General features: G+C 67.2%; 59 protein-coding genes (1 of these 59 running past the window's edge). 7 read left to right on the forward strand and 52 right to left on the reverse strand.

Features of this window, described 5'->3' with window-relative positions; all coding sequences use genetic code 11:
- Positions 1-137: 137 nt before the first annotated feature.
- The 6 genes from ACWCO2_RS16690 to ACWCO2_RS16715 form a co-directional block, all read right to left on the reverse strand.
- Positions 138-962 (reverse strand): ESX secretion-associated protein EspG, encoded by an 825-nt coding sequence (locus ACWCO2_RS16690; RefSeq protein ID WP_450128623.1) that lies wholly within the window; start codon positions 960-962, stop codon positions 138-140.
- Positions 963-973: 11 nt separating this feature from the next.
- The gene (locus tag ACWCO2_RS16695) at positions 974-2242 is read right to left on the reverse strand and encodes a hypothetical protein (RefSeq protein WP_450128624.1); all 1269 of its coding nucleotides are present in this window, start codon (positions 2240-2242) and stop codon (positions 974-976) included.
- A 154-nt stretch (positions 2243-2396) separates the two neighbouring features.
- Positions 2397-2939 carry a DUF3558 family protein gene (locus ACWCO2_RS16700; protein ID WP_450128625.1) on the reverse strand — a complete coding sequence of 181 codons (543 nt, stop codon included), beginning with the start codon at positions 2937-2939 and terminating at the stop codon, positions 2397-2399.
- A gap of 4 nt (positions 2940-2943) precedes the next feature.
- Complete coding sequence (locus tag ACWCO2_RS16705; RefSeq protein WP_450128626.1) at positions 2944-3342, reverse strand: hypothetical protein; 399 nt, start codon at positions 3340-3342, stop codon at positions 2944-2946.
- 134 nt (positions 3343-3476) lie between these two features.
- Positions 3477-3767, reverse strand: coding sequence for a DUF397 domain-containing protein (locus ACWCO2_RS16710; protein ID WP_450128627.1), 291 nt, complete (start codon positions 3765-3767; stop codon positions 3477-3479).
- A complete protein-coding gene (locus tag ACWCO2_RS16715) occupies positions 3767-4456 on the reverse strand; it encodes a Scr1 family TA system antitoxin-like transcriptional regulator (protein WP_450128628.1) in 690 nt (229 codons plus the stop codon). The genes ACWCO2_RS16710 and ACWCO2_RS16715 overlap by 1 nt, the downstream gene beginning before the upstream one ends.
- Positions 4457-4663: 207 nt before the next feature.
- Here ACWCO2_RS16715 and ACWCO2_RS16720 point away from each other — a divergent pair, with 207 nt between their 5' ends.
- Positions 4664-4936 carry a hypothetical protein gene (locus ACWCO2_RS16720; protein ID WP_450128629.1) on the forward strand — a complete coding sequence of 91 codons (273 nt, stop codon included), beginning with the start codon at positions 4664-4666 and terminating at the stop codon, positions 4934-4936.
- Between the two features lie 229 nt (positions 4937-5165).
- Here the strand turns inward: ACWCO2_RS16720 and eccCa are convergent, their stop codons facing one another.
- Entirely contained in the window at positions 5166-9278 is a 4113-nt protein-coding gene (eccCa, locus tag ACWCO2_RS16725; protein WP_450128630.1) for a type VII secretion protein EccCa, read from the reverse strand.
- 291 nt (positions 9279-9569) lie between these two features.
- Here eccCa and eccD point away from each other — a divergent pair, with 291 nt between their 5' ends.
- Positions 9570-11009, forward strand: a complete 1440-nt coding sequence (gene eccD / locus ACWCO2_RS16730) for a type VII secretion integral membrane protein EccD (RefSeq protein ID WP_450128631.1) — start codon at positions 9570-9572, stop codon at positions 11007-11009.
- Between the two features lie 11 nt (positions 11010-11020).
- A complete protein-coding gene (gene mycP, locus ACWCO2_RS16735; protein WP_450128632.1) occupies positions 11021-12418 on the forward strand; it encodes a type VII secretion-associated serine protease mycosin in 1398 nt (465 codons plus the stop codon).
- A gap of 108 nt (positions 12419-12526) precedes the next feature.
- On the opposite strand, the gene ACWCO2_RS16740 is transcribed toward mycP, so the two are convergent.
- The 3 genes from ACWCO2_RS16740 to eccB form a co-directional block, all read right to left on the reverse strand.
- Positions 12527-13825 (reverse strand): WXG100 family type VII secretion target, encoded by a 1299-nt coding sequence (locus ACWCO2_RS16740; protein WP_450128633.1) that lies wholly within the window; start codon positions 13823-13825, stop codon positions 12527-12529.
- Between the two features lie 2 nt (positions 13826-13827).
- Positions 13828-14139, reverse strand: coding sequence for a hypothetical protein (locus ACWCO2_RS16745; RefSeq protein ID WP_450128634.1), 312 nt, complete (start codon positions 14137-14139; stop codon positions 13828-13830).
- A gap of 147 nt (positions 14140-14286) precedes the next feature.
- Positions 14287-15882, reverse strand: a complete 1596-nt coding sequence (gene eccB, locus ACWCO2_RS16750) for a type VII secretion protein EccB (RefSeq protein WP_450128635.1) — start codon at positions 15880-15882, stop codon at positions 14287-14289.
- 175 nt (positions 15883-16057) lie between these two features.
- On the opposite strand from eccB, the gene eccE reads away from it, so the two are divergent.
- Complete coding sequence (eccE, locus tag ACWCO2_RS16755) at positions 16058-17380, forward strand: type VII secretion protein EccE (protein WP_450128636.1); 1323 nt, start codon at positions 16058-16060, stop codon at positions 17378-17380.
- Positions 17377-18108, forward strand: coding sequence for a hypothetical protein (locus ACWCO2_RS16760; protein WP_450128637.1), 732 nt, complete (start codon positions 17377-17379; stop codon positions 18106-18108). The genes eccE and ACWCO2_RS16760 overlap by 4 nt, the downstream gene beginning before the upstream one ends.
- Before the next feature lie 104 nt (positions 18109-18212).
- On the opposite strand, the gene ACWCO2_RS16765 is transcribed toward ACWCO2_RS16760, so the two are convergent.
- The 9 genes from ACWCO2_RS16765 to infA form a co-directional block, all read right to left on the reverse strand.
- Entirely contained in the window at positions 18213-19091 is an 879-nt protein-coding gene (locus ACWCO2_RS16765) for a DUF559 domain-containing protein (RefSeq protein ID WP_450128638.1), read from the reverse strand.
- 259 nt (positions 19092-19350) lie between these two features.
- Positions 19351-20229: a tRNA pseudouridine(38-40) synthase TruA gene (gene truA / locus ACWCO2_RS16770; RefSeq protein WP_450128639.1), complete on the reverse strand. Its 879-nt coding sequence runs from the start codon at positions 20227-20229 to the stop codon at positions 19351-19353.
- 17 nt (positions 20230-20246) lie between these two features.
- Positions 20247-20777, reverse strand: coding sequence for a 50S ribosomal protein L17 (rplQ, locus tag ACWCO2_RS16775; protein WP_450128640.1), 531 nt, complete (start codon positions 20775-20777; stop codon positions 20247-20249).
- A gap of 47 nt (positions 20778-20824) precedes the next feature.
- Positions 20825-21907, reverse strand: coding sequence for a DNA-directed RNA polymerase subunit alpha (locus ACWCO2_RS16780; RefSeq protein WP_450128641.1), 1083 nt, complete (start codon positions 21905-21907; stop codon positions 20825-20827).
- 145 nt (positions 21908-22052) lie between these two features.
- Positions 22053-22658, reverse strand: coding sequence for a 30S ribosomal protein S4 (gene rpsD / locus ACWCO2_RS16785; protein WP_450128642.1), 606 nt, complete (start codon positions 22656-22658; stop codon positions 22053-22055).
- A gap of 26 nt (positions 22659-22684) precedes the next feature.
- On the reverse strand, positions 22685-23089 hold the full coding sequence (gene rpsK, locus ACWCO2_RS16790; RefSeq protein WP_450128643.1) for a 30S ribosomal protein S11: 405 nt from the start codon (positions 23087-23089) through the stop codon (positions 22685-22687).
- A 25-nt stretch (positions 23090-23114) separates the two neighbouring features.
- Positions 23115-23492, reverse strand: coding sequence for a 30S ribosomal protein S13 (rpsM, locus tag ACWCO2_RS16795; protein ID WP_270947620.1), 378 nt, complete (start codon positions 23490-23492; stop codon positions 23115-23117).
- Positions 23493-23639: 147 nt separating this feature from the next.
- The gene (gene rpmJ / locus ACWCO2_RS16800; RefSeq protein ID WP_010315372.1) at positions 23640-23753 is read right to left on the reverse strand and encodes a 50S ribosomal protein L36; all 114 of its coding nucleotides are present in this window, start codon (positions 23751-23753) and stop codon (positions 23640-23642) included.
- Positions 23754-23807: 54 nt separating this feature from the next.
- Entirely contained in the window at positions 23808-24029 is a 222-nt protein-coding gene (gene infA / locus ACWCO2_RS16805) for a translation initiation factor IF-1 (RefSeq protein WP_009948665.1), read from the reverse strand.
- A gap of 383 nt (positions 24030-24412) precedes the next feature.
- Between infA and ACWCO2_RS16810 the strand changes: the two genes are divergently transcribed.
- Together ACWCO2_RS16810 and ACWCO2_RS16815 are read left to right on the forward strand one after the other, a co-directional pair.
- Complete coding sequence (locus tag ACWCO2_RS16810; protein ID WP_450128644.1) at positions 24413-25078, forward strand: class I SAM-dependent methyltransferase; 666 nt, start codon at positions 24413-24415, stop codon at positions 25076-25078.
- Between the two features lie 231 nt (positions 25079-25309).
- Positions 25310-25912 carry a class I SAM-dependent methyltransferase gene (locus tag ACWCO2_RS16815; protein ID WP_450128645.1) on the forward strand — a complete coding sequence of 201 codons (603 nt, stop codon included), beginning with the start codon at positions 25310-25312 and terminating at the stop codon, positions 25910-25912.
- A 131-nt stretch (positions 25913-26043) separates the two neighbouring features.
- Here the strand turns inward: ACWCO2_RS16815 and map are convergent, their stop codons facing one another.
- The 33 genes from map to ACWCO2_RS16980 all read right to left on the reverse strand — a co-directional run.
- Positions 26044-26835, reverse strand: coding sequence for a type I methionyl aminopeptidase (gene map / locus ACWCO2_RS16820; protein WP_450128646.1), 792 nt, complete (start codon positions 26833-26835; stop codon positions 26044-26046).
- 121 nt (positions 26836-26956) lie between these two features.
- Complete coding sequence (locus ACWCO2_RS16825) at positions 26957-27511, reverse strand: adenylate kinase (protein WP_450128647.1); 555 nt, start codon at positions 27509-27511, stop codon at positions 26957-26959.
- 174 nt (positions 27512-27685) lie between these two features.
- The gene (secY, locus tag ACWCO2_RS16830) at positions 27686-28999 is read right to left on the reverse strand and encodes a preprotein translocase subunit SecY (protein WP_450128648.1); all 1314 of its coding nucleotides are present in this window, start codon (positions 28997-28999) and stop codon (positions 27686-27688) included.
- Positions 29000-29391: 392 nt separating this feature from the next.
- Positions 29392-29841: a 50S ribosomal protein L15 gene (gene rplO / locus ACWCO2_RS16835; protein ID WP_270947614.1), complete on the reverse strand. Its 450-nt coding sequence runs from the start codon at positions 29839-29841 to the stop codon at positions 29392-29394.
- A 1-nt stretch (position 29842) separates the two neighbouring features.
- The gene (rpmD, locus tag ACWCO2_RS16840) at positions 29843-30025 is read right to left on the reverse strand and encodes a 50S ribosomal protein L30 (RefSeq protein WP_351182750.1); all 183 of its coding nucleotides are present in this window, start codon (positions 30023-30025) and stop codon (positions 29843-29845) included.
- Between the two features lie 3 nt (positions 30026-30028).
- Positions 30029-30640 (reverse strand): 30S ribosomal protein S5, encoded by a 612-nt coding sequence (rpsE, locus tag ACWCO2_RS16845; protein ID WP_270947612.1) that lies wholly within the window; start codon positions 30638-30640, stop codon positions 30029-30031.
- Positions 30641-30675: 35 nt separating this feature from the next.
- Positions 30676-31077 carry a 50S ribosomal protein L18 gene (gene rplR / locus ACWCO2_RS16850; protein ID WP_270947611.1) on the reverse strand — a complete coding sequence of 134 codons (402 nt, stop codon included), beginning with the start codon at positions 31075-31077 and terminating at the stop codon, positions 30676-30678.
- A 2-nt stretch (positions 31078-31079) separates the two neighbouring features.
- Positions 31080-31619 (reverse strand): 50S ribosomal protein L6, encoded by a 540-nt coding sequence (gene rplF, locus ACWCO2_RS16855; RefSeq protein WP_450128649.1) that lies wholly within the window; start codon positions 31617-31619, stop codon positions 31080-31082.
- Positions 31620-31635: 16 nt separating this feature from the next.
- Positions 31636-32034 carry a 30S ribosomal protein S8 gene (gene rpsH / locus ACWCO2_RS16860; protein ID WP_450128650.1) on the reverse strand — a complete coding sequence of 133 codons (399 nt, stop codon included), beginning with the start codon at positions 32032-32034 and terminating at the stop codon, positions 31636-31638.
- Between the two features lie 228 nt (positions 32035-32262).
- Positions 32263-32448: a type Z 30S ribosomal protein S14 gene (locus ACWCO2_RS16865; protein WP_270947608.1), complete on the reverse strand. Its 186-nt coding sequence runs from the start codon at positions 32446-32448 to the stop codon at positions 32263-32265.
- A 3-nt stretch (positions 32449-32451) separates the two neighbouring features.
- Complete coding sequence (gene rplE / locus ACWCO2_RS16870; RefSeq protein ID WP_450128651.1) at positions 32452-33015, reverse strand: 50S ribosomal protein L5; 564 nt, start codon at positions 33013-33015, stop codon at positions 32452-32454.
- Positions 33016-33017: 2 nt separating this feature from the next.
- Positions 33018-33332 carry a 50S ribosomal protein L24 gene (rplX, locus tag ACWCO2_RS16875; RefSeq protein WP_270947606.1) on the reverse strand — a complete coding sequence of 105 codons (315 nt, stop codon included), beginning with the start codon at positions 33330-33332 and terminating at the stop codon, positions 33018-33020.
- A complete protein-coding gene (rplN, locus tag ACWCO2_RS16880) occupies positions 33332-33700 on the reverse strand; it encodes a 50S ribosomal protein L14 (RefSeq protein WP_093155213.1) in 369 nt (122 codons plus the stop codon). Before rplN ends, rplX begins: the two co-directional genes overlap by 1 nt.
- A 153-nt stretch (positions 33701-33853) precedes the next feature.
- On the reverse strand, positions 33854-34132 hold the full coding sequence (gene rpsQ / locus ACWCO2_RS16885) for a 30S ribosomal protein S17 (protein ID WP_093155214.1): 279 nt from the start codon (positions 34130-34132) through the stop codon (positions 33854-33856).
- Positions 34129-34371 (reverse strand): 50S ribosomal protein L29, encoded by a 243-nt coding sequence (gene rpmC / locus ACWCO2_RS16890; protein WP_270929395.1) that lies wholly within the window; start codon positions 34369-34371, stop codon positions 34129-34131. The genes rpsQ and rpmC overlap by 4 nt, the downstream gene beginning before the upstream one ends.
- On the reverse strand, positions 34371-34790 hold the full coding sequence (gene rplP / locus ACWCO2_RS16895) for a 50S ribosomal protein L16 (protein ID WP_270947605.1): 420 nt from the start codon (positions 34788-34790) through the stop codon (positions 34371-34373). Before rplP ends, rpmC begins: the two co-directional genes overlap by 1 nt.
- Positions 34791-34793: 3 nt before the next feature.
- On the reverse strand, positions 34794-35627 hold the full coding sequence (gene rpsC / locus ACWCO2_RS16900) for a 30S ribosomal protein S3 (RefSeq protein ID WP_450128652.1): 834 nt from the start codon (positions 35625-35627) through the stop codon (positions 34794-34796).
- On the reverse strand, positions 35627-36046 hold the full coding sequence (gene rplV / locus ACWCO2_RS16905; protein ID WP_029536138.1) for a 50S ribosomal protein L22: 420 nt from the start codon (positions 36044-36046) through the stop codon (positions 35627-35629). Before rplV ends, rpsC begins: the two co-directional genes overlap by 1 nt.
- A 43-nt stretch (positions 36047-36089) precedes the next feature.
- Complete coding sequence (rpsS, locus tag ACWCO2_RS16910) at positions 36090-36371, reverse strand: 30S ribosomal protein S19 (protein WP_450128653.1); 282 nt, start codon at positions 36369-36371, stop codon at positions 36090-36092.
- A gap of 18 nt (positions 36372-36389) precedes the next feature.
- Positions 36390-37223 (reverse strand): 50S ribosomal protein L2, encoded by an 834-nt coding sequence (gene rplB, locus ACWCO2_RS16915; RefSeq protein ID WP_450128654.1) that lies wholly within the window; start codon positions 37221-37223, stop codon positions 36390-36392.
- 29 nt (positions 37224-37252) lie between these two features.
- Positions 37253-37552 (reverse strand): 50S ribosomal protein L23, encoded by a 300-nt coding sequence (rplW, locus tag ACWCO2_RS16920; protein WP_450128655.1) that lies wholly within the window; start codon positions 37550-37552, stop codon positions 37253-37255.
- Complete coding sequence (rplD, locus tag ACWCO2_RS16925) at positions 37549-38232, reverse strand: 50S ribosomal protein L4 (RefSeq protein ID WP_450128656.1); 684 nt, start codon at positions 38230-38232, stop codon at positions 37549-37551. Before rplD ends, rplW begins: the two co-directional genes overlap by 4 nt.
- Positions 38232-38882, reverse strand: coding sequence for a 50S ribosomal protein L3 (gene rplC / locus ACWCO2_RS16930; protein ID WP_270947599.1), 651 nt, complete (start codon positions 38880-38882; stop codon positions 38232-38234). The genes rplD and rplC overlap by 1 nt, the downstream gene beginning before the upstream one ends.
- A 33-nt stretch (positions 38883-38915) precedes the next feature.
- Positions 38916-39221: a 30S ribosomal protein S10 gene (gene rpsJ / locus ACWCO2_RS16935; RefSeq protein ID WP_009948626.1), complete on the reverse strand. Its 306-nt coding sequence runs from the start codon at positions 39219-39221 to the stop codon at positions 38916-38918.
- Positions 39222-39935: 714 nt separating this feature from the next.
- Positions 39936-41129 (reverse strand): elongation factor Tu, encoded by a 1194-nt coding sequence (gene tuf, locus ACWCO2_RS16940; protein ID WP_450128657.1) that lies wholly within the window; start codon positions 41127-41129, stop codon positions 39936-39938.
- Positions 41130-41330: 201 nt separating this feature from the next.
- Positions 41331-43433 carry an elongation factor G gene (gene fusA, locus ACWCO2_RS16945; protein WP_450128658.1) on the reverse strand — a complete coding sequence of 701 codons (2103 nt, stop codon included), beginning with the start codon at positions 43431-43433 and terminating at the stop codon, positions 41331-41333.
- 77 nt (positions 43434-43510) lie between these two features.
- Complete coding sequence (rpsG, locus tag ACWCO2_RS16950) at positions 43511-43981, reverse strand: 30S ribosomal protein S7 (protein ID WP_093155232.1); 471 nt, start codon at positions 43979-43981, stop codon at positions 43511-43513.
- Positions 43981-44355, reverse strand: a complete 375-nt coding sequence (gene rpsL / locus ACWCO2_RS16955; protein WP_093155402.1) for a 30S ribosomal protein S12 — start codon at positions 44353-44355, stop codon at positions 43981-43983. The genes rpsG and rpsL overlap by 1 nt, the downstream gene beginning before the upstream one ends.
- Before the next feature lie 509 nt (positions 44356-44864).
- On the reverse strand, positions 44865-46460 hold the full coding sequence (locus ACWCO2_RS16960; RefSeq protein ID WP_450128659.1) for a TNT domain-containing protein: 1596 nt from the start codon (positions 46458-46460) through the stop codon (positions 44865-44867).
- Positions 46457-50455, reverse strand: coding sequence for an ADP-ribosylglycohydrolase family protein (locus ACWCO2_RS16965; protein ID WP_450128660.1), 3999 nt, complete (start codon positions 50453-50455; stop codon positions 46457-46459). The genes ACWCO2_RS16960 and ACWCO2_RS16965 overlap by 4 nt, the downstream gene beginning before the upstream one ends.
- Before the next feature lie 19 nt (positions 50456-50474).
- Positions 50475-53933 carry an ADP-ribosylglycohydrolase family protein gene (locus ACWCO2_RS16970; protein WP_450128661.1) on the reverse strand — a complete coding sequence of 1153 codons (3459 nt, stop codon included), beginning with the start codon at positions 53931-53933 and terminating at the stop codon, positions 50475-50477.
- Between the two features lie 436 nt (positions 53934-54369).
- Positions 54370-56232, reverse strand: a complete 1863-nt coding sequence (locus ACWCO2_RS16975; RefSeq protein ID WP_450128662.1) for an ADP-ribosylglycohydrolase family protein — start codon at positions 56230-56232, stop codon at positions 54370-54372.
- 407 nt (positions 56233-56639) lie between these two features.
- On the reverse strand, positions 56640-56654 hold the 3' portion of the coding sequence (locus ACWCO2_RS16980; protein WP_450128663.1) for a Vmc-like lipoprotein signal peptide domain-containing protein. It continues 102 nt past the right edge of the window; 15 of the gene's 117 nt are visible here — the last part of the coding sequence; the start codon falls outside the window, past its right edge; its stop codon occupies positions 56640-56642.

A 56654-nucleotide genomic window follows, 5' to 3' on the forward strand; every position in this document is an offset into this window, starting at 1 on the left:
GGTCACACTGGCGCCGACAACGCCAACTCCAAGCCCGAACCAGCCACTACCGAAAACGCGGCTACCCCTGAACTGCCGTTGCAGTACTAAAACTGACAGTCACCGGAACCGGGCAGTTTTAGGCAAAACTGCCCGGGTCAGGCCGCGCTTCGGACTTCGGCGACGCGGTTCTCCAAGGCTTTGCCCAGGTCCGGCGGGGCGAGCGGGGCCAGCACCAGCTCGGGCCCGACGCCGGGGCGCTGCTGCTGGGTCAGGCCGTAGCGGCCGTCGGGCTCGCGGGCGTCGAACCACTTGAGCACCTGGGAACGGCGCGTGCGGCCGTACCGGTCCCGCAGGTTCACCGCGAACTGCCCGTCGCGCAGGTGCGGTTCTTCCAGGACGGCGCGCAGCGCGTCGGCGCCGGACTGCTTGGGCCGGGACACCGTCGCCGACTGCATCATGTCCAGCTCTTCGAAGTTCTCGTCGGCACGGCGGTCCTGCTTCTGCGCGAACTCGGCGGACGGAACCGCCAGGCGCGGGCGCTTCCCAGGCGGAGCCGGGGGCATGCCCTGGATCGCCGCCGCGACCGGAGAAGTCCGCGGGTGCACGGAGATCCGCAGGTCACCGCCGCGACTCTCGGATTCCCCGGGGTCCTGGACGAGCAGCACCGCGCCTTCTTCGCTGGCCACCGACATCATCCGGACCGGCGAGTCGGTGGTCTCGTCGGGCGCCCAGAGCCCTTCGATCCACAGGCCGGGCTTGGCCAGCAGACCGAGAACCTGCGCGAAGCGCGGCACGAGACCGGTTCCGGCGATCAGCCCCGCGGCCTGCATCTCGGGCAGCGCACGCTGGCGCAGCGCGGCCCGCTCTTCCATCGTCGCGCCGTGCGACCGAACCGCGATCGGGAACGGGTATTCGTCGAAACGCCCGAGTTCCCAGCAGAAGTCGAACCACAGCGGTGGCAACAGCCAACGCTCGGACACACTTACCCCCGTCATTTGCCCCAGTCGCCGAAGACCGGCGGAGCGGTCTTGGGCATGTCATCCAACCAGATGTCGTCCTGCTCTTCGAGCCAGCTCGGACGCTCGTGCTCCTGGTCCTCGCTGTCGCCCTTACCGCCGCGACCAGCACCGGCACCAGCACCAGCACCGGCCCCGCCGCCACGACCAGCAGCCCCGGCTCCACCGGCAGCGCCCGCGCCACCAGCTCCAGCGGCGCCGGGTCCGCCCATGCCGGCCCGACCACCAGCGCCCATCCCGGACCCACCGGCACCGGCACGACCACCGGCACCCATGCCCCCAGCACCAGCACCGCGACCACCTCCAGCGCCCATCCCACCGGCACCACCAGCGCCGGGCGGCATTCCGCCCATGAAACCGCCACCAGCACCGGGCGGAGTGCTACCGGCACCGGGAGGAGGAGTCATCCCCGGCCCGGGCATGTTCGGCTGCCCGGCCCACTGCGAATTGCTCTGCGCCGGAGGCACGTAACCACCGGGACGCGGGTCCACATAGGACGAGCCCGTCCCGTTTCCACCCGGGATACCGCCACCGGGCACGCTGCCACCACCTGGCACGCTCCCGCCACCGGGCACATTCCCACTGGGCTGCCCGGAATACCCGGACGGAGTCTGGGAAATCCCCTGCGGATTGCTCCGCCCCTGATCCGGAGGCGGAGGCGGATTCAACGGATCAACAGGCGGAGGGAACGTAGGAGTGCTGGAATCGACCGACTGGTACCCAGACGCATAAACGTTCTGCACGAGCTGCCGAGCCTGAGCAGTGGCCTCCCGCTGCTCCTGCATCTGCAGAGCACCGTCAACGAGCCCGCCACCCGGAGCAAGGCTGCGAACCCCGTTCCGCCAACCATCAAACTCCTTCGGCGGTTCCAGCGTGGCCTTCGTCTGCGCGGCAGCATTCCCGGCTTCCTGAATCTTCAATCCAGTACCGCTCAAAGAGTCGCCGAACTGCTTTCCCCACTCCTGCAACGGCTTCGCCGCACTGAGTCCAGCTTCAGCCGCCTCACCCTGCAGACGATCGCCTGCAATCTTGCGGGATCCGCTTTCAAGATCCGCGAAGATCTCGGCGATTTCCTGACCAAGCTTCTCCCAAGCCTTGCCGGAGTCGTTGATCTCCTGCGGATTCAGCGACTGCCCAAGCTGGTTGTAAAGCCGAGCATGATCCCAGTCATTCCAGTTGTCGTGCTGGGCGATCGACGCCGGGTCAGTGCCCTGAATGTTCAGGCCCTGCTGCTGCTGAGCCAACTGCTGACCACGCGCCTGGCTAGTAGCAGTAGCAACAGTCTGCCGAATGCGAGCCTGCTCCTCGGCCCTGGTCTCGCCTATTCCAGTGGCTCTCGAGAAGAGGTCCCCAGCCTCCCCAAGAATGTCAACCATGCCGTTCCCCCTCGACTAATCCTTACTTCGGCAGCTTCGACTCAACGACCTTGGCGATCTCCATCGCCTTGGCGCAGGTTTCGTCGTCGCTCGGGATCTTGTCTGCACTGTAGGAAACCTGGACAAGCGCGCTGCCGGATCCGACCTCGATCACCTGATTACAGACGCCCTGGCCAGTGGACCCCTTGGTAATCTGCTTGATGCCGTCTCGCGACCCAACCTTGTTCGGTTCGTAGACAGCGATGTTGTCCTTCCGGCTCTCGTAATAGCCCCGGTCGTGATCTTCTGCCTTGTAGACCGTGAAAGCGAGATCATCTGCGCTGTAATCGCAGCCCTGCTCCCCGATCCCCTGGTCGACGGGCTCACCCGGGTCACTCACACCAAAAGCCTGCACGTCCTCAGCAGAGAGGATCTTGCACGGGTCCACGCCCGCGAGAACGTTCGGCGACTCCTGCTGCTTCGTCGGGGTGACATCGCCAACGGGAGTGGAGCACCCAGCGAGGACCAGCCCCGCCGCAACCCCAGTTGCCGCCACCACGAGTCGTTTTGTGCGCATGCCCACCATCAGATCAGATACTCCGGTTTAGGTTTCGAGAGTGCTCGTCATCGGTGTTGGCCATATCACGAGCAGAGTCGCGGTACGCCTGAGCCATATTCCTCAAGATCTCTTCGACCTTGCCCAGGATCGCAACCAGACCAACCTCGTCAGCTACCACCTTCTGCCGGAACTTCTCCTCCAGCTGGTGGCCAGTGAAACAGTCGCCAAATGCTCCGCTCGCCACAAGACGGTCAGTACGCCGCCTCTTGTCCCGGACGTCATCTGCCTTGTCCTCGTAGAACTTGGCAAGCTCTTCGGCAGCCTCTGGCTCCATCACGAGCTTGCCGCTGTCGACTGCAGCGCGCAGGCCTTGAGCCTGTCCGGCGAGCGCGCTGGCGCCTGCGGCGAAGCTCTCCATCCCCGCGTTCACGGAGCCCCCTCCCCACGATCGTGATCAATACAAGTCACACACTGGTGTGATCACGACCGCAGAGAGTACAAGAGCCCACCCCAACGCGGACAACGTTCGTGAAACAACCTCCAAGAACCGCCCAAACAGCCCAACTACCTGCGCCGATCCCGCAATCCTGAGACGAACGCCACCCACTGGCCCCGCGGGAACGTCAGCACAGCCCCACCCCGATCCTTCGAGTCCCGAACCCCAACCACCTCGGGCTCCAACGCCACCTCAACGCAGTCCGCTTGCGCACCGCTGCAGGAAGACTTCGCCCAACCCACTTCGACACAGTTTCCCTGCGGGCCGCTGTGGGAGGACTTCGACCAGCCCACCTCGACGCAATCTCCCTGCACACCGCTGTAGCTGGACTTACGCCAGCCGACTAAGTCGGCAGTCATCACGCCTCGCTCTCGTACCGCTTCACGTACTCCTTCAGTGTCTCGCGCGAAACGGCCGAATCCGAGGCTTGATTTTCTAGATGTTTGAGGGCATCCCAGAACAGGTCCACGTCCTCGGCCTCATCGAGGAACGCACCTGAACTGCGTCCCTCCAGGTAGACGACAGGACGGGACTTGACGAACTCGTAGACCACGAAGGCCCCGCTGAGACCTGCATGCGCTCCTTGGTCGAGCGGAATCACACGGACCTCGACGTTCGACTCCTCGCTGGCCGCTACGACGTGGCGGAGCTGTTCAGCCATCACACGCGGTCCACCAACTGGGCGCAGCAAAGCGGTTTCATCGATGAACGCGTTCAGGACGACTGGGTCTCGCTTGGTCAGAATGCCTTGCCGAACTTGCCGAACCCCGACCTGGTCCTCCACCTGATCAGCCGGCAGCCCACCGGACTCCATGATCTGCCGCGTGTACGCCCTCGTCTGCAGAAGACCGGGGATCATGTTCAACGCCACTTGGGTAGTCCGAGTCGCCCGCTGCTCAGCGTCGATAAGCGCTTTCAGCTGTTGAGGAAAGTCCCGGCCGAGCTCCCACCAGGCCGGTTCGCGAACTTCACGGGCCATCTTCAGCAGCCGTTCGCGGTCTTCGTCCTTCATGCGGAGGACGTCGACGATCGCCTCGACGTTTTCCACCAGGATTCCGCGGCGTGCGGTCTCGATCCGGCTGACCTTCGCCTCACCTGCATGAGCTGCTGGCGCGTCCTCGCCGAGCAGTCCTGACGTACTCGTGAGTGGCGATGGCGGCTCCCAACTTTAGGGAAATTTGGGACACCAGCCCTCGAAACCCCAGGCCAGAGGGGTTCCCAATTTTAGGGAAATTTGGAAAGGACACCCACCACCATGTTCTGGATCCAGCTGAGCACCTTCATCCTGTTCAACCTGCTCATCCTCGCCCTGCTCACCACCCACATCCCGGTGCCAGGACTGCGGTTCGCGACAGGCCAGCACGCAGGCACAGGCGACGGCGAATACACCGTGTGGCACCTCATAGCCGACATCGAAGCCGAAAACCGCGCGATATCCCCAGAACCACCAACGGAACCACCCCAACCCCAGTTCCCAGACGTCGATCCCGACGACCACCCCACCGGTCGCCACCACCTGCGCCTGTAAGCGGTCGTGAGTGCAAAAACCGGCTCCAACCGGTCTACGCACTCACGACCCCCACCAAGCCGGGTCGGTGCGACATGAGATCCCCCGGCCACATGCCGCACCGACCCACCCCGGTGGCCGGGCGCGAACCCCCTCCCACGCGCCCGGCCGCCCTCCCCAAACCGAGAAACCCTCCCCGGCCGAGGGCTGGGGAGGGTTTCTCGTTGTCGTGGCAGCTAGGCCGTGACGATCACTCCGGCGGGATGAAGGCCGTCTGGATCATCTGCGGGCCACCGCGCAGGCTGCGGCTCACCAAGGTGCCGCGACCCGGCGGGAGCGCGCGGGACTTGATGTTCGCCACCAGCTGGCCGTCGTCCTTGTTCGCGCTCATCGCCAGGCCCGGGGCCGACGTTTCGCGCATCTTGCCGATCAGCGGCTCGTACAGGGCACGTCCCGCACCACCGGAGTTGCGGGCCAGGATGATGTGCAGACCCACGTCGCTGGCCGTCGGGATGAACTCCGCCAGCGGTGCCAGCGGATTGCTGCCCTGCGGGGCCACCAGCTCGTAGTCGTCGACGATCACGAACAGCTCCGGACCCTTCCACCAGGAACGGTTCTTCAGCTGCTCCTGCGTCACGTCCGGACCCGGCAGGCGCTTCTTCAGCGACCCCGCCACGTCCTTGACGTTGCTCTTGAGCTGGTCCGCACCGACCGCGTACTCCAGCAGGTGGCCGGTGTTGAGGAAGCCGAGCATCGTGCGCCGGTAGTCGACCAGCAGGATGAGCGCTTCCTTCGGCGTGTACCGCTCGGTGATGCCCCGGACGATCGTGCGCAGCAGGGCCGTCTTGCCCGACTCGCGCTCGCCGAACGCGTAGAAGTTCGGTTCGGCGGCGAAGTCCAGGTACACCGGGTGCAGGCCGTCCTCGTTGATGCCGATCGGCACCAGCTTCGGGTTCGGCTGCTGCTCCGGCCGCGGCAGCTGCTGGTGCGGCAGGAGGTCCGGCAGCAGGCGGACCTGCGGCGCCGGGCGCCCCTGCCAGGAGCTCTTGACGCGGTTGACCATGTCCGCGACGCCTTCGGAGACGTCGTCGTTGTAGAGCTCCCAGCCCATCCGCGGGTTGCGGAGCGGCTTGCCCTCCTCGGCCTCGCGCTTGACCGCCTCGACCTCCTCAGCGACTCGGTCACCGATCTTCTCGCTGTCCACACGGGGCAGAGCAGTCAAGAAGTGCAGCTTGGAGCCGTGCATACCGCGACCGGGGCGGCCCTGCGGGACCTTCACCGCGAACTTGCGGTCGACCTCGGATTCGCTCGGGTCACCGAGGCGGAGCTCGATGCGGGTCTGCATCAAGTCCTTCATCGCCGGGCGGATCTCCGCCCACCGCGCCGCGGTGACGAACACGTGCACGCCGTAGGCGAGACCGTTGGCCGCCAGGTTCAGCACGTCCTGCTCGAGGGCCTCGAACTCCTCGCGGAAGGTCCGCCAGCCGTCGATGATCAGGAAGGCGTCGCCGAACGGGTCGTCCTCGAACTCACCGCGACGGCGCTTGTTCCGGTAGTCGTTCATGCCCTCGACGCCGTGCTGCGCGAAGCGGGCTTCCCGCTCCGCCAGCATCGTCTTGAGCTCGGCGATCGTCCGGCGCACCGTGTCCGCGTCGCGGCGGGTGCCGTAACCACCCATGTGCGGCAGGCCGCGCAGCGCACCGATCGAACCACCACCGAGGTCGACGCAGTAGAACTGCACTTCCTGCGGGGTGTGGGTCAGCGCCATCGAAGCGATCATCGCGCGGACCGTGCTCGACTTGCCTGCACCGACACCGCCGACGATCGCGCCGTGACCGCCCTGACCGCTCAGGTCGAGGATCATCGGGTCCTGGCGCTGGTTGTACGGAACGTCGATCAGGCCGACCGGGACCTGCAGCCGACCGCTGCCCGCGTAACCGGCGGCGGTGTAACCGCGGTCGTCGGTCTGCTGCAGCGGCGGGAGCAGACTGTCCAAAGTGGGCGGACTGTCCAGCGGGGGCAGCCACACCGCGTGGGCCGGCGGGCCCTGGCCGTGGACCTTGTCGATGACGATCTGGAAGTCGGTCGGGTCGAGGTCGCTCTTCTTCTCCTCCTTGACCTCTTCGACGACCGGCTTCTCCGGCTCCTTCGGCTTCTCCACGTAGTCCGGGATGAAGCGCCGCGGCATCTTCTCACCGGTGACCGGCGAGGAAGCACCCTTGAGCGCCGGACGACGACCACTGGTCTGGTGCAGGTGACCGGACACGAACGCGGCGCGGAACCGGTCCATGCCGTTCGGGTGCTTCAGGTAACCGTGACCACCGGTGGCCGGCAGGTCCGCAGCGTCCGGAACACCAATGGCCGCACGGGATTCCGCCGCGTTGAAGGTCTTCAGACCGATCCGGTAAGACAAGTGCGAGTCCAGACCACGCAGCTTGCCCTCTTCCAGACGCTGGGAGGCGAGCAGCAGGTGGACCTGCAGCGAACGACCCAGTCGACCGATCATCACGAACAGCTCGGCGAAGTCCGGCTGCTGCGAGAGCAGCTCGGAGAACTCGTCGATGACCACGAACAGCGCGGGCAGCGGCTCGGCGCAGCGATCGTCGCCGGCCTCGGCCATCTTCCGGTAGTCCCAGACGTTCTTCGCGCCCGCCTTGTTCAGGACCTCCTGGCGGCGGTTCATCTCACCGGCCAGCGCGTCCGACATGCGGTCGATCAGCGAACCGTCGCCCTCGAGGTTCGAGATGTTCGCCGACACGTGCGGCGCCGGGTCGAACCCGTTGAACGTCGCACCACCCTTGAAGTCGACGAGCACGAAGTTGAGCATCGACGACGAGTGGGTGGCGATGAGACCCAGCACGATGGTCCGCAGGAACTCGGACTTACCGGAACCGGTCGCACCGATGCACAGACCGTGCGGACCCATACCGCCCGAAGCGGTTTCCTTGATGTCCAGGTGGACGATCTCGCCCTGCTCGCCGGGGCCGATCGCGACGCGGTAGAGGTCGTCGCGGGACCGCGGCCGCCAAGCCTCGTTGAGGTCGAAGGTGACGACGTCACCGGCCAGACCCAGCTGCTCCACGTAGTTCAGCGGCGTGGTCAGCGGCTCGTAGCCACCGCTGTCGGCGTCGGACGCGGCGCCCGCCCCACCGGCGACCCGGTACGGGGAGAGCTGGCGGGACAGCGCGGCAGCTTCTTCCATGCTCAGCGAGTCCGGCTTGCCGAACCACTCGACACCGCTGCCGCCGCGAGCACCGACCCGGTCCTCCTCGACGACCATCCGCATGCCGCGGCGCGCGGTGAGCTGTCCGAGCAGGTCGGACAGGTCGATCATGGTGACGCCGGCCAGGCCGCCCTCGACGTAGAGCGCTTCTTCGCGGCTGATCTCGGCGTCATCGATGATGATCACGATGTGCGGCTGGCCGTCCGGCGGAGCCGCGTTGCGCTGGAAGCGCGGCCGCTCGGCCAACTGCTCGGAGAGCATCTGCTCGAGCGAGGCCAGCGAACCGGCCATCAGTCGCATCTGACCGATGCCGTCGGTCTCGGTCGGGTGCTGGGCGTGCGGCAGCCACTTCACCCACTCCCACTCGGTGCGCGCGCGGCCGCTGCTGGCGACCGCGATCATCACGTCGTCGGGGGTGTGGAAAGTGGCCAGCTGGCACACCATCGCGCGAGCCAGGCCGCGAACCAGTTCCTTGTCGCCCTGCAGGCCGACCGCGGCGAAACCGCGCAGCGAGGTGGCGATCGGCAGCTCCGGCACCAGCGAATGCGCGCGCACGAAACGGCGCAGCGCCAACGTGGTGATCGGCTCCAGCTCGTCGACCGGACCGGTCTGCGGCGGCACCAGGCGGGTTTCCAGCCGCTGCGAACCGCGGCCGACCCGAACCTGGCAGAAGTCGTTGTCGTTCGGGCGACGCTCCCACATGCGTCGGCTCGGACCGGCCGCCAGCGACCACAGGGTCTGCGGGTCCGGGTGCACCCACTCCCGCGCCAGGCGCTGCTCGTCGGCAGCCTCCCGCGCGCGGTCGCGCATCTGACCGAGGTACCGCAGGTAATCCTTGCGGTCCTCGTTCATCTCGGCCTTCTTCTGGCCGCCTTCCTTACCGCCACCGGCCATCATCCCGAAGGTTGAGATGAGCATCATCATCGGCATCATCATCATCATCGGGTTGTCCTTCGCCCGCTGGAGCATGAAAACCATCATTCCCAGCGAGGCGACGATCATGACGCCCGGCAGAACCTTCTGGACGATGCTGCCCGGAATCGTCCGCGGGATCTCCGGCGGTGGTTCGAGGTGCACCTCCCCGCCCGGTGGCCTGGGAGCGGCCAGGCGTGGCGTTCGCTTGAACTGCAGCGTGCTCACCGGACGCAACAACCTTTCCGTGTCAAACGTGCTCTCGATGTCGCGCCCAGCATTCTGTACCGCTGCGGCGCCACCGGCGGCGGGGTGGGAGTCGGACGTGATCAACCAGATATCAAGTCGTTGGCACGAGTTCCGCCAAACCCGTCACCCCTCGACGGTTGGTGTGGCCATACTAGGGGCGCTCTTCGACCGGGCGGGTCGGTTTCGAAAGAAAAACCCAGCCTTGGTTGGATCGAGCCCCAGACGACAAGGAATGCAAGGCAATCAACCTTCAGGGAGTAGGGGGCCCAAGTGGCGACCGGGACCACGGTGTTCAGCCGCGTGACGGTGGTGGCACCTACAACTCGCATCGACCTGGCGCTGCCTTCCGATGTGTCGGTGGCAGACCAGCTGCCGATGCTGCTGGAAATGGCCCGCGAGACGACGCCCGATGGCGGTTCGCGGCACGGGGGCTGGGTCCTGGCACGGCTTGGCGACAGCGAGCCGCTCGAACCGAACCAGTCGTTGTCCGCGCAGGGCATTGTGGACGGCGACATGCTGCAGCTGCGTCGCGGCGCGGACAACCCGCCGCCGCCGCTGTACGACGACGTCGTCGACGCGCTCGCCGAGGCCGAGCCCGGTAGCTACCGGCCCTGGACCAAGGAGACCGCGGCCAAGGTCGGGCACACCGCCGGTGCGCTGGCGCTGATCGGCGCCGCAGCTGCGCTGGGCCTGGCCGGACCGGCCGGGCTGCTGCACCACAACATGGACACCACCACCTCGGTCGTGTACCAGATCGTGGCCGCAGTGGTCGGTGTCGTGGTGGCGATCTTCGCGACCGGCGTCGGATCCATGGTGACCCGCGCTTACGCGGCGCCGACGACGGGAACCGTCATCGCGGCGGCGGGCGGTCTTCCGTTCGCCTTCGTCGCCGGTTTCAACATCGTGCCGGGCAACGCGCTCGAACCGCGATTGCTGTTGGCCAGCGCGTTGACGCTGATCTTCGCCTCGGTGGCGATCATGGTGATCGGGGCGGGCATCGTCACGTTCATCGCCGCTGCGACCGCGGGCGCCTTCGGCACCGTGGCCTTCATCATCGGCACGCTGGTGCCCGCCGCGAACCCGGCCGGGATCGCCGCCGGTGCCGCCGCTATCGGCCTGGCCGGTATCTCGCTGCTGCCGCGCATCACTATCCAGCTCGCCAAGCTGCCGCTGCCGCACGTGCCGGGCAGCGCCGAGGATCTCAAGGAAGACACCGGTTTCCCGGACTACCGCATGATCGAGCGGCAGACCGGCCTGGCGCACCAGTACATGACCGGTCTGATCGTGGGCTGCGGCGTCGTGGCCGCGGTCGGCGCCATCGTCGCCGCGGTGTTCAACCCGATCTGGGGCGCGGCCTTCGCCGTCGTCGTCTCCGCGGTGCTGCTGCTGCGCGGCCGCAACTACGCCAACGGCAGCCAGGCGATCGCCCTGCTGTTCAGCGGTCTGCTGTCCGCACTGGGCGTCACCATCGGTCTGCTGGCGCAGGTCGCGACCATGCCGGTCGCGGTGGCCTGGGTGTTCCCGCCGCTGCTGCTGCTGGGCGTGCTGTCGATCATCTTCGGCGTGGTGTTCCCGAACCGCCGGTTCTCCCCGGTGCAGCGCCGCATGGTCGACATCCTGGAGGCGGTCCTGATCGCCTTGGTGCTGCCGCTGGCACTGGCCGCGATGGACCTCTACATGTACATCCGCGACCTCAACATCAACTTCTGAGGGACGGCTCGATGCGCTCAAGGTTCTCCCGCAGCACGCTGCGCACATCCGCGCTGCTCGCCGCGGTCGGTGTGCTCGCGCTGGGTGGGCCGACGGCACCGGCGATCGCGCAGACCGTCGGTCCACCGCAGCTGGACGAGTCGAAGCGGACCGGCGCCGCGCTGGAGAAGTTCGACTACCCGCAGAAGCAGGCCTGCATGCAGGGAAACCCCGGCGGTTCCTCCATCGAGGAGAAGCCGTGGAGCCAGCGGGTGCTCGGCTACGAACGGGCTCACGAGCAGGGCTTCAAGGGGCAGGGCAAGACCGTCGCGGTCATCGACACCGGCGTGAACTCGCACCCGCGGCTGCAGCACGGGTTGCGCGGCGGTGACACCAGCATTTCCAAAGGCGGCCCGCTCACCGACTGCGACGGGCACGGCACCATCGTGGCGGGCATCATCGCGGCCGCCCCGGACCCGACGAACCAGACCGCCTACGTCGGGGTCGCGCCGGAGGCGTCGATCCTGTCCCTCCGGCAGTCCTCCAGCCTGTTCGTCGAGGACGAGACGAACAAGACGATCGGCAACACCCGGACGATGGCGCAGGCCATCAACAGGGCAGTGGCCGACCAGGTCGACGTCATCAACATCTCGCAGTCGTCCTGCCAGCCGATCTCGCAGGCCGCCGACCCCCGCAACGAGAGCAACCAGGAGTTGCAGACGGCGGTCAAGGCGGCCTACGACGCGGGCATCGTGGTCGTCGTCGCGGCGGGCAACGTCGGCGGCACGTGCCAGAAGAACCCAACCGGCAGCCCGACGACCGCGGTGCTGCCCGCCTGGTTCGACGATTACGTGCTCACCGTCGCCTCGGTGAACGAGCAGGGCGCGCCCTCGGAGTTCACCGTGCCGGGTCCGTGGGTGGACGTGGCCGCGCCGGGCGAGAACTTGATCACGCTCGACCCCGGTTCGGGCGGCACGGGTCTGGCCAGCCAGATCGCGCACGGCCAGGACGGCCAGATGGGCCCCATCGAGGGCACCAGCTTCGCCGCGCCCTACGTGTCCGGACTGGCGGTGCTGATCAAGCAGAAGTTTGAGGAAGAGGGCAAGCACCTCGACGCCGGCGAGATCATGGACCGGATCAAGGAGACGGCCCTGCACCCCGGTGGCGCCGGTGGCCGCAACGACATCGTCGGCTACGGCACGGTCGACCCGGCGGCGGCGCTGGGCGACGTGGTCCCGTCGGAGTGGGGCAAGACGGCCCCGCCGCAGAAGCAGGCGCGGCTGGGCGCCGACGTGATCCCGCAGAAGGACTACCCGGCCCTGATCATCGCCCTCGGCGGTGCGGGCGCGGGAATCGCGGCGATCGTCTTCACGGCGTTCCTGACCAACGCGGTCCGAAACGTCCGAGCCCGATCCCGCGGCGAACGCTAAACCTTTCGCCCGCGGAGTGGCCCGGTGTCCGAAATGGACACCGGGCCGTTTTTTGCTGATCAGAAGCCGCTGCTATTGCGACACAAAAAACTCACGGCTCAGGAGAACTCAGCCGCGCTTGCGGGGCTTTGGTGGTAGGGCGTCGCCGACCGATGCTGTGGCTGTTTTCGGGTTTGACGACTGAGTGTTGTTTTGCGACTTCGGTGCGTCAGAATTCGGCTGTTTTGGGTGGAGGGCGTCGTCGATTGATTTTCGGGGCTTGTCCGTCTGCAGGATGGACGGGATGTCCAGCTTTCCCGTTCGGACCGGGCCTTCTCTGGATGTCTTCTGGTCCTGCTTCTGGTCTTGTTCGGGGGCACCGAAGACCGCTGGGACCGTTTGCGGGGGTGTGCCGAAGAGCTCTTCGGGCTTGGACTTGAAGCGGGACTGGTTCTTCCGCTCTTGGCCGCCGTTCTGGGCGCCGCCTGCCATTCCGCCCATCATTCCCATGGGCATCATGCCGCCAGCGGCCGCGGCGCCGCCCGCGACAGCCGCACCACCGGCGGCCGCTGCGGCAGCAGGCGGTATCGCTGAGGGCTCCAGAGCGATGGTCGTGCCGCCCTCCTCCAAGTCCGGCGCTTCGGCCGCAGCAGTCCCGGCACCAACCGCACCAGCGCCGACACCTGCCGAGTTACCGCCGCCCGCGGTCGCAGCGGCCGTCTCAGCGCATCCAGCGCCCGAAGTCCCGGCAGTACCCGCCCCTTCCGGCGTTCCACCAGCGGATGCTGCGTCGGTTTCCGCCTGGAGCTGCGGAGCCGCAGGCACGTTGAAGTCCCAGGCCTCGGTCGGCATCCGGCGATCGAACTGCACCGATCCCGTCGACCGACCGGCTTCCAGGTCGTCGCAGAACCGGGCGAAGGCCCGATAAGTGTCCGAAATGGACTCCGCGAGCTCCGTCGCCGGCTGCGCCAGCTCCCCCAGGTGCTTGCGGGCACGCTCCGGTCCGCCTTCGGGCGCCAGCAGCGCCGAGGACACCGAATCCGCCGCTTCCGCGACCAGATCCCCAAGATCGTTCACCTGCGCCTGGACGCCTTCGACTGTGTGCTCCAGCACATCCGCCAGCGCGCGCATGGAGTCGATCAGATCGTGGCTCGCCAAGCCCACTTCGCGGATGTGCCCGAGGAAGGCCTCGGCATCCGCACCCTGCCAAGAAGAATCGATTCCGCCGAGACGCCCCTTCACGTCCCCGGTCGCCTGCTCGACGTCTTCGGCGTTCTGCCGCCAAATGCGGGCCGCTTCGCGCAGGTCCTCGTGGCGGCCGACCAGATCCGCGAGATCCGCCGGGATCGAGTTGGCGAAGTCCATCTCGCGCGCGATGCGCTTCAGGTAGTCGAGGTGCTCGGCGATTTCGGTCTTTTCGCGCGCCATGATCAGACCTCCTGCTTGCGGATGTCGATGGCGCTGTCGTCGTCGCCACCCGTGTGGAAGTCCACGACCTCCTGCAGCTCATCACCGGCGCACGTCAACGCCTCGCTGGCGCGGCGGCTCTGGTCCACCAACAGCTCGCACAGGCGCTGGTAGGACTCCGCCGCCCCAGCCTCGCGGCCGAGCTCACCGAAGGACTCCGGAGCCAGCTCCACGGCGGGCAGCTGCTGCGGCACAGCGGCGATTTCCTCACCAGCGGTGCGCACTTCCCGCGCGTACGTCGCCAACCATTCGACATCGACCCGGATCCCCGACATCCGGCACCTCCCGCGTAGTGCTCTGCGCACTGGTCCGCGGACGACACCAGTGGCACTGACAGCGATCCGCCCGCAGCGTCACCGTGGCGCTGCGGGCGGATCGCTCGTTATCTCGGACGTTCGAATCGGCCTGTTCGGTTCCCTCCCTCAGCTACCGGCCTGGGCCGATCCGGCTTGCTGCTGCGGGTTGTTCGGATTCTCCGGCGGACGGTTCACACCCGGACCGACCGGCACCGCGTCGTAGGTCATGCTGGCGTTCGCCGGGTCGAGGAAGTCGCCCCTCGGCAGCACCCGCGTGAGCCACGACGGCCCCGCCTTGACGTCACCGGCACCGCCGATCACGCCCAGACCCTGCGCAGTTCCAACGTCCTTGACGCCGTACTGCACGCCCTGGTCGGACACCAGGAAGATCGGACCGCTGTCCGCACCGGCCTCATTGGAAGCGCCGCGAACCACGGCCGCCTTGCCCGCCGGCATGTAGAAGTAGTCGACCATCGGTCCGGTGCTGTCGTACTGCGCGAGCTTGACGGCGGCCTTGGCGGCCGGGGTGCCCTTGTTCAGGGTCACCGTGATGTTCTGGTCGCCGTTGACGTTCTTCCAGCTCAGGCACGAGGTGTCGGACTGCTGGAAGGTCACCGGCTTCGGCACCGCCAGCGGGTAGCCGGACAGGTTGACCTGCTCGCTGCTGTCAGCCTCGTCCGCGTCGGTGATCGCACCGGTCGCGTTCGGGATGTCCTTGCTGTTGGTCTTGTCCGCGTGCAGCACCGCCGCCGCGCCCTCGCTGATCTTCTGCTTGCCGCTGGGCAGCAGCAGGTAGAACTCGTCGGTCTGGCCCGGAACCGTCCGGCGGACGACGTCACCGACCTTGCGGTTGGTCATGTAGTCCTGCAGCGCCTCACCGTCCCGCTCGATGTTCGGCACGTGCAGCGCCGGCACCTCGGGGATCGCGTTGAGCATGTTGGTGCTGATGGTCCGCGGCGTCGCACCCCGCAGCCCGTACATGTCCATCACGGTGGTCTCGGTGCGGTTCACGAGCGACTTGACCGCGTGGGTGTGCGGCTGACCGGGCAGGTCCTGCACGCGGTAGATCAGGTACTCCCGCTCGGAGGTCTGGTCCTTGACGTACAGCGACTGGTCCGACGCGAGCTCCACTCCGTGGTTGTTGTCGCCACCGATCACCGTCGTCTGAACCTTGGTCTCCTCCTCGACGCGGGCGTCGTTGATGAAGTCCTTGACCTGGCCGACATCGCAGACCGCCCAGGACGGCACCGCGATGTTCTTGGCGTCTGGCAAGTAAGTCGGGGCGTTGACCAGACCGGTGAGCGAACCCCGCGGGAAGTCGCCCAGCGCCGATTCCTTCACCACGGTGGTCGGGATCGCGCCGCTGCCCTGCGAACCACCCTGCTGCATGACGAGCAGCTTCGCCGATGCCACGTTGAGCATCGGGATCAGCCGCTTTTCCGCCTGCTGGTCGGAGGTGACGACGAAAACCGCGCCGGTCTCCTTGCCGATGATGATCGAACCCGGTTCCGGCACCGAGCCCTTGCCGCCGAACAGGCCCCACACGAGGAACCCGATGCAGCCGATGGCGGCCAGCACCGCACCCGCGATCGTGGCGCGCTTGTGGGAGCCCATCGGATCGTGCAGCATCACCGCGTCTTTGCGCACCAGCGCCGACTCCATGCGGCGCAGCACGAACTGATACGCCTGAACCTGTGACTTCGTTGTGGGTGTTGATGCCATTCTTCGCCTACAGCTCTCCCGTCCGAGGTACGGTTTCGCAGGATAGTCGCAGAGAGATACCGAATGGGTGCGGTTCCACCTAGTCCGTCAGTATTCTCTTCACGCGGCTGATCGAAGATTCGCGTCCCAGCGCGCCGAGAGTCGCACCTACCTGCGAGGGGGAGAGACCGAACGGATGTCCGTGACCACGCAACATCCGGCCCAGCCGAAAGCTCCCGGGCCCGCCAATCCGTCCCGCGCTCGCATCCGCGCGCGCCGGCGGCGCATCAATGGCGTAACGCTCGGCGGCATCCCTGCGGCCAACATCGTGCTCATCGAGGTGGGCCTCGCCATCGGGCTCATCCTGACGATCATCGGCGCGAAGCTCGACCTGGCGCACGTGATGCTGCCGGTCGGCGCTGGCATCGCGCTGCTGTCGATCATCATCGCGCTGCTGCGGCGCCGCGGCCGCTGGTTCACCCAGTGGTTCGGGCTGGTGCTCGAGTACCGCGGCCGCAACCACACCCGGGTTTCGAACCCCGCCGACGTCGACGCCATGGAACCGGCCGAGGACAAGAACGGTGACGGCATCATCGGCCCGGACGAGAACCACCGGGTCGCGCTGCTCCGCCTGATCGTCGAGGACCTGGTGATCGCCCGCAGCCAGGACCACGACCGCAACCCGGTCGGCATGTCCTGGCACAACGGCAAGTGGACCGGTGTCCTTCAGGTCGAAGGCGCGCCGTCGCTGCTGAATCCCGTTGAGAGCGCACCGAATCTGCCGTTGAGCGCGCTGGAGCCGTGCCTGGAGGACCGCGGTGTCGTGCTCGACGCGATCCAGGCCATCTGGCACTGCTACCCGGGAAGTGCGGCGCTGCCGTCGAATTCGCCGGCACTGAACTCCTACCTGGAGGTCCTCGGCCGGCTGCCCGCGGCTGCGCGGCGCACCACCTGGATCGCGGTCCGACTGGACCCGCAGCGCTGCGCCAAGGCGATCGGCGAGCGCGGCGGCGGCATCCTCGGTGCGCAGCGCGCGCTGATCGGTGCGATGTCGCGAGTCCGCAGCGCGCTGGAGCGCCAGGGCGTTCCGACCCGGCCGCTGGACCCGGACGAGCTGCTGCAGGCCGGGATTTCCTCGGCCGAGCTGCACAACGTGATCGGTTCGCAGCGCCCGGTGGGCCTCAAGGAGCGGTGGGACGGCGTGACCGCCGGTGGCGTTGGTCACTCCAGCTACGCCATCACCGGTTGGCCGAACCAGATGAACGACAGCCTGAACGCGCTCACCGGCATCCGCGCCCTGTCCACCAGCATCGCGCTGTCTATCTCGCCGGTCGGCGAGGAAGGCGAGGTCGGGCTGCGCGGCCTGGTCCGGGTCAGCGCCCGGACACCGTCCGAATTGGACACCGCCGATGAGCGGCTGAAGGCGATCAGCAACCGCCTCGGCCTGACCCTGACCCCGCTGCGCGGCTCGCAACTGGCCGGTTACGCAGCGACCCTGCCGCTCGGAGGTGCGGCATGAGCCGAAGCAGAACGATCGATGTGCCCGGAAACCAGGGTGCAGCACCGGAATTCCTGGTCACCCCGGAAACCCTGGACGCCATCAGCCCGTCCGGCGACCGGGGCGGGGTGATCATCGGCTCCAACCCGCAGAAGGAAGCGGAGTCGGCGTCCATCCTCCGCCCGCACCCGACCCGCATGGTCACCGTCGGCGGCCTCTACCTCGCCCGGCAGCTGGCGCTGCGCGCGATGGCCACCGGCGCGTGGGTGATCGTGGCCACCGGACGTCCGGCGGCGTGGAAGGCCCTGGAGCGCGCGGCCGGGCAGACCCCGGACGGCAAGCCGGTGCCGCTGGTGCAGATCCGCCGCCTGGCCCCGTTCGACCTGCCCCGGTCGTCCGAGGACACGCCGCTGCTGGTGATCCACGACGGCGGTGCGGTGCCGCAGGAGCTGTTCCCGCCCCGCGCCCCGTGGCAGACCACGATGTACGTCCTGCCCTACCTGCACCCGCAGGTGAGCAGCGGCACGGCGGCGAACACGGCGGACCTGGTCCTCCTCCAGCGCCTCCCGCTGAACCAGGCCCAACTGGCCCAGCGCATCTGGAGCCTGCAGAACCCCCAGGTCCAGCAGCTCACCCAGCTCCAGGACGACCAGGTCATCGCCCTCGGCAACATGACCTGGACCATGATCGGCCTGGTCACCAACAAGAAGGAACAAGAAATCCTAGGCCCAATCCGCCGAGGAGACTGACCTTCCAGCAACGCACCCGAAGGGGTGGGTGCTCCCAAATTTCCCTAAATTTGGAGCACCCACTCCCTTTCGCATGCCTGGGCCCGGTCAGGGAGCCCCCAGATTTAGGGAAATTTGAGAGCCCTCCCCAGGACGGCAGCCTCAACTTCCTCGACGATCCGGTTCGGCGACTCAGCCAGATCCTGCGCAGTAACTACGATGACGTGCCAGCCGTTGGACCTCAGCCAACGGAGCCGACGTTGGTCGCGCTGGAACTGCGCGGCGTCTGCGTGCCAGGCACCGTCGTACTCAACCAGCACCTTCGCCTCTTCGAAACCGAGGTCGGCGCGCAGCATCGCACCCGTTTCACCAGGAATCTCCAGCTGCGGAACCGGTTTGAGGCCGGCCAGCACGAACATCACGCGCAGCACAGACTCAGGGATCGACTCCGCCCGGTGGTCGAGGAGCTCGAAAGCACGGCGCGCCCGATTGATCCCGTGGTCGTGGCGCCCTTCCAGGTACCGCCCGATGGTCTCCTTGTCGATCACGCGCGCATGCAGCAGTGCGTCGCAAAGCCCGACGGCCTGATACAGCGAGTTTCGAATGAGGAGATCGAGTGCGGTCCGTTCCAACGTCGCGAGACGGACACCGAACCACGGAGCGCTTTCAAACCCGTAGTTCCGCACATCCCAGCTCCGAACGCCGTGCAGCCGCTTACACCCCTTGATGAGGACCTCGACGGGGTCTTGCGGCCGGGCTATCGGCACTCCATGCAGAGTCGCCGCCGACTTGCCCGTGATCACGGCTTCGGGTGGGAGTTTCATCGCTGCAGCCCGACATCGAAGCTCATGAGTCAGCGGCATTTCCGCTGATCTGTAAACCCCCTGGAGCACACGACGGTACTCGGAGCTCTTCAGATCGTCATCGGTCAGCCCAGCCTGAAGCGCTTCAACGCGGGTGAACAGGCCGGGGCAGCTACCAAGTGCAAGCAGATTCGTAGGCATGCACAGAGGGTCCTAACTTGATCACCCAGCGTGCAAGTGAATTAGGAAATCTGTGCACAGATCCGTCCCCTGTGGACAATTCGCCTGCCACGTAAGAGTGAGTTCTCCCAATTTTAGGGAAATTTGGAACCCCTGCCACGCCCCGGCACCACAGAGGAACTCCAAATTTAGGGAAATTTGGAACGAGCCTGGACGCGGAGCCCGTCGGCGCTGGCCGTAGGTTCCCAAATTTAGGGAAATTTGGAGCCTTGTCCCCCGGTCAGGGGCGGGTGCGGAGGGCTCTGGTTTGGGTGGCTCGGGATTCCAGGTCTTCGTCTGGGGGGTAGTCGATGGCCGTGAGGGTTAGGCCGTGCGCTGGGGCTACCGCTGTGGTGCGGGTTTCCGACTCCAGGACCTCCGCCGGCCAGGGGCGGGGGCGGCGGCCGTCGCCGACCATCAGGAGGGTGCCCACCAGGCTTCGGACCATCGAGTGGCAGAAGGCGTCCGCGCTCACGTGCACGGCGATCAGGTGGTCGTCGATGCGCTCCCACTCGAAGCGCTGGAGCTCGCGCACCGTCGTAGCGCCGTCCCGCGGCTTGCAGTACGCCGCGAAGTCGTTGAGGCCCAACAATTCTTGGGACGCCGTGTTGAGCGCGCCCACGTCCAGCGGACGGTTCCAGGCGAGGGTGTCCCGGCGGCGCAGCGGGTCAACACCCCACGGCGCGTCGGACACCTGGTAGCGATAGTGGCGCCGCAGCGCCGAAAAACGGGCGTCGAAGGCCGAAGGGACCACTCGCGCGCCCAACACCCGCACATCCGCGGGCAGGATCCGGTTCCACCGGTGCACCATCCGACCGAGGTCCGGAATGCCTTGCGCGTCAACGGGAACCCGACTGCCACCGGCCTCGTGAGGCACCACGTCGGCGTGCACGACCTGCCCCGACGCGTGCACCCCGGAGTCCGTGCGACCGGCCACCACCACCGAGCGCGGCACCGACCGGCCCGGCGGCTGCTTCGCCAGCGCGTCCTCGACCAGTCCCTGCACGGTGCGCTGGCCCGGTTGCTTGGCCCAACCGCAGAAGTCCGTGCCGTCGTAGGACACGTCGAGGCGCACGCGAACGAGCCCGCCGTCCCCAGCGGGAACAACGGGCTCGTTCACAGCACTGCGTGCCGGAATCAGGACTCGTCCTTCTTCTCGGCAGCGGTGTCCTCGGCCTTGGCCTCGGTCTCGGCGGTCTCCGCCGGAGCCTCGGCAGCCTCGGTGGCCTCGGCCGCAGGGGCCTCCTCCACCTTCGGCTCGTCCTTGGCGAACTTCGTGCCGCGAGCGGCCTCCGCCTCGGTGGTGACCAGCTGCTCGGTCACCAGCGCGATGACGGCCATCTTCGCGTTGTCACCCTTGCGCGGCATCGTCTTGATGACGCGGGTGTAACCGCCATTGCGTTCCGCGAAGTGCGGGCCGATCTCGGCGAAGAGCTTGTGCACGACGTCCTTGTCGCGGATGGTCTTCAGGACCTCGCGACGGTTGTGCAGGTCACCCTTCTTGGCCTTGGTGATCAGCCGCTCGGCGATCGGCCGCAGCCGCTTCGCCTTCGCCTCGGTGGTGGTGATCCGCCCGTGCTCGAACAGCGCGGTGGCCAGGTTGGCCATGATGAGCCGCTCGTGCGCCGGCGACCCGCCGAGACGCGGACCCTTGGTCGGGGTGGGCATCGGTTGCTCCTCTCAGGGCGCGCCGGAACCCCGGACGCGCAACACAGCTACAGCTGCTCTGTCTCCGCGTAGTCCTGACCGTCGTCGTAGCCGTTGTCCTCGACCGGGCCGACCGAACCGATGGTGGCCTCGTCCTCGGAGGACCAGCCCTCGGACGGGTACTCGGCGGCCGCGGCGGACGGGTCGAACCCGGGCGGGCTGTCCTTGAGCGCGAGCCCAAGGCCGACCAGCTTCATCTTGACCTCGTCGATGGACTTCGCACCGAAGTTGCGGATGTCCAGCAGGTCGGCCTCGCTGCGCGAGACCAGCTCGCCGACGGTGTGGATGCCCTCCCGCTTGAGGCAGTTGTAGGAGCGCACCGTCAGGTCGAGGTCCTCGATCGGCATCGCGTAGGCCGCGATGGTGTCGGCCTCGGCCGGCGACGGGCCGATCTCGATGCCCTCGGCATCGACGTTGAGCTCGCGGGCGAGCCCGAACAGCTCGACGAGAGTGCGACCTGCCGACGCCACCGAGTCACGCGGGGTGATCGACGGCTTGCTCTCCACGTCGAGGACCAGCTTGTCGAAGTCCGTGCGCTGCTCGACACGGGTCGCCTCGACCTTGTAGGTCACCTTCAGCACCGGCGAGTAGATCGAGTCCACCGGGATGCGGCCGATCTCGGCACCGGTCGCCTTGTTCTGCATCGCAGGGACGTAGCCGCGACCGCGCTCGACGACGAGCTCGATCTCCAGCTTGCCCTTCGCGTTCAGCGTGGCGATGTGCAGATCGGGGTTGTGCACCGTGACACCCGCCGGCGGCACGATGTCCGCGGCGGTGACCTCACCCGGGCCCTGCTTGCGCAGGTACATCGTCACCGGCTCGTCTTCCTCGGAGCTGACGACCAGCTCCTTGATGTTCAGGATGACGTCGGTGACGTCCTCCTTCACACCCGGAATAGTGGTGAACTCGTGCAGCACACCGTCGATGCGCAGGCTGGTGACCGCCGCCCCCGGGATGGACGAGAGCAGCGTGCGGCGCAACGAGTTGCCGAGGGTGTAACCGAAGCCCGGCTCCAGCGGCTCGATGACGAACCGGGAGCGGGTCTCCGACACGACCTCTTCGGACAGTGTGGGTCGCTGGGAGATGAGCACTTGACTTTCCTTTCCTCACGGCGCCCGCTATTTGACGCCGATGGAATGGCGTGCCCGCATGACGCGGGCCGGTGGCGGATTCCTGCACCGCCACCGCAGGCTGCGAGCCGCCGACGACCGCTGATGCGGTCGTCGGCGGGCCGCGTCACTTCGAGTAGAGCTCGACGATGAGCTGCTCGGTGACCGGGGTGTCGATCTGCGCGCGCTCCGGGCGCTGGTGCACCAGGATCCGCAGGTTCGAGGGCACGACCTGAAGCCAGGCCGGAACCGGACGGTCGCCCAGGGTCTCCTTGGCGATGATGAACGGCGTGGTGCCCATGGCCTTCGGCTTGACGTCGATGATGTCCCACTTCGAAACCTGGAAGCTGGGGACGTTCACCTTCTTGCCGTTGACCGTGAAGTGGCCGTGGCTGACCAGCTGACGCGCCATGCGGCGGGTGCGGGCCAGGCCAGCGCGGTACACGACGTTGTCCAGCCGGGACTCCAGCAACTGAAGGAGGTTGTCACCGGTCTTGCCCGGGCGACGGTTCGCTTCCTCGTAGTAGTTGCGGAACTGCTTCTCCAGCACGCCGTAGGTGAACCGGGCCTTCTGCTTCTCCTGGAGCTGCAGCAGGTACTCGGTTTCCTTGACGCGCGCGCGGCCGTGCTGACCGGGCGGGTACGGGCGACGTTCGAACGCCTGGTCACCGCCGACGAGGTCAACCTTCAGGCGGCGAGACTTGCGGGTCGCGGGACCGGTATAACGAGCCATCTTAGTTCTTTACTCCTTCCCGCGACTCAGACCCGACGACGCTTCGGCGGGCGGCAGCCGTTGTGCGGCTGCGGGGTGACGTCCTGGATGGTGCCGACCTCGAGACCGGCCGCCTGCAGCGACCGGATCGCCGTCTCGCGACCCGAACCCGGGCCCTTGACGAAGACGTCGACCTTCTTCATGCCGTGCTCGGAGGCCTTGCGGGCCGCGTTCTCGGCGGCCATCTGCGCGGCGAACGGGGTGGACTTGCGGGAGCCCTTGAACCCGACGTGGCCCGCGGAGGCCCAGCTGATCACCGCACCGGTGGGGTCGGTGATCGAAACGATGGTGTTGTTGAACGTGCTCTTGATGTGGGCTTGCCCGTGAGCGACGTTCTTCTTTTCCTTGCGCCGCACCTTCTTGACGGCGCCAGCGCGAGACTTGGGTGGCATAGCTTTAGCTGACTCCTAGCGAGGCTTACTTCTTGGCCTTCTTCTTGCCGGCGACCGTCTTCTTCGGACCCTTGCGGGTACGGGCGTTGGTCTTGGTCCGCTGCCCGTGCAACGGCAGGTGGCGGCGGTGACGCAGCCCCTGGTAGCAACCGATCTCGATCTTCCGGCGGATGTCGGCCTGGACCTCGCGGCGGAGGTCACCCTCAACCCGGTAGTTGTTCTCGATGAAGTCGCGCAGCGCGGTGAGCTGCTCGTCATCGAGGTCACGCGGCTTGGCATCGGCCGAGACACCGGTAGCGGCGAGGATTTCCTTCGCCCGGGTCTTGCCGATCCCGAAGATGTAGGTGAGTGCGATCTCCATGCGCTTCTCGCGCGGGAGGTCGACTCCGACGAGCCGTGCCATGCGGCTCCTTCTCCTTCTCTCAGTCCAGGTCTGCTCCCACCCCATCCCCGCACGTGGCAGGGCCCCGGCCTGGCCCGGGGGTCAGCCGACCCACTCACGGGTCGACAGGTGGCGGAAGATCCTTGGTTGTCTAAGCGACTACTGCGCTCAGCCCTGACGCTGCTTGTGTCGGGCGTTGTCGCAGATCACCAGAACCCGCCCGTGACGGCGGATGACCTGGCACTTGTCGCAGATTCGCTTCACACTCGGCTGGACCTTCACGGTCGTGCTCTCCTGCTCGAACGCGTGCTCGGGATCACCCGAACACCGTGGAGGTCACTTGTAGCGGTAGACGATGCGCCCACGGGAGAGGTCGTACGGCGAGAGCTCCACCACGACCCGGTCCTCGGGCAGGATGCGGATGTAGTGCTGGCGCATCTTGCCACTGATGTGTGCGAGGACCTTGTGGCCGTTCTCCAACTCGACGCGGAACATCGCGTTGGGGAGTGGCTCGATCACCCGACCCTCGACCTCAATGGCCCCGTCTTTCTTGCCCATGTCCTCCGCGTTTCGTGACGGTGACGGTTTTCGGACCGAAGTCCCTGCCGCTGATACCGGAGGCCCCGGCACCCGCGACGGACGCACACCGGACCCCGGTCCGGAACACCGAAGAAGTCCTCTCCCGCACACTCGGGAAGGGATACCCAGGCACAACGAACCGACGCCAGGAGCGCGCCGATGTTCCATCGTACGCGCCGCCGATTGCCCCCTCACATCGGGGCAGCTCAACGCGGTTCCCATCACTCAGCGTCACCCACAAGTGACGCCTGCGCCAGCACCACTCCACGGCCGCTTGCGGGAGCGCTCCAAGTCTCACTACGTTCGATCAATCGCACGACACCGCGGTCGAGGCCCAGACCCAGGGATTACCGAGGAGCAGCGTGACGACACCGCAGCAGGACCACCAGGACCCGCGCACCGCGCCGTGGCTGAACCGGGCCGGCCGGAACGCCTCCCGCAAGCTCGGCGAGTACCGGACCTTCCTCAACACAGCGGTGCGCAACCCCAGGATGGTCGGCGCCGCCACCCCGACCTCGGCCGCTGTCGCCGCGACCGTCGCCCAGGTCGTGCCCACGACCGGCTCCCCCGTGGTCGTCGAGCTGGGCCCCGGCACGGGATCGCTGAGCAACGGCATCCACGCGCGTCTGCCGCACGGGGCGCGGCACATCGGCATCGAACTCGGCGGGGACATGGTCGAGCACCTGCGGGCGCACAAGCCGTGGCTGGAGGTCGTGCACGCCGACGCCGGCGACCTGCTGGCCCTACTGGACAAGCGGGGCATCGACCGGGTCGACGCGATGATCAGCAGCATCCCGTGGTCGCTGATGCCCGGCAGCGCCCAGGACCACGTCCTGCGCCAGGCCGCGGAGGCCCTCGCTCCGCAGGGCGCGTTCACCGCGCTCACCTACCTGCCCGCCGACCAGACCGCCGGCGGCCGCCGCTTCCGCAACCGCCTGGAGCACGTCTTCGACGAAGTGCTCACGCACACCACGTGGCGCAACCTGCCGCCGATCCTGCACTACATCTGCCGCCGCCCCCTGCAGTGACCGGCATCCTCCAAGGGTCGTGATCTGGGACTCAGCGCAGGATGACCCGGAGGTGCCCGCGCGCTCGCCGCAGCACGCTCGGATCATGGCCCGAAACGCACGACTTCCGACCACGCAGGGCGACGTGTCGACTCCGCTCCGCTATCTCGCTGCGACTTTCCGTCAACGGTTGCACGCTGCACCCCGTGAGGGGATACCGTCTCCGCGTTCCACTGGATGGTAGGAGTAGGCGTGAGCAAGCGAAGGAAGCTGCGCGAGTACTGGACGTTCCTCAACAGCGCAGCTCGTCAGCCGTCCACAGTGGGCGCCGTGCTGCCGACGTCCCGGTACGTCGCGGATGCCGTGGCCGCAGTGGTGCCCAGCAGCGGCTCACCGACGATTCTGGAACTCGGACCGGGTACCGGCGCGCTCAGCGAACCGATCCAGCGCAGGCTCTCCGAGGGGGCGCGTCACCTGGCGGTCGAGATCGACCCGAAGCTGGTCCGCTACCTGCAGAGCACCAAGCCCTGGCTGGAAGTGATCGAGGGGGACGCCACCCACCTGCGCAAACTCCTCGACGAGGCGGGAGTGGACAAGGTCGACGCGGTGATCAGCAGTATCCCGTGGACGCTCCTGCCCCCGCAGAAGCAGCGCGACCTGCTGCACGAAGCGGCCTCGGTGATGTCGGCGGACGGGGTGTTCACCACCGTCACCTATCTGACGACGCTGTGGCGGCCGCCGACCCGGGCGTTCGTCGACGCCCTGCACGACACCTTCGACGAGGTGATGCCGCGGTCCACGGTCTGGCGCAACGTACCCCCGGCCCGCGTCTACGCCTGCCGCCGACCCCGCTGACGCTCCGAGTGCGATTTCCATGGAAATCGCATCTCTCCGGCCCGTCCGAATCCGACATGCCGGAGGTCGTGGACGATTACCACGATTCCCGCTGAAATCGGGTAGTCGGTCTCAACGGAAATCGCGGGAGGTCACTTCTCGGGAGCGGTGAGCACCCAGGGGCCGTCTTCGGTGATCGCGACCGTGTGCTCCCAGTGCGCCGACCGGGAACCGTCGGCCGTGACCACGGTCCACTCGTCGTCGAGCTCCTCGGTCTCGGCGGTGCCGAGCGTCAGCATCGGCTCCACCGCGATCGCCATGCCGACGCGCAGCTTCGGGCCCTTGCCCGGCTTGCCGAGGTTCGGCAGGAACGGCTCCATGTGCATCTGGGTGCCGATGCCGTGACCGCCGTACTCGGCGATGATCCCGAACTCCAGGCCGTCGGCCTTGGCCGCGGCCAGCGCTGCGGTCTCCACCGCGTGGGAGATGTCGGTCAGCCTGTTGCCGGCCCGGACCTTCTCGATCCCGGCCCACATCGAGGCCTCGGTGGCGGCGGACAGCGCGCGGTCCTTCTCGCCGATCTCGCCGATCGCCAGCGTCACCGCGGAGTCGCCGTGCCAGCCGTCCAGGATCGCGCCGCAGTCCACCGAGAGCAGGTCGCCCTCGGCCAGGACCTCGTCGCGCGACGGGATGCCGTGCACGACCTTCTCGTTCAGCGAGGCGCAGATCGACGCCGGGAAGCCGTGGTAGCCCTGGAAGGACGGCACCGCCCCGGCATCGCGGATGGTCTGCTCGGCGAGCTCGTCCAGCTCACCGGTGCTCACGCCGACCTTCGCCTGCGCGGTCACCGCCGCGAGCGCGCTGGCGACCACCAGGCCTGCCTCGCGCATCGCCTCGATCTCGCCACGAGACTTGAGCTCGATGCCCTTCCCCCGACGCAACAACGCACTCACCTTCAATAAAGAATCTTCGGATTGCTTCACGCAGCGGCGCCGGCGGCGACGAATGGCATCGCCGCTCACCTGACGGCACACCGCAGCCCCGATCACCCGGGGCTCGACAAGCTCAGCTGCGGTCGCGGAGCGCGGCCAGCGCGCGAGCGGTGATGTCCTCGATCGAGCCCACCGCGTCGATCTTGATGATCCGGTCCTGGTAGTAGGACAGCAGCGGCTCGGTCTCCTCGCGGTAGACCGCGAGCCGGCGACGGATGACGTCCTCGGTGTCGTCGGAGCGGCCGCGCGCCAGCATGCGCGTGACCAGTTCCTCCTCCGGCACGTCGAACTGCAGCACGGCGGTCAACTCGGTGCCTTTGTCCGCCAGCATGTCGCGCAGCACGTCGGCCTGCGCGGTGTTGCGCGGGTAGCCGTCGAGCAGGAAGCCCTGCGCCGCGTCCTCGTCGGAGAGGCGGTCGCGCACCATCTCGTTGGTGACCTCGTCCGGCACCAGCTCACCGGCGTCCATGTAGCTCTTGGCCTTCTGGCCGAGCGGGGTCTCGTTGCCGATGTTGGCGCGGAACAGATCTCCGGTGGAGATGTGCGGAACACCGAGCTGCTCGCTCAGCACCGCGGCCTGGGTGCCCTTGCCCGCACCTGGCGGGCCGACGAGAACCAATCGCACCAAGGGTCTGCCTCCGAATCAATCCGATCGCACGCCAACTCCTGACGAGCGTTGCGCGGCGCCCACCTGCCTGCGAGCGACCGCTGCTCAACCCCACGCATGGGCCGGACGTACGCACCAGCCATGCCGAAACCTGCGGTTTCCGGGCACGGCGAAGCCGCGCCCGGACCGCTCAGCTTACCGGAGGAATCCCTCGTACTTGCGCTGCGTGAGCTGGCTCTCGATTTGCTTCACGGTGTCCAGGCCGACGTTGACCATGATCAGCACCGCGGTGCCGCCGAACGGGAAGTTCTGGTTCTGGCCCTGTCCACCGGTGATGCCGAGGAAGAAGTTCGGCAGGATCGCGATGATGCCCAGGTACAGCGCGCCCGGCAGCGTGATCCGGGAGAGCACGAAGTTCAGGTACTCGGCGGTCGGCCGGCCCGGACGGATGCCCGGGATGAAGCCGCCGAACTTCTTCATCTCGTCGGCGCGCTCTTCCGGGTTGAACGTGATCGACACGTAGAAGTACGCGAAGAAGACGATCAGCGACATGTAGAGCAGGATGTGCACCCAGCTGGACGGGGCGACGATGTAGGTCTGGATGAACCGCGCCCACCAGGTGTCCTGGTTGCCGGCCAGCTGACCGATCAGCTGCGGCAGGTACAGCAGCGACGAACCGAAGATGACCGGGATGACACCCGCTTGGTTCACCTTCAGCGGCAAGTAGGTCGAGGTGCCGCCGTACATCCGGCGGCCGATCATGCGCTTGGCATACTGCACCGGGATCCGGCGCTGCGCCTGCTCGATGAACACGACTGTGCCGATGATGACGACCGCGAAGGCGCAGACCACGGTGAACACGAGGCCGCCGTGCGACTGCAGGATCATGCCGCCCTCGGCCGGGATGCGGGCCGCGATGGAGGTGAAGATCAGCAGCGACATGCCGTTGCCGATGCCGCGCTCGGTGATCAGCTCACCCATCCACATCAGCACCGCCGCGCCAGCGGTCATGACGATCACGATGGTGACCATGTTCAGCACCGAGTCGTCCGGGATCGGCGAGACCGAGCAGCCCTGGAACAGCTGACCGCGCACGGCGAGCGCCACCACGCCGGTGCCCTGCAGGATCGCCAGCGCGATCGCCAGGTACCGGGTGTACTGGGTCAGCTTCGCCTGGCCGGACTGGCCTTCCTTCTTCAGCTGCTCGAAGCGCGGAATGACCACCTGCAGCAGCTGGATGATGATGCTCGCGGTGATGTAGGGCATGATGCCCAGCGACAACACCGACAGCTGCAGCAGCGCACCACCGCTGAAGAGGTTGAGCAAGGAGTAGACGCCCTGCGAGCCGCTGCCCTGGATCTGCTCGATGCACTGCTGAATGTTCGGGTACGACACCCCGGGAGAGGGGATCGTCGCGCCGAGCCGGTACAGCACCACCATGCCGAGGGTGAACAGGATCTTGCGGCGCAGGTCCGGCGTCGCCAGAGCCGAGCGGAAGGCGCCGAGCACGCGAACCTCCTGTACGCGAGCCAGTCGAAACCGGCCGGGGAAAGATGCGGCAATTTCCGCAGCACCCGTTCATCACGGCACTGCCGGGGCGACTCTAGCAGGCTATGAGCCCACCACGTTCGGCGACTGAAGCCTCACGCGTGATCACCGCGTACGCCGACGGCGAACATCACCACCAGCAGTCACACGAGTCCCGAAAACCCCGTTGCCACAACGGTTTTGGACGATCAATCGGCCCTTTCCGCGACCTGCGGAACACGACCCGGAAATGCGGGCGGGACGACTTTTCGCCGGGAGGACCGGGAAAAGTGCCCCGCGCACATCACCTGATTGGGAAAAACGGTGAGGGCCGATCGACTCATCGTCGACCGGCCCTCATCGCGTTCGCCTCGTCAGCGGTCCAGCTTGGTGACCGAACCACCCGCGGCGGTGAGCTTCTCCTGGGCGCTGCCCGTGAACGCGTGAGCGGTCACGTCCAGCTTGACGCCCTCCAGGTCCCCGTCGCCGAGGATCTTCACGAGCTCGTTCTTCTTGACCAGGCCCTTGGCGACCAGCTCGTCGATGCCGACGGTGCCACCCTCCGGGAACGCCTGGGCCAGACGACCGATGTTCACACCCTGGTACTCGGTGCGGAAGCGGTTCTTGAAGCCGCGGAGCTTCGGGAGCCGCATGTGGATCGGCATCTGCCCGCCCTCGAAGCGGGGCGAGACGTTCTTCCGGGCCTTGGTGCCCTTGGTACCGCGACCAGCGGTCTTGCCCTTGGAGCCCTCACCGCGGCCGACGCGGATCTTGTCGCGCTTGGCACCCGGGGCCGGACGCAGGTCGTGCAGTTTGATGACCATGTCAGTCGACCTCCTCGACCGTCACCAGGTGACGGACGGCATTGATCATGCCGCGCACGTTCGAGTCATCCGGACGCACCACGGACTGACGGATCTTGCGCAGCCCGAGGGAGCGCATGGTGTCGCGCTGGTTCTGCTTGGAGCCGACCAGACCGCGCACCTGGGTGATCTTCAGCTGTGCCATGGATCAGACCCCCTGCCCCGCAGCACGCGCGCGCAGGATGAACGCCGGAGCGACGTCCTCGAGCGGCAGGCCACGACGAGCCGCGACCTCCTCCGGCCGCTGCAGCTGCTTCAGCGCGTCGACCGTGGCGTGCACGATGTTGATCGGGTTGTCGCTGCCCAGCGACTTGCTCAGCACGTCGTGGATGCCGGCGCACTCCAGGACCGCGCGCACCGGGCCACCGGCGATAACACCGGTACCGGCGCTGGCCGGACGCAGCAGCACGACGCCAGCGGCCTCCTCACCCTGGACCGGGTGAGTGATGGTGCCGCCCAGGCGCGGGACGCGGAAGAAGTTCTTCTTCGCTTCCTCGACACCCTTGGCGATCGCCGCCGGAACTTCCTTGGCCTTGCCGTAACCGACACCGACCATGCCGTCACCGTCGCCGACGACGACCAGCGCGGTGAAGCTGAAGCGCCGACCACCCTTGACGACCTTCGCGACGCGGTTGATGGTCACGACCCGTTCGAACTGCGGGGTCTTCTCTTGGGCCGCCCCGCCACGGCCGCCGTCGCGGCGGTCCCGGCGGTCCTTGCCGCCGGACTCCCCGCCCTCACGCCGAGTGCGTCCAGGCATCAGGCGTCCCTTCCGTTCTCGTTCTTACGCACTTGTCAGAACTCCAGTCCGCCGTCACGCGCGGCGTCCGCGAGCGCGGCGACCCGACCGTGGTAGTCGTTACCGCCGCGGTCGAAGACGACCTTCTCGATGCCGGCGTCCTTGGCCCGGGCAGCGACGAGCTCGCCGACCTTGGTGGCCTTGGCCTTCTTGTCGCCCTCGAAAGCGCGGACGTCGGTCTCCAGGCTGGTGGCCGAAGCCAAGGTGTGACCCTTGGTGTCGTCGATGACCTGCGCAACGATGTGGCGCAGCGACCGGGTCACGACCAGGCGCGGGCGCTCGGACGTGCCGAGGATCTTCTTGCGGATGCGCGTGTGCCGCTTGGCGCGGGCCAGCCGACGCTTGGTCGAGATGTCCTTGCCCACCGGCTTGCGCTTGGTAGCTGTCGTCTCGCTCATGGTCACTTACCCGTCTTCCCGACCTTGCGGCGGATGTTCTCACCTGCGTAGCGGACACCCTTGCCCTTGTACGGGTCCGGCTTGCGCAGCTTGCGAATCCTGGCCGCGATCTCGCCGACCAGCTGCTTGTCGATGCCCTTGACCGCAATCTTGGTCGGGCCGTCGACCGCGAACTGGATGCCTTCCGGCGGTTCGATCACGATGGGGTGGCTGTAGCCCAGGGCGAACTCGAGGTTCGAGCCCTTCAACAGCACGCGGTAACCGACGCCGTGGATCTCCAGGTCCTTCTGGTAACCCTGGCTGACCCCGATGACCATGTTGTTCACCAGGGTGCGGGTGAGCCCGTGCAGCGAACGGCTCTCCCGCTCGTCGTCGGGGCGCTTCACCAGGACCGCACCGTCTTCATCCCGCTCGACGATGATCGGCTCCGCGACCTGGTGGTCCAGCGTGCCCTTGGGGCCCTTCACCGTCACCGACTGGCCGTCGATGGTCACCTCGACGCCGGAGGGGACGGTGATCGGCAGCTTTCCGATGCGCGACATAGCCGCTCCTCCTCCCTTACCAGACGTAGGCGAGGACTTCCCCGCCCACGCCGTTCTTCATGGCCTGCCGGTCGGTCAGGAGACCGCCGGAGGTCGAGATGATGGCGACGCCCAGGCCACCCAGAACCTTCGGGAGGTTGGTGGACTTGGCGTAGACCCGCAGACCGGGCTTGGAAACCCGGCGCAGGCCCGCGATGCTCCGCTCGCGGTTCGGGCCGTACTTGAGCTCGACAACGAGCTCCTTGCCCCTCTCGCCCTCTTCAACGCGGGAGCCCGAAACGTAGCCCTCGCGCTTGAGGATCTCGGCGATGTTCGCCTTCAGCTTGGAGTGCGGCATCACGACCTCGTCGTGGTATGCCGAGTTTCCGTTGCGCAGACGCGTCAGCATGTCTGCGATCGGATCGGTCATCGTCATGACCTGCTCAACCTTTCTCGTCTGGTTCCGATGGGTCCCGACCGGACACCGCCCGGAGGCGGCGCGTCTGGACCCTGGCCTGGACGAAGTTCGGGGTGCCCGACCGCGATGGCCGGTCCCTTGTCATTTCGCGTGCAAGCACGGCGTTCGCCGCGGAGCGTGGGCATCAGCCCTGGTAACGCCTGCTGAGGGTACCGGTAGCCGGCATCACCTCAGCAGGCGGGCACATCACCAGGAAGACTTGCTCACGCCGGGCAGCTCGCCCGCGTGCGCCATCTCGCGGAAGCACACGCGGCACAGCCCGAACTTGCGGAACACCGCCCGCGGACGCCCGCAGCGCTGGCAGCGGGTGTAGCCGCGAACGCCGAACTTCGGCTTGCGCGAAGCCTTGATAACCAGCGCCTTCTTGGCCATCGCTCAGTTCTCCTTGAACGGGAAGCCCAGGTGCTTCAGCAGCGCCCGGCCCTCCTCATTGTTGGTGGCCGTGGTAACGACGGTGATGTCCATGCCGCGCGGACGGTCGATGCTGTCCGGGTTGATCTCGTGGAACATCGACTGCTCGTTCAGGCCGAACGTGTAGTTGCCCCGGCCGTCGAACTGCTTCGGCGACAGCCCGCGGAAGTCGCGGATTCGCGGCAGCGCGATGGTGACCAGGCGGTCCAGGAACTCCCACATCCGGTCGCCGCGCAGGGTGACCCGCGCACCGATCGGCATGCCCTCGCGAAGCTTGAACTGCGCGATGGACTTGCGGGCCTTGCGGATCTCCGGCTTCTGACCGGTGATGATCGCCAGGTCGCGGACCGCGCCCTCGATCAGCTTGCTGTCCCGAGCGGCGTCGCCAACACCCATGTTGACCACGACCTTGACCACGCCGGGCGTCTGCATCACGTTGGAGTAGTTGAACTCCTCGTTGAGCGCCTGGCGGATCTCCTCGCGGTAACGGGTCTTGAGCCGCGGGACGATCTTCTCAGCGGTAGTCATGATCAGACGTCCTTACCGTTACGACGAGAGATGCGAACCTTCTTGCCGTCCTCACCGATGCGGTAGCCGACTCGGGTGGGCTTGCCATCGGAGTCCACGACCATCACGTTGCTCACGTGGATCGGCGCTTCCTGGGTGACGATGCCGCCGGACTGCGCACCACGCTCGGTCCGAGAGACCTTGGTGTGCTTCTTGATCCGGTTGACACCCTCGACCAGAACTCGCTGCTCCTGCGGCATGGCCTGAATGACCTTGCCCTTGGCGCCCTTGTCCTTGCCGGAGATAACGACGACCGTGTCGCCCTTCTTGACCTTCATCACAAGACCTCCGGCGCGAGCGAGATGATCTTCATGAACTTCTTGTCGCGCAGTTCACGGGCGACCGGCCCGAAGATGCGGGTTCCGCGGGGCTCGCCGCCCGGCTTCACCAGCACCGCAGCGTTCTCGTCGAACCGGATGTAGGAACCGTCCGGGCGACGCCTTTCCTTCTTCTGCCGGACGATGACGGCCTTGACCACATCGCCCTTCTTGACATTGGCACCGGGGATGGCTTCCTTGACGGTCGCCACGATGATGTCCCCGAGGCCCGCGTAGCGACGACCCGACCCACCGAGGACACGGATCGTGAGGATCTCCTTGGCCCCGGTGTTGTCGGCGACGCGCAGTCGCGACTCCTGCTGGATCACGTCTTTCTCCCTGACCCTAAGTACCCGGGCTCGGTTGCCCGAGCACACTCTGGCGCGCCAAATTGCCGACCTGACGCGCGCGGTCAACTTCCGGCATGAAGCCCGGCTGGTCGCTGGGTTTCCCCGCGGCCAGCCGGGCCGCACACCTTCGTCTTACTTGGCCTTCTCGAGGATCTCGACGAGCCGCCAGCGCTTGCTGGCCGACAGCGGCCGAGTCTCCATCAGCAGCACGCGGTCGCCGACGCCGGCCGAGTTGGCCTCGTCGTGCGCCTTGACCTTGCTGGTCTGGCGCATGACCTTGCCGTAGAGGGCGTGCTTCTTGCGGTCCTCGAGGGAGACCACGATCGTCTTGTCCATCTTGTCCGAGACGACGTAGCCCTCGCGCACCTTGCGACGGTTGCGCTCCACGCCCTGTCCTTCTTTCTCGCTCATGCCGCGCCCTCCTCAGCGCCTTCGGGGGAAACCGTCAGGCCGAGTTCACGCTCTCGCATGATCGTGTAGATCCGGGCGATGTCCTGCCGGACCGTGCGCAGCCGCCGGTTGTTGCTCAGCTGACCGGTGGCCATCTGGAAGCGGAGGTTGAACAGCTCCTCCTTCGCTTCCTTCAGCCGCTGGACGAGCTCCTCGTCGTTAAGCTCGCGGAGCTCGGAAGCGGTGACACCCGCTGCCATCAGAAGTCACCACCCTCGCGGGACACGATCTTGCACTTCATCGGGAGCTTGTGCGCCGCACGGGTCAGCGCCTCGATCGCCGTCTTCTCGTTCGGGAAGGTCAGCTCGAACATGATGCGTCCGGGCTTGACGTTGGCGACCCAGGACTCCGGCGAACCCTTACCCGAACCCTGACGGGTTTCGGCGGGCTTCTTGGTCAGCGGGCGGTCCGGGAAGATGTTGATCCACACCTTGCCGCCACGCTTGACGTGCCGGTTGATCGCGATACGGGCCGATTCGATCTGGCGGTTGGTCACGTAGCCGTGCTCGATCGCCTGAATGCCGTACTCACCGAAGCTGATCTTGGTGCCACCCTTGGCGAAGCCCTTGCGCTTCGGTGCGTGGCTCTTGCGCCACTTCACCCTGCGTGGGACGAGCACGTCTCAGCCCTCCGTCTTCTCTTCAGCCGCAGCAGCCTGCGGCTGCTCGCCCTCCGCGGCCTTGTCGGCCTTGGCGGACTTGTCAGCTGCAGCGCGGTCCGCGCCGGCACCCCGGCGACGACCGCCGCGGTCGGAACGGCCACCGCGGTCACCGCGGTCACCGCCGCGCGGCGGACGGACCTCGGACTCCTGCTGCTTCTGCTTCAGGCCACCGACCAGCTCGCCCTTGTAGATCCACACCTTGACGCCGATGCGCCCGAAGGTGGTGCGGGCCTCGAAGAAGCCGTAGTCGATGTCCGCGCGCAGCGTGTGCAGCGGGACCCGACCCTCGCGGTAGAACTCCGAGCGGGACATCTCCGCGCCGCCCAGGCGACCGCCGCACTGCACCCGGATGCCCTTGACCTGCGGCGAACGCATGGCCGACTGAATGGCCTTGCGCATCGCGCGACGGAAGGACACGCGGTTGGACAGCTGCTCGGCCACGCCCTGCGCGACCAGCTGGGCGTCCGCCTCGGGGTTCTTGACCTCGAGGATGTTCAGCTGAACCTGCTTGCCGGTCAGCTTCTCCAGCGCACCGCGGATGCGGTCCGCCTCAGCACCGCGGCGACCGATCACAATGCCCGGCCGAGCGGTGTGGATGTCCACCCGAACCCGCTCGCGGGTGCGCTCGATCTCAACCTTCGAGATCCCAGCGCGCTCCATGCCGCGAGACAGCTGCCGGCGGATCTTGACGTCCTCCGCGACGTACTCCGAGTACTGCTTGTCGGCGTACCAGCGGGACTTCCAGTCCGTGGTGATGCCGAGTCGGAAGCCGTGCGGGTTGATCTTCTGACCCACTACCGGGCACTCCCCTTCTGGCTCTTTCGGGACTTGGTCGCCGCCTTCGGCCGGGACTCGACCTCGACCGTGATGTGGCTGGTCCGCTTGCGGATCCGGTACGCACGACCCTGCGCACGCGGCCGGAACCGCTTCAACGTCGGGCCCTCGTCCACGTAGGCGTGGCGCACGACCAGCGTCTCCGGGTCGAGGGAGAGGTTGTTCTCAGCGTTGGCGATCGCACTGGCGAGCACCTTCGACACCGGACCGCTGGCGGTCTGCGGCGCGAACTGGAGCACGGCCAGGGCATCGGCGGCACTCCGGCCCTTGATGAGCTCGACCACGCGGCGCGCCTTCATCGGCGACACGCGGACGAACCGGGCCCGCGCCACTGCGTGCGGGAATTCCTCCGCGGCAGTGGAGTCGGTACGGGCTGTCATCCTGCTACCCCTTGCTCTTACTCGTTCGTGTCACAGACCCGCCTCAGCGGCGGCGCGACTTCCGGTCATCCTTGACGTGGCCCTTGAAGGTTCGGGTCGGGGCGAATTCGCCCAGCTTGTGCCCGACCATCGCCTCGGTGACGAACACCGGGACGTGCTTCCGGCCGTCGTGCACCGCGAAGGTGTGCCCCAGCATGTCCGGAATGATCGTGGACCGGCGGGACCAGGTCTTGATCACGGTCTTCTTGCTCGACTCGTTCAGCGCGTCCACCTTCTTGAGCAGGTGGTCGTCCACGAACGGGCCCTTCTTCAGGCTGCGTGGCATGTTTGCTTACCTCCCTGCTCAGCGCTTCTTGCCGGTGCGACGGCGGCGGACGATGAGCTTGTCACTAGGCTTGTTGCGGCGGGTACGCCCCTCCGGCTTGCCCTTCGGGTTGACCGGGTGTCGACCACCGGAGGTCTTACCCTCACCACCACCGTGCGGGTGGTCCACCGGGTTCATGACGACACCACGGACGGTCGGGCGCTTGCCCTTCCACCGCATGCGGCCGGCCTTACCCCAGTTGATGTTGGCGTGCTCCGAGTTGCCGACCTCGCCGACGGTGGCCCGGCACCGCGCGTCCACGTTGCGGATCTCGCCCGAAGGCATCCGCAGCTGGGCGTACGGGCCGTCCTTGGCCACCAGCTGCACCCGGGCACCGGCCGAACGAGCGATCTTCGCACCCTGTCCGGGGCGGAGCTCGATCGCGTGGATCACGGTGCCGGTCGGGATGTTGCGCAGCGGCAGGTTGTTGCCCGGCTTGATGTCGGCCCGAGGACCGCTCTCGATCGCGTCGCCCTGCTCGATCTGGTTCGGCGCGATGATGTAGCGCTTCTCGCCGTCGGCGTAGTGCAGGAGCGCGATCCGAGCACTGCGGTTCGGGTCGTACTCGATGTGCGCGACCTTGGCCGGCACACCGTCCTTGTCATTGCGGCGGAAGTCGATCAGGCGGTAGGCCCGCTTGTGACCGCCACCCTTGTGGCGCGTGGTGATCTTGCCCTGTGCGTTGCGACCCGCCTTGCGGTTCAGCGGACGCACGAGCGACTTCTCCGGCTCCGACCGGGTGATCTCGGCGAAGTCGGACACGCTGCTGCCACGACGCCCTGGCGTCGTCGGCTTGTACTTGCGAATGCCCATGGTTAACGCAACCTCGTCCTAATCAGCCGTCAGGCGGCCGGTCCGCCGAAGATCTCGATCGGCTTGCTCTCCGGCGACAGGGTGACGATCGCCCGCTTGGTGGTCTTGCGCTTGCCGAAGCCGGTGCGGCTCCGCTTGCGCTTGCCCTCGCGGTTGATCGTGTTGACGCTGGTGACCTTGACGTCGAAGATCTTCTCGATCGCGATCTTGATCTCGGTCTTGTTCGAGCGGGGGTCCACCAGGAAGGTGTACTGGCCCTGCTCGAGGAGCCCGTAGCTCTTCTCGGAGATCACCGGCGCCTGGATGATGTCTCGCGGGTCGGCGCTCACTGCTCTGCCTCCTCGGCGGAAGACGCGGCGGCCTTGACCGACCGGCCCTTGGCCGGACCAGCGACGAAGCGCTCGAACGCGGCCTTGGTGAACACCACGTCGTCGCTGTTCAGCACGTCGTAGGTGTTCAGCTGACCGGGGTCGATCAGGTGCACGTTCTGCAGGTTCCGCAGGCTCAGCCAGGAGTTCTCCTCCTCGTGGCGGTTGAGCACAACCAGAACCTTCTTGGACTCGGTCCAGTTCCGCAGCGCGGTCTTGGCCGACTTGGTGGACGGCTGCTCGCCGCCGACCACACCGGTCACCACGTGCAGCTGGCCGGCGCGAACCCGGTCGGAGAGGGCACCGCGCAGAGCGGCGACCTTCATCTTCTTCGGGGTCCGCTGGGAGTAGTCCCGCGGCTGCGGGCCGTGGACGATGCCACCGCCGGTGAACTGCGGGGCGCGGATCGAGCCCTGGCGGGCGTTGCCGGTGCCCTTCTGGCGGTACGGCTTCTTGCCACCGCCGGACACCTGACCGCGCGTCTTCGTGGCGTGGGTGCCCTGGCGCGCAGCGGCCAGCTGGGCCACCACGACCTGGTGCATCAGCGCCACGTTGGCCTGCACGTCGAAGATCTCGGCGGGCAGGTCGACAGTGCCGTCGGTCTTACCGTCCGGGGTACGGACGTCGAGCGTCAGGCTCATCACGCACCACCCTTCGCAGGACTCTTAACCAGGACCAGGCCGCCCTTGGGGCCGGGCACTGCGCCCTTGATCAGCAGAAGGCCGGTCTCGGCCTCCACCTTGTGGACCTTCAGGTTCTGGGTAGTGACGCGGTCCCGACCCATGCGCCCGGCCATCCGCATGCCCTTGAACACGCGACCGGGGGTGGCGCAGCCACCGATGGAACCGGGCTTGCGGTGCACCGCCTGGGTACCGTGGCTCGCGCCCTGGCTGCGGAAGCCGTGGCGCTTGATGGTGCCCGCGAAGCCCTTGCCCTTGCTGGTGCCGACGACGTCGACCACAGCGCCCGCCTCGAAGAGGTCGGCGCTGATCTCCTGGCCCAGCTCGTATTCGCCGGCGTCCGCGGTGCGCAGCTCGACGACGTGACGGCGCGGGGTGACACCGGCCTTGGTGAAGTGGCCGCTCCGCGGCTTGTTCACCTTGCGCGGGTCGATGGCGCCGAACGCCAGCTGCACGGCCGAGTAGCCGTCCTTCTCGGGGGTCCGAATCTGGGTAACCACGTTCGGCCCGGCCTGAACGACCGTCACCGGAACAATCCGGTTCTTGTCGTCGAAGACCTGGGTCATGCCGAGCTTGGTGCCCAGAATCCCCTTGATCTGCCTGTCAGACATAGGTCTCGTTTTCTCCAGCTACCTCGTCGCCGCTTACTGGATGTTCACGTCGACGCTGGCCGGCAGGTCGATGCGCATCAGCGCGTCAACCGTCTTCGGCGTCGGTTCGAGGATGTCGATGAGCCGCTTGTGCGTCCGCATCTCGAAGTGCTCCCGCGAGTCCTTGTACTTGTGCGGGGAGCGGATGACGCAGTAGACGTTCTTCTCCGTGGGCAGCGGCACCGGCCCAACGACCCGAGCGCCGGTGCGCGTCACGGTCTCGACGATCTTGCGCGCAGACGCGTCGATCGCCTCGTGGTCGTAGGCCTTGAGCCGGATGCGGATCTTCTGTCCCGCCATAGTGGCTTGCCGTTCCTCTAGTCTCGTGCCGCGGTTTGGTCTTGGGTGCGGGCGCACCGCACCGGTGCCCCACGCGGCTTCAGCCTGGTGTGGTCCCCGATCCCGGGAGCCGCCACAGCTCTCAGTCCGCCCCTGTTCAGGTATCTGGTGCCCGGTACACGCGGTCGGGCGTGTCGCCCAGCTATCGCAGACCGGTCCCCTCGAACGTCGCCGATGGGGTGAGCCTCGCGGCTCGTACACCTTCTTGCGCCCCGTTCGGTTCGCCAACCGGGAACCGGCGGCATCAGCACCGCCAGAGAGCGGTCCTGAACCAGAACAAGGGCCCGAGGCCCTCGCAGCAAGGCGGCCGGACCTTCGAAGTGCTCGAATCTCCAGCCACCCTGAACGAGCAACCCATACAGGATGACACACAGCCCGTGCCAGCCAAAATCGGGGGTCGCCTTCAGCCAAATACTGCGCTGCACCCAACTTGCGCAGGTGGTCCCGTAGCGAAACCTCAGACGCCGCCTCGACTGCGGGAGCCCCGACTCATACATGTCCAATACACGGCATCGGGGCTGTCCTCGCGAGGACGACGTCTGAGAACCCGCCGGTGGTCACTCTGCGCAGGTAGGCCAAGCGGCTTCGCCGCTTCAAAGACAGGTTCTCCGCAGCGAGTTGTTGACCGAATGCAGAGGGCCCGCCTCCGTCGAGCGGAAGCGGGCCCTCGCCACGTCACTTGTGGATCTTGGTGACGCGACCGGCACCGACGGTGCGGCCACCCTCGCGGATGGCGAAGCGCAGACCCTCGTCCATCGCGATGGGCTGGATCAGCTGCACCGACATCGCGGTGTCGTCGCCCGGCATGACCATCTCGGTGCCCTCGGGGAGGGTCACCACACCGGTCACGTCGGTGGTCCGGAAGTAGAACTGCGGACGGTAGTTGTTGAAGAACGGCGTGTGACGCCCGCCCTCGTCCTTCGACAGGATGTAGACCTGCGCGTCGAACTCGGTGTGCGGGGTGGTGGTGCCGGGCTTCACGACGACCATGCCGCGCTCGACCTCTTCGCGCTTGACACCGCGGATCAGCAGACCCACGTTGTCGCCCGCCTGGCCCTGGTCGAGCAGCTTGCGGAACATCTCAACGCCGGTGACGGTGGTCTTGATCGGCTTCTCCTTGATACCGACCATCTCCACCTCCTCGTTCACGTTGATGACGCCGCGCTCGATGCGGCCGGTGACGACGGTGCCGCGACCGGTGATCGAGAAGACGTCCTCGATCGGCATCAGGAAGGCCTTCTCGACGTCGCGGACCGGGTCCGGGACGTTCTCGTCGACCGCGTCCATCAGCTCGACGATCTTCTCGGCCCACTCGGCGTCGCCCTCGAGCGCCTTCAGCGCGGAGACGCGGACCACCGGCACGTCGTCGCCCGGGAACTCCTGGGCGGACAGCAGCTCGCGGACCTCCATCTCGACGAGCTCGAGGATCTCCTCGTCGTCGACCATGTCGGACTTGTTCAGCGCGACCAGGATGTACGGCACGCCGACCTGACGAGCCAGCAGCACGTGCTCGCGGGTCTGCGGCATCGGGCCGTCGGTCGCCGCGACCACCAGGATCGCGCCGTCCATCTGCGCGGCACCGGTGATCATGTTCTTCACGTAGTCAGCGTGACCCGGGGCGTCGACGTGGGCGTAGTGACGCTTCTCGGTCTGGTACTCGACGTGCGAGATCTGAATGGTGATGCCGCGCTCGCGCTCCTCCGGCGCCTTGTCGATCTCGTCGAACGGCGTGAAGGGGTTCAGCTCCGGGAACTTGTCGTGCAGAACCTTGGTGATGGCCGCGGTGAGCGTGGTCTTGCCGTGGTCAACGTGACCGATGGTCCCGATGTTGACGTGCGGCTTGTCCCTCTCGAACTTCGCCTTAGCCACTGGATTGTCCTCCTGGACTTGTTAACTTTCCGCCGTACGACTTGGTGTGCCAGGCGGAGTCCTGTCGGGTAGGTGACGTGGGGGCCGCTGCCCTTGCGGGTGGCGGCCCGCCCGCCGCCGAACTGGAGGGGATTGCTCCCCGGTCGCCTTCGCGAGGCGTCGCCTGCGCCCGGTCCCGGTCACCCAGGGCCGAGCAGCGGGTCACTCGCCCGTTGCCTTGGCGATGATCTCCTTCGCCACGTTCGCCGGAACCTCGGCGTAGGAGTCGAACACCATCGAGTAGTTGGCACGACCCTGGGTCTTGGACCGCAGGTCGCCGACATACCCGAACATCTCCGACAGCGGCACGAGGGCCTTGACGACGCGGGTACCGCTGCGCTCCTCCATGGCCTGGATCTGGCCACGGCGGGAGTTCAGGTCGCCGATGACATCGCCCATGTAGTCCTCGGGCGTGGTCACCTCGACCGCCATCATCGGCTCGAGCAGCGCAGGGGACGCCTTGGCGGCGGACTCCTTGAGCGCCATCGAACCAGCGACCTTGAACGCCATTTCCGACGAGTCGACCTCGTGGTACTGGCCGTCGAGCAAGGTCACCTTCACACCGACCAGCGGGTAGCCGGCCAGCACGCCGTACTGCATCGCGTCCTGCGCACCCTGGTCGACCGACGGGATGTACTCCCGCGGAACCCGGCCGCCCGTGACCTTGTTCGCGAACTCGTAGGTCGGGGCGTCGGCGGTCTGCTCGATCGGGTCGAGGGCGATGATCACGCGCGCGAACTGACCGGAACCACCGGTCTGCTTCTTGTGCGTGTACTCGTACTTCTCGATCGACTTGCGAATCGTCTCGCGGTAGGCCACCTGCGGCTTACCGATGTTCGCCTCGACCTTGAAGTCGGTCTTCATGCGGTTGACCAGCACCTCGAGGTGCAGCTCACCCATGCCCTTGATGATGGTCTGACCGGTTTCCTCGTCCAGCTTGACCTGGAACGTGGGGTCTTCCTCGGCGAGCTTCTGGATCGCCGTGGAGAGCTTCTCCTGGTCGGCCTTCGTCTTGGGCTCGATGGCCACCTCGATGACCGGCGCCGGGAAGGTCATCGCCTCGAGCACGATCGGGCTCGCCGAGTCGCACAGGGTGTCACCGGTGGTGGTGTCCTTCAGACCGATCACCGCGTAGATGTGGCCGGCCTGCACCTCCTCCACCGGGTTCTCCTTGTTGGAGTGCATCTGGAACATCTTCCCGATGCGCTCCTTCTTGCCCTTGGTCGAGTTGATGACCTGGGCGCCGGAAGCGACCTTGCCCGAGTAGACGCGGATGTAGGTCAGCTTGCCGAAGAACGGGTGAACCGCGATCTTGGAAACCAGCGCGGCGAACGGCTCGTCGACGCTCGGCTTGCGCTCCGCCGGGGTCTCGCCGTCCTGCAGGGTGCCCTGCACCGGCGGGACGTCCAGCGGCGACGGCAGGTAGTCCACCACCGCGTCGAGCATGGGCTGAACGCCCTTGTTCTTGAACGCGGTACCGCACAGGACCGGGAAGGCCTCGCGGCTGGTGGTGAGCTTCCGGATACCGCTCTTGACCTGGTCCTCGGTCAGCTCCTGGCCACTGAAGTAGGCCTCCATCAGGGCCTCATCGGTGTCCGCGACGGCCTCGATCAGCTTCTCGCGGTACTCGGCGGCCTTGTCGGCGAGGTCGGCCGGGATCTCCTCGACCTCGTAGTCCGTGCCCTTCTGGACCTCACCGCGCCAGGTCAGCGCCTTCATCTGGACCAGGTCGATGACGCCCTCGAAGTCCGACTCGGCACCGATCGGCAGCTGGATGACCAGCGGCGTGGCGTGGAGCCGGTCCTCGATGGTCTTGACCGTGAAGTAGAAGTCCGCACCCAGCTTGTCCATCTTGTTGACGAAGCAGATGCGCGGAACGTCGTACTTGTCCGCCTGGCGCCAGACCTGCTCGGACTGCGGCTCAACACCCTCTTTGCCGTCGAACACCGCGACCGCGCCGTCGAGCACGCGCAGCGAACGCTCCACCTCGACGGTGAAGTCGACGTGGCCCGGGGTGTCGATGATGTTGATCTGGGTGTCGCCCCAGAAGGTGGTGGTGGCAGCCGAGGTAATGGTGATACCCCGCTTCTGCTCCTCCTCCATCCAGTCCATCTGGGAAGCGCCGTCGTGGGTCTCGCCGAGCTTGTGGGTGATCCCGGTGTAGTACAGGATCCGCTCGGTCGTGGTGGTCTTGCCCGCATCGATGTGGGCCATGATGCCGATGTTGCGGACCTTGGTCAGGTCAGTTAGCACGTCGCGTGCCACGAGATTGTTCCCCGTTCCCTACAGCAGGTGCAAGCTGTTGAAGAGGTGCGCCAAGGTGGGCAAGAGCCGACCCGACATCACCAGCGGTAGTGCGCGAAGGCCTTGTTGGACTCCGCCATCTTGTGCGTGTCTTCGCGCTTCTTCACGCTCGCGCCGAGACCGTTGCTGGCGTCCAGCAGCTCGTTCATCAGGCGCTCGACCATGGTCTTCTCACGGCGAGCCCGCGAGTAGCTGACCAGCCAGCGCAGCGCGAGGGTGGTCGAACGACCAGCACGCACCTCGATCGGCACCTGGTAGGTCGCGCCACCGACGCGGCGGCTGCGGACCTCCAGGGTCGGCTTCACGTTGTCCAGAGCACGCTTGAGCGTGACGACCGGGTCGGTACCGGTCTTCTCCCGGCAGCCTTCCAGCGCCGCGTAGACGATCCGCTCGGCCAGCGAACGCTTACCGTCGACCAGGACCTTGTTGACCAGCTGCGTGACCAGCGGCGACCCGTAGACGGGGTCGGCGTGCAGCGGCCGCTTCGGGGCCGGACCCTTGCGGGGCATCAGCTCTTCTCCTTCTTCGCACCGTACTTGCTGCGAGACTGCTTGCGGTTCTTCACACCCTGGGTGTCAGCGGAACCGCGGAGGATCTTGTAGCGCACACCGGGAAGGTCCTTCACACGGCCGCCACGAACGAGCACGATCGAGTGCTCCTGCAGGTTGTGACCCTCACCGGGGATGTAGGCCGTGACCTCGATGCCGCTGCTCAGCTTGACACGGGCGACCTTGCGCAGGGCCGAGTTGGGCTTCTTGGGGGTGGTGGTGTACACGCGGGTGCACACGCCACGCCGCTGCGGGCTCCCCTTGAGCGCCGCAGTCTTGGTCTTGGCGACCTTGTCCTGGCGGCCCTTACGGACCAGCTGCTGGATGGTGGGCATGGACCGGCTTTCTGTCAGCGTTCGCGTCTTCTGGTACTCGACCAAGCGGCCGCTCGTTCGAGCTTCGGCGTGCCCTGGCGTCGAGCACCTGTCAGGCACTGTGTTTCGGAACTCCCCCGCCCACGAGGTCGGGCGTGTCGCCCACTTCTCGGCCTTGCGGTGCTGATGCACCCCCGGCGGGAACGACCCCGATGGGGTTGTCGAGAGGAGTTCCACACATCCTCGGCGCTGGCGCAGTCGCCCGAATCAGGGGACCACGTCATGCACGGGCATGCGGATCGACCCGATGGGTGTCGGGTCCGATAAACAAAGATACCTGCCCCGTTCTCAGAGGGTCAAAACGGGGTCCCCCTTGACCTGCTCGATCATCCGGCGCTGCCGCTGCGCCACCTCGGAGTGCGAGCTCGCATCAAGTCGTGCACCACTGTACCGACCGCGACAAGGTTCTCCCGGCAGGCGAGATGGATCGCAGCGCGGCGGGTCGCCGCGCTGCGATCAGCAGGGTCCGGTCAGACCTCGGCCAGCCAGCCGTCCGCCACGAGCGCGCGCACGTCGTCGGGCAGGACGAAAGCGGTGCCGCCGCCGACCTGGCCGAAGTCCGGTTTGGCGACCCCGGAGATGACGTCGAAGCCGGTGACCACCCGGTACCTGCGGTACTCCCCCGGCGGCTGCTGCGGCGGCACCGACCGCTGCGGCAGCGTGGTCCCGGCCACGAACACCGTGTTGCCGGTCGGCTCGCCGAACCGGTCGACCTCGTCCCCAGCGCGCAACGTCACCAAGAACTTGTCGTCGTAGGCCGCCAGCGGCGGTTCGCCGGGGAACGGCTCGTAGCGGCATTCGAAGTCCTGCAGCGGCTCGTCCGGCTCCCGCAAGAACTGGGTCCGCGTGAGCGACATCGCACCGATCAGGTGAGCCGCGGCGGCGTAGGGGTCGGCGAAGCGGGACCGGTTCTTCACCGCGCCCTGGTCGAGGCAGAACACCGACCACCAGCCGTCGGCGCCGCGGAGCATGCTCCAACCGCCCCCCACCGGCTCCTCGAAGCTGTAGAAGCGGGTGCTCATGCCCATCGCGCTGATGAAACCGCGGGCCAGATCGATCGCGCCGGCCGGGTCGAACTGCTGCAGCGCATCGGGATCACCGCCGAGCACGAGCGCCTTGGCCTCGGCGGCCGCGCGGTCGGCGATCTCCCGCGGCGGCTCGTAGGACAGACGGCGGATGTGGTCGAGGAAGTCGCGCGGCGGCGCGATGTCGTGCGCTTCCAGGTAGTAGGCCATCGCCAGCGGCCACACCCAGGTGCCGTCGGTGTGGAACTGCTTGGGCACCTCCGGCGGGCGCTGCGGGTCCACCTCGTCGGGATCGGTGCTGTACGCGCGCAGGAGGATCTCGCCGCCGTGCAGGTAGTAGAGCACCGACTGCTTCTCGACCCAGCTCAGCGCCGGCCGGTGCACCAGGGGTCGGTTCTCGGCGTCGCGACCGTCGAAGAGCTCGGCCATCCGGACCGGCTCGGCGCGCTCGTCGGTGTCCCGGTGCTCCACGAAGTGCGCCCAGGCCGGTTCCAGCAGCCATTGCGGCACGGTGTTGCGCGGGTAGTAGCGCAGCTCCTCGTAGTGCGCTCGGCTGTCCTCGGGCGCCTTGGTCCAGCTCGGCTCGTCGTGGCCGGTGCGGAAGTCCGAGCCGTCCTGACTGATGTGGAACCGCGCGTAGGTCCAGGCGCCGGTCTCCGGGTGGTAGGAGACCTCGCGGTGCCGTCGCAGCGCGGCGACGACGTCCTGGGTCGGGATCCACTGGTGCTCGCCGTCGGTGGTGACCGCGGCGGTGATCTCGATCCGGTTGCCCAGCGCGGCGCAGACGACCTCCGCCTGCTGCCAGCCGTCCGGCAACCCGGCGGCGACCGTCTCGCCCAGCGCTTGGAGCAGGTCTCGCTGCTGTGCGAAGCGGTCCGGGAACCCGCCGTAGGACGCCGGGGCTGGGAAGCCCGACGGCACCGCTCTGGGCTCGTCGTGCTGCACGACGAACCCTCCCTCGGCCTGGTCGAGCGGCACGTCTTGTCGGTACTCCCCGTTGACCAGGGCGTGCGTGCCGTGGATCGGCGTCCCCAGGATCATTCGTCCTCCCCCTCGGACAGTTCTTCGTGCGTGACGCCGTTGATGCGGCGCGGTGCCGGCTTGGGCGCCGGGAAGTCCGGGCCCGGCGCGGCGACCGCCGGCTCGGGTGTCGCGGACCAGTGCGGGCGGACCGGGTAGCGCTCGTTCCAGTCCTCACCGGTGGGCGGCTCGATCGCGGCCTGGGCCGGCAGGAACGCGCCGTGCCCGAACTCGGCCACGCAGTCCAGCGCGATCTGCTCGACGACGTCACGCAGCTCCAGGTCGGCCAGCCAGTCCACCGGCAGCGCGGCGACGCCGTGCAGCGCGCCGACGATGTTCCCGCAGATCGCACCGGTCGAGTCACTGTCGCCGTCGTGGTGCACGGCGATCCGCAGCGCCTGCTCGACGTCGTCGCCACCGACCAGCGCCGCGCACACCGCGATGGCCAGCGCTTCCTCACCGACCCAGCCACCGCCGAGCTGCTCGGCCACCTGCTGCGGCGTCGGCGTGCCCGCCTCGGCGAGCTGGACGGCGGCCTTGAGCGCAGCGCTGGTCTCCTCGTGGTCCTCCCAGGTCTCCAGGACCTGCAGGGCGAGCCAAACGCCGTCGTCGAGGCCACGGCCGAGCAGCGCCTGCTGGACGATCACGGCCAGCGCCCCGGCGGAGTGGTAGCCGGCGGGGTGGCTGTGCGTCAGCGCGGCGGTGCGAGCGGCGAGCCGGAACACCTCGGCGGGGTCGGCGGACCACAGCGCGACCGGGGCGGCGCGCATCGCACCACCGCAGCCCTTGGAGTCGTTGATCCGCTCGGTGAACGAACCGGCCGGGTGGCCGTCGCCGAAACGGGCCAGCGCGCGCCACACCGTCTTGCCCGGCGCGCGGGTCGCGAACAGGCCCGGCACCTCGATCAGCCAGCCGTCGGGCGCCGGGTAGTCAGCGACGAACGGGCCCGCCGCGGCGTCCCAGTCCACGCCCTGCGTGTGCAGCCAGCGCTGGTAGGCGAGCTGGACCTCGGGCAGCGGGTCTTCGCTGCCGAGCATCCGGTTCGCGATGCTGCCGCGGATCAGGCCCTCGGCGGTGAACAGCGTCATCTGGGTGTCGTCGGTGATCGCCCCACGCACGCCGTAGGCCTCGGCGAGGCCGGACGGGCCGTCGGCGCCGAAGCGCGCGGTGATCGCCTCGGCGGTGACGAACTCGAGGTCCGCGCCGAGAGCGTCGCCCAGGGCGCCGCCGAGGAAGCTGCCCAGCACGCGCTCGGTCAGCGACGGAGCGGTGTCGTCCGGGCCGTCCGCCTTGGCGTGCCCGCCTCGGGCGCGCACCACCGGGGCCGGCTCGGCGGGCTTGGGGTCGTCCTGTTTGGACTCGGGCTGTTCGGAGTCCTCTTCCTCGTCGGCGGGCTCGGCCTGGACCGGTTCCGCGAGCCGGATCACGTTCCGCGTCGGGATGTGGTCGACGATCGGCGCGTCGGACTCGACGTCCGATTCCTCCACGTCTTCGTGCTCCACCGGCTCATCGGCAGCGCTGACCAGCGACATCGCGGCGACCGGTTCGGCTTCAGCCGCAACGACGTCTTCCGACTCGACGGTCTCCGCTGCGACAGCGTCGCTGTCCAGCTGCTCGACGTAATCGACCGGTGCCGGAGCGTCTTCTGCCTCGACATCGTCGTGGCTGAGCTCGTCAACGTCAGCGACCGGCTTGGCTTCTTCAGCCTCGGCGATGTCGTCCGACACGACGGCGCTCTCCACCTCGGCGTCGTCGCGATCCGGCAGGTCATCAGCAGTGCTGGCCAGCGACATCGGGACGATCTGCTCGACGGCGGTCTCCGGTTCGTCGGCTTCCAGCTGCTCCGGCTCGGCGGCCCGGTCGAGGCCGGCCGGTGCGAGGTCGATCGGTGCGCGCGCGGGCGTCTTCACGCCGACCGGCTCGCACTCCGGCAGGCCCTGCGGAACGACGGAAGACTCCTGGGCCATCGGAGTCGAACCCCCTTTGTCCGCAACGTCTTCCAGCAGCTCTGAGGTCGCCTCGAGAGCTGCTTCGTGGGCGACGTCCGGCTCATCAGCGGCGTCTTCCGGCTCCTCGACCTGCACCGGCGCTTCGTCGACGGTCAGATCCGATCCAGCGGCAACGGCATCCGCGTCCGGCACGACGATCCGCGCACGGTCTTCCTGCTCGGACTCCTCGTCTGCGACGAACTCCGTGGAGGAGGCGCCAGCCGAAGCAACAGCCTCGGCATCCGGCACGGAGATCCGACCGAGACGCACGTCATCGCGGATCTGCTCCGGTTCGACCGGTTCGGTGTCGACGGTCAGATCCGCCCCAGCGGCAACAGCATTGGCGTCCGGCACGGAGATCCGACCGAGGTCAGCCACTTCGCGAACGATGCGCTCCGCAACCTCCCGGTCGACGACTGCTTCTTCCGACTCGACGAACTCCGGCGAGTCGGCATCGGCGGTCTCCGGCATCGCAGCAACAGCGGCGACGTCCGGCATGACGATCCGACCGAAGTCAGCGGCGTCGGCAGGCTGCTCGTCGTCCTCAGGCTCGACCAACGGCTCCACAACCCGGAGCTCGCTCGGCGGTGGGAAGGCGCCGACCTGCGGCGCATCCCCTGACGACTCCTCGTCACGGATCGCCGGGAAAACCGCGGTGGTCTCCACCGGCACCTCGGCGGAGCTCAGGCTCGGCACCGGAATCGGCCCAGTGCTCGACAGGTCGCTCTTCGCGGAGCGCGGGAACGTCGGCGCCCCGATGTTCGTCGAACGCGGACTCTGCTGCCCCTGCGGAGGCGTGTCGTCCTTCGCCGCCGGAATGGCCGGCAGAACCATGGTCTGCTCAGCAGCACCTTCAACGGTGTTCGGACCGGTGAGCTCCCTCGGGCCACCGAACGACCGGGAATTCGGCACGTACCGCTGCGCCCACTGCGGCGGCGGTGGCGGCGCGAAGGCCTCGGTGGCGTCCGCGCAGAGAGTGTCGATGATCTCGCGCAGTTCGAGTTCGTCCAGCCACTGCGCGGGAATCCCGCTCGGTCCGTAGATCGCACCGGCGAGCTGCCCCGCCAGCGCACCGGTGACGGAGCTGTCGCCGGACTGGTTCACGGCGACCCGCACCGCATCAGCGAAATTGCGGGTGCTGCCCACCGCGGCCAGCGCGATCCCGAGTTCGCCGGGCTTTTCGTCCAGGTCGAATTCGACGTCGAGCTCCCGCGGGTTGGGGCGGATGCCGCGCTGCCCGACGAACATCGCGGCGTGCACCGTCCTGCGCACGTCGGCCGGCCCTTTGCCCGTCCAATAAGCGTTGCCGAGCCGGTTGTGGTCGGACGTGGTCACCGCGTCCCACAACGGCACTCCCCTGACCAGCTGCGCCAACACGTCGCTGTGCAGGCCGGCTGCGGCAATCGAGTTCGGCGCGGAAGTGAGCAGGTTCGCGGTCGCAGCGCCGACCGAGTAAACCTCCTCCGGCACGTTCGACCACGCCATGGCCGGCGCGGCCCAGACCGTGAACTCGGCCGGACCGTCCAGAACCATCGGGGGATGCAGCGTGCCGTCGGTGCCCAGCGGAGATTGCTCCGCCGTCCGCCCGATCACGAGCAGTCCCGTGCCGCCCGGGTTGCGGGTCGAGTACAGCTCCGGCCGTTCGAGCAGCCAGCTGTTGGGAGCAGGCTCCGTCGACAGGTACGCCGACATCGCGTAGTCCCACGGCACGCCCTGGGTGTACAGCCAGCGCAGGTAGTTCGTGAAGATGAACTCGGTCGGCAGCCACCCGCTGCCCGAGCGCGCGGCCTTCGCGCGCAGCAGTGCTTCCAAGGTGAACACGCTGAGCTGCGTCAGGTCGGTGACCGCGCCGCGCCGCCCGTAGACGGGCAGGTAGTCGACGACGCCCTGCGGGCCGAACCACTGCTGGATCTCGCTGGTGCTCCTGTTGCGCACCCCGGCGCCGAGAGCGTCGCCGACGGCACCGCCGAGCATCGCGCCGCGAAAGCGCTCCGCCCACGACAGCTGCGGCGGTCGAGCGTCGGTCATGGAGATTTCTCCCTCGTGGTCACCAGGCCGGGTAGCGCCGAGTCCAAGCCGGATCGGTCGGCGGCCCGGGGCTGAACTCGGCGAGCGCGTCCCGCGCCAGCGTCTCGATCACCCCGCGCAGCTCCAGGGACGCGAGCCACTCCGGCGGAACGGCCCGAGCCCCGTGCAGAGCCCCCGCAATGTTGCCGCACACGATCCCCGTGGAGTCCGAGTCCCCCGAGTGGTTCACCGACAGCAGCAGCGCGTCCCGCAGATTATCCGTGGCCAGCGCGGCGTAGAGCCCGATCGCGAGAGCTTCCTCGCCAACCCACCCCTGCCCGAGCGTGTCCTTGATCACCTCGGGAGCGACCGGCCCCCGCTTCGCGAGCTCCACGGCGGCGTCGAGGACCTGCACCTGCTCTTCGTGCCCCCGCCACCGCAGCAGCAGCTCCCGAGCCAACCGAACGGAATCCGCCAACGACACATCCCGGATGAGCTGGTGCACGATCACGGCGAGCACCCCGGCGGACAGGTAGCCGCTGGGGTGGCTGTGCGTCAGCGCGGCGGTGCCGACCGCGGCGTGGAAGACCTCGGCGGGATCGTTCGACCACACCGCCACCGGTGTAGCCCGCATGACCCCGCCGCAGCCCTTGGAGTCGTTGACCGGGTTCTGCAAAGTGGCGTGCTGGTGCGTCTGCGCGAACCTCGCCAACGCAGACATGCACGTACTCCCCGGCGCACGCGGGCTGAACAATTCGCGGTTCGTGATCAGCCACCCGTCGGGCTGCTGGAGGTGCCGCGCGTACGGACCACCGGCCTGCGCCCACGGCTGGTTCTGCGTGTGGAACCACCGCTGATAGGCGTGCTGCACCTCGGGAACGGGGTCGTTGTCGACCGGATTCATCCGCCGAGCCACGTGCGCCCGGATCAACCCCTCAAGCGTGAACAACATCATCTGCGTGTCATCGGAGATGTGCGCGGAACCATCCCGGAGCACCGGCCCGGTCACCCCGGCCTCGCCATGCGTCCGCCGAATCAGGTCGATGTCGTGGAACTCGATGGCATAACCAAGCGCATCCCCGACTGCACCGGCGAGCATCGATCCGATGAACCGCTCATGCGGCTCGATCGGCTGTGGTGGCGCAGTGATAGACGATGCCGCGTAGCGCTGCCGCCGCTCCTCGTTGTCCGGCGGCTGGGGCCCGAACTGCTCTCCGGCATCCTGCGCCAACCGATAGAGCATTAGCCCACCGTCAAGCCCCTTCAGCCAATGTTCGGGAAGCCGTTGCGCGCCTTCGAAGCTTGCGCCCAGCAACGCCCCGCACAGTGCACCGGTCACGGCACTGCTGCCCGAGTGGTTGACCGCGATGCGCAACGATTCGTCGAGATCGAACTCCGCCGATTCAGCAGCGCAGACAGCGATGGCGATCGCCTCGGTGGCAGTGTTGCCGGTGCCCAGTTGTTCGAGCTCCGCCGGAGTGATCCCACGCCTCGCGACCTGCTCGGCCTTCATCAACGCGGTTCTCAGCTCCGGGCCGGAAAGCTCCCCAGACTCCGCCCGGACCATGCCGATCGCACGCACCGGGTTCTTCGAGAAGATGCAAAGCTGCAGAAGCACCACGAAGCTCGCGATCGAAGCAGCCTCGACGTCGCCCAGACCTGACACAGCCTGCCGGACCAGTGGGGACAGACTCGGATAGACCTCGGTCCAGAGCGCCAGCGGCAAGTAGCGAACGATCTCGTCAGCACTGTTCCCGACCTGCGTCAGCGAACGCCGGAAATCCGGATCGATCAGGCGACGCGCGGTCGATTCGGCGATCACGTCGTTGGTGAAGTCGGGGAATCGTTCTGCGCATCGCTGATACCCCGCGTTGAGCAACTGTCCCAAGTCCGCGTCCTCGCCGCCGAGCCGGGCTTGATCGGCCCTGATCAAGATGTCCAACGACAGGGCCAACCTGAGCGGATTCGACCGGAGCTGCTCGAATTCCGCAGCAGCTGCGTAACGCGAGATTCCCTTGGTGCCGAACCGGTCTTGGATCTCGGGCCAGGTCAGCTCCGAGACGGCTGAGCCGAGGCGGTCCCCGATGGCGAAACCGAGCACCGCACCGAAAAACCGGTCCCGCCGCTCGTCGGCGCTCCCGCCGTCCCCCAACACCGTCAGCTCAGACCGCCGATGCGCCCCAGGCTGTTCGCTCCTCGCTCCGGGATCAATCGGCGGCTGCGACGCAGTGGTCGAAGAAACCGGTTCCGAGGCGTAGCGCTTGACCTGATCCTCGGCTTCCGCGGACTCCGGGCCGACCACCGCAACGGTGTCAGCGGCAAGTTCAGCGACGACGTCGCGAAGGTCGAGCTGTTCGATCCACTGCCGTGGAAGAACACCCGGACCGGAGAACATCCCGATCAGCTGGCCGCAAACGATCGCGCTCGCAGCGCGATCCCCAGGGTGCATCACGGACACTGCCAGCGCGCCAGCGAAGTCCGTTCGAGGTTCATCCGCGCCACAGGCTGCATACGACCCGATCGCCAACGCGCCGAGGGCCGTGCCCGGATCGACCTGCGAGACGAGACCAGCGACGTCCGCGACCGGATCGCCGCCCTTCTCGCGGTGCAGGTCCAGCACGCGATTCATGATTTCGACGACGGGTTCGTGGCCCGGCCACCGCTCGAGATCTGCTTTCAGCGTGCTGATCGACCGCGCCAACGGATAACCGTAGGACGACGCTCGGAGCAGCACGACCAGCGTTGCCACGGCCAGCCGATCGACCGGCGACGAATGCGTTTCCGACGTCACCACATCGGCGAACTCGATCAACTTCTGGTGTCGTTGGGAGGAGGACCGGTCGTCAACGAGCATGCGATCCCACAGCAGCGCGAGCGGGGCCGCGTGCACAAGAACACCCGCGGCCGTGCCGCGTCCAGTCGAACCGGCTGGGGCACCACCCTCCAACAGGGCCTGGCTCACAATAGCGAAATCCTCGTCCACCTGGTGCGGACGCGTCATCGCCGGATCTGCGGTCAGCCATACCCGCGGAGAACCGCCCGACCGTCCCGCGACCTGCAGCCATCGCCGATGGAAGTCCCTGATCAGCCACTGGATACCGGCTTTCTCGGAACGCCTGATGCGAGCATGACCGCGCAGGAGAGCTTCCGCGAGGAGCAGGTTTCGCCGAGTTCTCGCAGTGGTCGGCCCGAGGACGCCCGCGCCGAGAGTTCCGGCGTCGTACTCATTGATCAACTCCGACAGCTGGCAGTGCTGCACGGATGACGCGAAAGCATCACCGACTGCACCGCCGAAGAACATTCCGGTGAGACCGATCGCCGATTCTGGCCAACACGCAGGGAAGGGGACGCGCGTGTCCTCCGCGGCCTTGTCGCGGATTCCTCCGTCCGCGTCCCCCTGCACCAGCATGAGGAGTTCGGCATCACCGCGCACGTGCCGCGTCGAGTCGGCGGCGAACGCTCGGAACTCGTCGAGGATCCGCTCCTCCTCCGCAGTCACTTCAACGGAGCACCGGCCCCGTTCATCCCGCTCCGCTAAACGCTCAGTCGCAGCAGGACTACCAGGGCGACCATTCAGCTCTCGGTCGCGTTTATGCCGCTGCTCGACGGCGTCCTCACCCAATGTCGCCACCGCAAGCCGGTAGAGCGCACTCCCGCCGGTAGCCGCGTCATTCCGGTTTAGCCAGAAGTCCCGCCAGCGTTCGAGAAAGCGTTCGTCCTGCGGAGTGAGGCGAAGCACGCGATCAGCTACGCCCGGATCCCCACTCTCACCAGAATCAACCATCACAACTCTCCCGCAACAACCTCGCCGCGGGACGCGGCCAGGTTGTGCACGCCGTAACCGGTCGGGCCAGCTAGTCCTTCCCACCGCGACTCCGCACGGTGTTCGTCGTGCTCAATCCGGTCGCAGCCCGGTGGGAAGCTTCCCCCTGTTCTCACCAAGCCGGGTAACGCCTAGTCCACTGTGGATCGATAGGCGGACCGGGGCTGAACTCGGCAAGCGCGTCCTTGGCCAGTTGCTCGACAAGTTCGCGCAACTCCAGGTTCGACAGCCACTCCTGGGGAATGGCCCGCGTTCCGTAGAGCGCTCCGCCGATGTTGCCCGCCACGATCCCTGTGGAGTCCGAGTCCCCCGAGTGGTTCACCGACAGCAGCAACCCATCTTGCAGGTTATCCGTGGCCAGCACGGCGTAGAGCCCGATCGCGAGCGCCTCCTCACCGACCCAGCCCTGTCCAAGGGTGTCCTTGAGCTCCTCCGGGCTGACCGGCCCCTTCTTCGCGAGCTCAACCGCCTTGTCGAGGACCTGCAGCTGCTCCTCGTGCCCCCGCCACCGAAGCAACAGCTCCCGAGCCAACCGCACGCACTCCGGCAACGGCCTATCCCGGATTAGCTGGTGCACGATCACGGCCAGCACCCCAGCGGACAGGTAACCGCTGGGATGGCTGTGCGTCAGCGCAGCCGTACCGACCGCGGCGTAGAACACCTCGGCCGGATCGCCGGACCACACCGCCACTGGCGCGGCACGCATGACGCCGCCGCACCCCTTGGAGTCGTTGACGGTGACCTGCGGAGTGGCGTGCTGATGCGTCTGAGCGAACCTCCCCAACGCCGACATGCAGGTGCTCCCCGGAGCCCGCCGGTGGAACAACTCGCGGTTCGTGATCAACCACCCATCGGGCTGCTGGAGGTGCCGCGCGTACGGACCACCGGCCTGCGCCCACGGCTGGTTCTGCGTGTGGAACCACCGCTGATAAGCGTGCTGCACCTCGGGAACGGGGTCGTTGTCGACCGGATTCATCCGCCGAGCCACATGAGCCCGGATGAGCCCCTCGAGCGTGAACAGCATCATCTGCGTGTCATCGGAAACCTGAGCAACGCCATCCCGAAGCACCGGAGCTGTCAGCCCAGCATCGCCGTGCGTCTGCCGAATCATCCCGATGTCGTCGAACTCAATGGCATACCCAAGAGCATCACCCACAGCCCCGGCCAACATCGATCCGATGAACCGCTCACCAGCATCGATCGGCTCTGCCGATGGTGCGGGAGCCGCCTGTGGCTGGGCAGGAGCTGCCTCTTGCGGTTGGTTCGCATCGCGCTGCTGGGCCGTTCTCTGCCTCGCGAGTTCCTGCAGCAGCACCGTCCCGGCAATTTCCGTTTGATGCCGCGTGCCAAGGTCGATGACGAGGTCTGCTTCGCCCAAGAGAGATTCGAGCGTGGCCAGATTCGCCTTGTTCGCGCCCTTCGCGAACTCCGGGATGTACCTAACACCGGATGCAGCGACCAAGACCTTCCGCCCGCCTAGCGGGAACATCGGTGCCACCCCGTTGCTTTCCACCACCAGGGCGAAGTCGTTGTTCGCGAGGACGGTCGTGAGCGCTTCCGTCGAGATGTAGCCGGTCTCGTGCAGGTGCAGGGCCTTCTCGAGTGGGCTCACGGGCTGGGGGAAGCCGAGTGCCAACGGCGAAGGCCGATACTTGGGGCTGAAGCGGTATTGGCTCGTCACCACGCCTGCCTCATCGACCCAATACTCGCCGACGAACGCGTGCTCCGGGATCCTGTCACGCGGTTGGCCCTGGTACATGCGATCAGGGACGGCAATCCAGGAACCTGGCTGCCGCTGTGCGTCGGACTTGAGCTCGTCGGTGATGTCCGGCGCCGAATGAACGATCGCCAACTCACCGCTCAACATCATGTCCTGAGTCTGCGGAGAAGTGGCGACGTGCACATCCCGGTCGATCAGCCATGGCAGTAGCTGATACCCGTTGACCGCCGACGTACCGGGTGCGAAGTCCGGCACCGCACTCCTGCTGGTGCAGGCCCAGATCTGCTCCTTCTCCTGCCCGTCGACGTTGATCAGCGCAGGATCCGACGAGTCGGGAGCGGTCACCAGCAGCATCTTGGCCATCAGGAACTCTCGGTACACCTGATCGATCGCGGAAGGATCGCTCGCGTACCTATCGATGGCCTGCTCGAGCGCGGTCATCCCGTGCCTCCCCGTCGACTCAACTTCTCTTCCACGATCAAACCAAGCTCACAACGCCGATCCGTCGACCGAAGCCGCCCCGACCAGGACCACCTACTGGTCATTCCCGCTGGCGTCCGCTGAGTCGTCGGCATCCCGGCTGTCAGCCCGTTTCCGCGAAGTCGGGAACGGGTTGTAGTTGTCATCCAGCCCGATAGGAAAGTTGTCCGCTGGGTCGACCTCTACGACCCGACCGC

Source organism: Saccharopolyspora sp. NPDC002376 (genome assembly GCF_053593195.1).

What these genes read in the sequence shown, in the direction of transcription:
- rpsK (WP_450128643.1), bottom strand. Translation starts at nt 23,089, where the DNA reads ATGCCACCCAAGTCTCGCGCTGGCGCCGTCAAGAAGGTGCGGCGCAAG.
- rpmC (WP_270929395.1), bottom strand. Translation starts at nt 34,371, where the DNA reads ATGGCAGCGGGTGTCACCGCTTCCGAGCTCCGCGAGCTTAACGACGAG.
- infA (WP_009948665.1), bottom strand. Translation starts at nt 24,029, where the DNA reads ATGGGCAAGAAAGACGGGGCCATTGAGGTCGAGGGTCGGGTGATCGAG.
- ACWCO2_RS16965 (WP_450128660.1), bottom strand. Translation starts at nt 50,455, where the DNA reads ATGACCGACGCTCGACCGCCGCAGCTGTCGTGGGCGGAGCGCTTTCGC.
- rplV (WP_029536138.1), bottom strand. Translation starts at nt 36,046, where the DNA reads ATGACAGCCCGTACCGACTCCACTGCCGCGGAGGAATTCCCGCACGCA.
- ACWCO2_RS16960 (WP_450128659.1), bottom strand. Translation starts at nt 46,460, where the DNA reads ATGATCCTGGGGACGCCGATCCACGGCACGCACGCCCTGGTCAACGGG.
- eccB (WP_450128635.1), bottom strand. Translation starts at nt 15,882, where the DNA reads ATGGCATCAACACCCACAACGAAGTCACAGGTTCAGGCGTATCAGTTC.
- rplD (WP_450128656.1), bottom strand. Translation starts at nt 38,232, where the DNA reads ATGAGCCTGACGCTCGACGTCCGTACCCCGGACGGTAAGACCGACGGC.
- ACWCO2_RS16745 (WP_450128634.1), bottom strand. Translation starts at nt 14,139, where the DNA reads ATGTCGGGGATCCGGGTCGATGTCGAATGGTTGGCGACGTACGCGCGG.
- eccE (WP_450128636.1), top strand. Translation starts at nt 16,058, where the DNA reads ATGTCCGTGACCACGCAACATCCGGCCCAGCCGAAAGCTCCCGGGCCC.
- rplR (WP_270947611.1), bottom strand. Translation starts at nt 31,077, where the DNA reads ATGAGCGAGACGACAGCTACCAAGCGCAAGCCGGTGGGCAAGGACATC.
- ACWCO2_RS16760 (WP_450128637.1), top strand. Translation starts at nt 17,377, where the DNA reads ATGAGCCGAAGCAGAACGATCGATGTGCCCGGAAACCAGGGTGCAGCA.
- rpmD (WP_351182750.1), bottom strand. Translation starts at nt 30,025, where the DNA reads ATGGCACAGCTGAAGATCACCCAGGTGCGCGGTCTGGTCGGCTCCAAG.
- rpsL (WP_093155402.1), bottom strand. Translation starts at nt 44,355, where the DNA reads ATGCCCACCATCCAGCAGCTGGTCCGTAAGGGCCGCCAGGACAAGGTC.
- ACWCO2_RS16710 (WP_450128627.1), bottom strand. Translation starts at nt 3,767, where the DNA reads ATGACTGCCGACTTAGTCGGCTGGCGTAAGTCCAGCTACAGCGGTGTG.
- rplO (WP_270947614.1), bottom strand. Translation starts at nt 29,841, where the DNA reads ATGGTCATCAAACTGCACGACCTGCGTCCGGCCCCGGGTGCCAAGCGC.
- rplE (WP_450128651.1), bottom strand. Translation starts at nt 33,015, where the DNA reads ATGACTACCGCTGAGAAGATCGTCCCGCGGCTCAAGACCCGTTACCGC.
- rplF (WP_450128649.1), bottom strand. Translation starts at nt 31,619, where the DNA reads ATGTCGCGCATCGGAAAGCTGCCGATCACCGTCCCCTCCGGCGTCGAG.
- rpsE (WP_270947612.1), bottom strand. Translation starts at nt 30,640, where the DNA reads ATGCCTGGACGCACTCGGCGTGAGGGCGGGGAGTCCGGCGGCAAGGAC.
- ACWCO2_RS16740 (WP_450128633.1), bottom strand. Translation starts at nt 13,825, where the DNA reads ATGGCGCGCGAAAAGACCGAAATCGCCGAGCACCTCGACTACCTGAAG.
- ACWCO2_RS16865 (WP_270947608.1), bottom strand. Translation starts at nt 32,448, where the DNA reads ATGGCCAAGAAGGCGCTGGTTATCAAGGCTTCGCGCAAGCCGAAGTTC.
- rpsJ (WP_009948626.1), bottom strand. Translation starts at nt 39,221, where the DNA reads ATGGCGGGACAGAAGATCCGCATCCGGCTCAAGGCCTACGACCACGAG.
- rplQ (WP_450128640.1), bottom strand. Translation starts at nt 20,777, where the DNA reads ATGCCCACCCCGACCAAGGGTCCGCGTCTCGGCGGGTCGCCGGCGCAC.
- rpsD (WP_450128642.1), bottom strand. Translation starts at nt 22,658, where the DNA reads ATGGCTCGTTATACCGGTCCCGCGACCCGCAAGTCTCGCCGCCTGAAG.
- rpsQ (WP_093155214.1), bottom strand. Translation starts at nt 34,132, where the DNA reads ATGAGCGAGAAAGAAGGACAGGGCGTGGAGCGCAACCGTCGCAAGGTG.
- mycP (WP_450128632.1), top strand. Translation starts at nt 11,021, where the DNA reads ATGCGCTCAAGGTTCTCCCGCAGCACGCTGCGCACATCCGCGCTGCTC.
- ACWCO2_RS16700 (WP_450128625.1), bottom strand. Translation starts at nt 2,939, where the DNA reads ATGGTGGGCATGCGCACAAAACGACTCGTGGTGGCGGCAACTGGGGTT.
- rpsM (WP_270947620.1), bottom strand. Translation starts at nt 23,492, where the DNA reads ATGGCACGGCTCGTCGGAGTCGACCTCCCGCGCGAGAAGCGCATGGAG.
- rplX (WP_270947606.1), bottom strand. Translation starts at nt 33,332, where the DNA reads ATGAAGGTCAAGAAGGGCGACACGGTCGTCGTTATCTCCGGCAAGGAC.
- ACWCO2_RS16765 (WP_450128638.1), bottom strand. Translation starts at nt 19,091, where the DNA reads ATGCCTACGAATCTGCTTGCACTTGGTAGCTGCCCCGGCCTGTTCACC.
- rplC (WP_270947599.1), bottom strand. Translation starts at nt 38,882, where the DNA reads ATGTCTGACAGGCAGATCAAGGGGATTCTGGGCACCAAGCTCGGCATG.
- rplB (WP_450128654.1), bottom strand. Translation starts at nt 37,223, where the DNA reads ATGGGCATTCGCAAGTACAAGCCGACGACGCCAGGGCGTCGTGGCAGC.
- ACWCO2_RS16720 (WP_450128629.1), top strand. Translation starts at nt 4,664, where the DNA reads ATGTTCTGGATCCAGCTGAGCACCTTCATCCTGTTCAACCTGCTCATC.
- rpsS (WP_450128653.1), bottom strand. Translation starts at nt 36,371, where the DNA reads ATGCCACGCAGCCTGAAGAAGGGCCCGTTCGTGGACGACCACCTGCTC.
- rpsH (WP_450128650.1), bottom strand. Translation starts at nt 32,034, where the DNA reads ATGACGATGACCGATCCGATCGCAGACATGCTGACGCGTCTGCGCAAC.
- rpsG (WP_093155232.1), bottom strand. Translation starts at nt 43,981, where the DNA reads ATGCCCCGCAAGGGTCCGGCCCCGAAGCGGCCGCTGCACGCCGACCCC.